At 61.8% G+C, this 57671-nt stretch carries 41 protein-coding genes and 2 pseudogenes (2 of these 43 running past the window's edge); 15 read left to right on the forward strand and 28 right to left on the reverse strand.

The window, feature by feature from the left end; all coding sequences use genetic code 11:
- Together ACQRBT_RS22670 and ACQRBT_RS22675 are read right to left on the reverse strand one after the other, a co-directional pair.
- On the reverse strand, positions 1–892 hold the 5' portion of the coding sequence (locus ACQRBT_RS22670; protein WP_412046043.1) for a TonB-dependent siderophore receptor. 1244 nt of this gene lie to the left of the window's left edge; 892 of the gene's 2136 nt are visible here — the first part of the coding sequence; the start codon lies at positions 890–892; its stop codon lies off the left edge, out of view.
- Positions 893–1053: 161 nt separating this feature from the next.
- Complete coding sequence (locus ACQRBT_RS22675; protein ID WP_244383503.1) at positions 1054–1647, reverse strand: TetR family transcriptional regulator; 594 nt, start codon at positions 1645–1647, stop codon at positions 1054–1056.
- 134 nt (positions 1648–1781) lie between these two features.
- Between ACQRBT_RS22675 and ACQRBT_RS22680 the strand changes: the two genes are divergently transcribed.
- Together ACQRBT_RS22680 and ACQRBT_RS22685 are read left to right on the forward strand one after the other, a co-directional pair.
- A complete protein-coding gene (locus ACQRBT_RS22680; RefSeq protein ID WP_412046042.1) occupies positions 1782–2564 on the forward strand; it encodes an SDR family NAD(P)-dependent oxidoreductase in 783 nt (260 codons plus the stop codon).
- Positions 2565–2657: 93 nt separating this feature from the next.
- Positions 2658–3656, forward strand: a complete 999-nt coding sequence (locus tag ACQRBT_RS22685; protein WP_412046041.1) for an NADP-dependent oxidoreductase — start codon at positions 2658–2660, stop codon at positions 3654–3656.
- Here the strand turns inward: ACQRBT_RS22685 and ACQRBT_RS22690 are convergent, their stop codons facing one another.
- Together ACQRBT_RS22690 and ACQRBT_RS22695 are read right to left on the reverse strand one after the other, a co-directional pair.
- A complete protein-coding gene (locus ACQRBT_RS22690; RefSeq protein WP_412046040.1) occupies positions 3657–4976 on the reverse strand; it encodes an LLM class flavin-dependent oxidoreductase in 1320 nt (439 codons plus the stop codon). It lies immediately after the preceding gene.
- A gap of 23 nt (positions 4977–4999) precedes the next feature.
- Positions 5000–5956: an ABC transporter substrate-binding protein gene (locus ACQRBT_RS22695; RefSeq protein WP_161548112.1), complete on the reverse strand. Its 957-nt coding sequence runs from the start codon at positions 5954–5956 to the stop codon at positions 5000–5002.
- Positions 5957–6236: 280 nt separating this feature from the next.
- On the opposite strand from ACQRBT_RS22695, the gene ACQRBT_RS22700 reads away from it, so the two are divergent.
- From ACQRBT_RS22700 to ACQRBT_RS22720, 5 genes are all read left to right on the forward strand, one after another.
- Positions 6237–7832 carry an efflux transporter outer membrane subunit gene (locus tag ACQRBT_RS22700; protein ID WP_411984105.1) on the forward strand — a complete coding sequence of 532 codons (1596 nt, stop codon included), beginning with the start codon at positions 6237–6239 and terminating at the stop codon, positions 7830–7832.
- A gap of 16 nt (positions 7833–7848) precedes the next feature.
- Positions 7849–9036, forward strand: a complete 1188-nt coding sequence (locus tag ACQRBT_RS22705) for an efflux RND transporter periplasmic adaptor subunit (protein WP_411984104.1) — start codon at positions 7849–7851, stop codon at positions 9034–9036.
- A gap of 9 nt (positions 9037–9045) precedes the next feature.
- Entirely contained in the window at positions 9046–12114 is a 3069-nt protein-coding gene (locus ACQRBT_RS22710) for an efflux RND transporter permease subunit (RefSeq protein ID WP_244383510.1), read from the forward strand.
- A gap of 141 nt (positions 12115–12255) precedes the next feature.
- The gene (locus ACQRBT_RS22715) at positions 12256–13125 is read left to right on the forward strand and encodes an isocitrate lyase/PEP mutase family protein (protein WP_060753074.1); all 870 of its coding nucleotides are present in this window, start codon (positions 12256–12258) and stop codon (positions 13123–13125) included.
- 355 nt (positions 13126–13480) lie between these two features.
- Positions 13481–14803, forward strand: coding sequence for an OprD family porin (locus ACQRBT_RS22720; protein WP_060753075.1), 1323 nt, complete (start codon positions 13481–13483; stop codon positions 14801–14803).
- 46 nt (positions 14804–14849) lie between these two features.
- Here the strand turns inward: ACQRBT_RS22720 and ACQRBT_RS22725 are convergent, their stop codons facing one another.
- The gene (locus tag ACQRBT_RS22725) at positions 14850–15434 is read right to left on the reverse strand and encodes a methyl-accepting chemotaxis protein (protein ID WP_372241661.1); all 585 of its coding nucleotides are present in this window, start codon (positions 15432–15434) and stop codon (positions 14850–14852) included.
- A gap of 3 nt (positions 15435–15437) precedes the next feature.
- Positions 15438–16205: pseudogene (locus ACQRBT_RS22730) on the reverse strand (PAS domain-containing protein); the annotation flags it as partial.
- 182 nt (positions 16206–16387) lie between these two features.
- Here ACQRBT_RS22730 and ACQRBT_RS22735 point away from each other — a divergent pair.
- Positions 16388–16768, forward strand: coding sequence for a RidA family protein (locus ACQRBT_RS22735; RefSeq protein ID WP_060753077.1), 381 nt, complete (start codon positions 16388–16390; stop codon positions 16766–16768).
- Between the two features lie 298 nt (positions 16769–17066).
- A complete protein-coding gene (locus ACQRBT_RS22740) occupies positions 17067–19055 on the forward strand; it encodes a peptidase U32 family protein (protein ID WP_060753078.1) in 1989 nt (662 codons plus the stop codon).
- Between the two features lie 63 nt (positions 19056–19118).
- On the opposite strand, the gene ACQRBT_RS22745 is transcribed toward ACQRBT_RS22740, so the two are convergent.
- The gene (locus ACQRBT_RS22745) at positions 19119–21425 is read right to left on the reverse strand and encodes a hypothetical protein (RefSeq protein WP_412046039.1); all 2307 of its coding nucleotides are present in this window, start codon (positions 21423–21425) and stop codon (positions 19119–19121) included.
- Between the two features lie 113 nt (positions 21426–21538).
- Positions 21539–22441: a DMT family transporter gene (locus tag ACQRBT_RS22750; protein WP_412046038.1), complete on the reverse strand. Its 903-nt coding sequence runs from the start codon at positions 22439–22441 to the stop codon at positions 21539–21541.
- 109 nt (positions 22442–22550) lie between these two features.
- On the opposite strand from ACQRBT_RS22750, the gene ACQRBT_RS22755 reads away from it, so the two are divergent.
- Positions 22551–22991, forward strand: a complete 441-nt coding sequence (locus ACQRBT_RS22755; protein WP_060753081.1) for an Lrp/AsnC family transcriptional regulator — start codon at positions 22551–22553, stop codon at positions 22989–22991.
- Here ACQRBT_RS22755 and xylB read toward each other — a convergent pair.
- The 6 genes and pseudogenes from xylB to ACQRBT_RS22785 form a co-directional block, all read right to left on the reverse strand.
- On the reverse strand, positions 22960–24450 hold the full coding sequence (gene xylB, locus ACQRBT_RS22760; RefSeq protein WP_412046037.1) for a xylulokinase: 1491 nt from the start codon (positions 24448–24450) through the stop codon (positions 22960–22962). The genes ACQRBT_RS22755 and xylB overlap by 32 nt on opposite strands.
- 7 nt (positions 24451–24457) lie before the next feature.
- On the reverse strand, positions 24458–25459 hold the full coding sequence (locus ACQRBT_RS22765; RefSeq protein WP_412046036.1) for a LacI family DNA-binding transcriptional regulator: 1002 nt from the start codon (positions 25457–25459) through the stop codon (positions 24458–24460).
- 24 nt (positions 25460–25483) lie between these two features.
- The gene (locus ACQRBT_RS22770) at positions 25484–26416 is read right to left on the reverse strand and encodes an ABC transporter substrate-binding protein (protein WP_412046035.1); all 933 of its coding nucleotides are present in this window, start codon (positions 26414–26416) and stop codon (positions 25484–25486) included.
- Between the two features lie 34 nt (positions 26417–26450).
- The gene (locus tag ACQRBT_RS22775; protein WP_161548122.1) at positions 26451–27428 is read right to left on the reverse strand and encodes an ABC transporter permease subunit; all 978 of its coding nucleotides are present in this window, start codon (positions 27426–27428) and stop codon (positions 26451–26453) included.
- Entirely contained in the window at positions 27421–28953 is a 1533-nt protein-coding gene (locus ACQRBT_RS22780; RefSeq protein ID WP_412046034.1) for a sugar ABC transporter ATP-binding protein, read from the reverse strand. The genes ACQRBT_RS22775 and ACQRBT_RS22780 overlap by 8 nt, the downstream gene beginning before the upstream one ends.
- Positions 28954–29142: 189 nt before the next feature.
- Positions 29143–30319 (reverse strand): annotated as a pseudogene (locus ACQRBT_RS22785) (pyridoxal phosphate-dependent aminotransferase); the annotation flags it as partial.
- Between the two features lie 267 nt (positions 30320–30586).
- Here ACQRBT_RS22785 and ACQRBT_RS22790 point away from each other — a divergent pair.
- Positions 30587–35590 (forward strand): glycosyltransferase, encoded by a 5004-nt coding sequence (locus ACQRBT_RS22790; protein ID WP_412046033.1) that lies wholly within the window; start codon positions 30587–30589, stop codon positions 35588–35590.
- A gap of 11 nt (positions 35591–35601) precedes the next feature.
- On the opposite strand, the gene ACQRBT_RS22795 is transcribed toward ACQRBT_RS22790, so the two are convergent.
- The 3 genes from ACQRBT_RS22795 to ACQRBT_RS22805 all read right to left on the reverse strand — a co-directional run bounded on the left by ACQRBT_RS22795 (position 35602) and on the right by ACQRBT_RS22805 (position 36525).
- Positions 35602–35736 (reverse strand): hypothetical protein, encoded by a 135-nt coding sequence (locus ACQRBT_RS22795; protein ID WP_279613724.1) that lies wholly within the window; start codon positions 35734–35736, stop codon positions 35602–35604.
- An 11-nt stretch (positions 35737–35747) separates the two neighbouring features.
- On the reverse strand, positions 35748–35909 hold the full coding sequence (locus ACQRBT_RS22800) for a hypothetical protein (RefSeq protein ID WP_199777954.1): 162 nt from the start codon (positions 35907–35909) through the stop codon (positions 35748–35750).
- Between the two features lie 70 nt (positions 35910–35979).
- Positions 35980–36525, reverse strand: coding sequence for a hypothetical protein (locus ACQRBT_RS22805; RefSeq protein ID WP_060753088.1), 546 nt, complete (start codon positions 36523–36525; stop codon positions 35980–35982).
- Between the two features lie 401 nt (positions 36526–36926).
- On the opposite strand from ACQRBT_RS22805, the gene ACQRBT_RS22810 reads away from it, so the two are divergent.
- The gene (locus ACQRBT_RS22810; protein WP_090371131.1) at positions 36927–38336 is read left to right on the forward strand and encodes a circularly permuted type 2 ATP-grasp protein; all 1410 of its coding nucleotides are present in this window, start codon (positions 36927–36929) and stop codon (positions 38334–38336) included.
- A gap of 2 nt (positions 38337–38338) precedes the next feature.
- Complete coding sequence (locus tag ACQRBT_RS22815; RefSeq protein WP_060753090.1) at positions 38339–39289, forward strand: alpha-E domain-containing protein; 951 nt, start codon at positions 38339–38341, stop codon at positions 39287–39289.
- Between the two features lie 42 nt (positions 39290–39331).
- On the opposite strand, the gene ACQRBT_RS22820 is transcribed toward ACQRBT_RS22815, so the two are convergent.
- Complete coding sequence (locus tag ACQRBT_RS22820) at positions 39332–41587, reverse strand: ATP-dependent DNA helicase (RefSeq protein ID WP_411984091.1); 2256 nt, start codon at positions 41585–41587, stop codon at positions 39332–39334.
- On the reverse strand, positions 41584–43230 hold the full coding sequence (locus tag ACQRBT_RS22825) for a VRR-NUC domain-containing protein (RefSeq protein WP_244699125.1): 1647 nt from the start codon (positions 43228–43230) through the stop codon (positions 41584–41586). The genes ACQRBT_RS22820 and ACQRBT_RS22825 overlap by 4 nt, the downstream gene beginning before the upstream one ends.
- 188 nt (positions 43231–43418) lie before the next feature.
- Here ACQRBT_RS22825 and ACQRBT_RS22830 point away from each other — a divergent pair, with 188 nt between their 5' ends.
- Entirely contained in the window at positions 43419–43643 is a 225-nt protein-coding gene (locus tag ACQRBT_RS22830) for a YgdI/YgdR family lipoprotein (protein WP_060753092.1), read from the forward strand.
- Positions 43644–43694: 51 nt separating this feature from the next.
- Here ACQRBT_RS22830 and ACQRBT_RS22835 read toward each other — a convergent pair whose 3' ends face one another.
- Complete coding sequence (locus ACQRBT_RS22835) at positions 43695–43859, reverse strand: hypothetical protein (RefSeq protein WP_162843532.1); 165 nt, start codon at positions 43857–43859, stop codon at positions 43695–43697.
- 178 nt (positions 43860–44037) lie between these two features.
- Between ACQRBT_RS22835 and ACQRBT_RS22840 the strand changes: the two genes are divergently transcribed.
- Positions 44038–44307 (forward strand): hypothetical protein, encoded by a 270-nt coding sequence (locus tag ACQRBT_RS22840; RefSeq protein ID WP_412046032.1) that lies wholly within the window; start codon positions 44038–44040, stop codon positions 44305–44307.
- Here the strand turns inward: ACQRBT_RS22840 and ACQRBT_RS22845 are convergent, their stop codons facing one another.
- The 8 genes from ACQRBT_RS22845 to ACQRBT_RS22880 all read right to left on the reverse strand — a co-directional run.
- Positions 44308–45738 carry a polyurethane esterase gene (locus ACQRBT_RS22845; protein WP_104993756.1) on the reverse strand — a complete coding sequence of 477 codons (1431 nt, stop codon included), beginning with the start codon at positions 45736–45738 and terminating at the stop codon, positions 44308–44310.
- A 195-nt stretch (positions 45739–45933) separates the two neighbouring features.
- Positions 45934–49017, reverse strand: coding sequence for an autotransporter outer membrane beta-barrel domain-containing protein (locus ACQRBT_RS22850; RefSeq protein WP_412046149.1), 3084 nt, complete (start codon positions 49015–49017; stop codon positions 45934–45936).
- Between the two features lie 51 nt (positions 49018–49068).
- Positions 49069–52026 carry an autotransporter domain-containing protein gene (locus ACQRBT_RS22855; RefSeq protein WP_412046031.1) on the reverse strand — a complete coding sequence of 986 codons (2958 nt, stop codon included), beginning with the start codon at positions 52024–52026 and terminating at the stop codon, positions 49069–49071.
- 30 nt (positions 52027–52056) lie between these two features.
- Positions 52057–53391 carry a TolC family outer membrane protein gene (locus ACQRBT_RS22860; protein ID WP_060753095.1) on the reverse strand — a complete coding sequence of 445 codons (1335 nt, stop codon included), beginning with the start codon at positions 53389–53391 and terminating at the stop codon, positions 52057–52059.
- Between the two features lie 2 nt (positions 53392–53393).
- Positions 53394–54707 carry an HlyD family type I secretion periplasmic adaptor subunit gene (locus ACQRBT_RS22865; protein WP_412046030.1) on the reverse strand — a complete coding sequence of 438 codons (1314 nt, stop codon included), beginning with the start codon at positions 54705–54707 and terminating at the stop codon, positions 53394–53396.
- A complete protein-coding gene (locus ACQRBT_RS22870; RefSeq protein WP_198762501.1) occupies positions 54704–56455 on the reverse strand; it encodes a type I secretion system permease/ATPase in 1752 nt (583 codons plus the stop codon). Before ACQRBT_RS22870 ends, ACQRBT_RS22865 begins: the two co-directional genes overlap by 4 nt.
- Before the next feature lie 102 nt (positions 56456–56557).
- Positions 56558–56926: an AprI/Inh family metalloprotease inhibitor gene (locus ACQRBT_RS22875; RefSeq protein ID WP_412046029.1), complete on the reverse strand. Its 369-nt coding sequence runs from the start codon at positions 56924–56926 to the stop codon at positions 56558–56560.
- Between the two features lie 48 nt (positions 56927–56974).
- Positions 56975–57671, reverse strand: the 3' end of a protein-coding gene (locus ACQRBT_RS22880; protein WP_060753099.1) for a serralysin family metalloprotease. Its footprint extends 737 nt past the window's final position; only the last 697 of its 1434 coding nucleotides appear in the window; its start codon lies beyond the right edge, outside the window; the stop codon is at positions 56975–56977.

The raw sequence follows: 57671 nt of genomic DNA on the forward strand, positions 1-57671 counted from the left end.
ACTGGGCCATGTTGTTGTCGTTGTGAAGGTTACCGGCGTACTTCTCACCCCAGAAGGTGTCTCGTGACGGTGTGCCACGCTGGTTGGCGAAACGGGTCAGGCCGCGATCCAGTGGGTGATTGTTACGCATGAAGTCGCCTTCGAAGGTCACCTTGGTGTCGTCCGTGGCCTGCCAGGTCAACACCGGCGCCACGCCATAGCGCTCGGTTGAGACATGGTCGCGGAAGGTGTCGCCGCCCTCACCCACCACGTTCAGCCGGTAGGCCAGGCGCCCTTCCTCATCCAGTGGGCCGGACGCATCGAGCGTGCCGCGCCGCATGCCTTGATCATCCAATTGGCTGCCCAGCGTGACCGTACGCTCGGCCAGGGGTTGCTTGGAGACCACATTGAAGGTGCCGCCAGGGTCGCCACGCCCATAGAGCAGGCTGGCAGGCCCGCGCAGCACTTCAAGACGCTCGATGCTGTTGGCGTCCGGCATGCTCGGGTAGCCCCGATTGATCGGAAAACCGTTGCGATAGAACTCCGAAGTAGTGAAGCCGCGCACCGTGAAGCTGGTCAGCCCCTGCCCGCCGAAGTTGTTGGCCCGGCCAACGCCACCCGCGTAGTCGAGGGCTTCCTGCAAGCGCGTCGCACCCAGGTCCTCGACCACGTCCTTGGGGACGACGCTGATGGACTGGGGCGTTTCGTGAATCGACGTATCGGTACGCGTCGCGCTGGCCGAACGTGTGGCGCGGTAGCCCCTGACCGGACCTTGGGCCGTCTCACTGTCCATCTCGCCCGTGACCGTGGTCGCTTGCAATTCGAGGCTGGCGTTTTCAGAAGGTGCATCCTGCGCCCAGGCTAAAGGGGAAATTGCTTGAAGCACGCAGAGGGAAATCAGGGTACGACGCATGGATGCTGGACCTTGTGGATGAGCCGACGAGAAGGTGGACCTGCCAGGAATTCGCGGCGGATCTTATATCAACAGTTCTCGTTTAGCACCAATTCTCATTAACGAGCTTTTTGAGAATCCACTGGGTATCAGTCGCTTAAACACTCCACGCGAAAAGGCGCTCAAGCAGGAGCGCCGTCACTGGCCGCAACGTCCAACGAAGCCAACATCTGCGCACGGCACACTTCAAGGATCTCGTCAGCCAGCGCGGAATCGTCCGGGCAAGCCCGCGACAAGACAATCGCGCCAACCGCTCGAGACATCAGGTCGATCATGTTCTTCCTGCCCTCACCCGCCTCTGCATCCGGTCCCGTCGGGTATTTCTGCCCCAGCGTGTGCAGGAGCTGTTCGATGCCTTCGGCAAAGGTGGTTTTCAGCTCATCCGATTGACGCGCCGCGTCGCCCCCCAGCGCCGCCAGGGTGCAACCGCCGCCACGTCGGTCGCGGTGCTCTCGGGTCACATAGCGGTTGATGAAGCCAGCAACATCGAGCGACTCAGCCCCCACCAGCGATTTGGACAGGCTGCAGGCCGAGGCTTCTGCCATCAGGTCGGCCTTCGAGCCGAAGTGCTTGTAGAAACCGCCATGGGTGAAGCCGGCCGCAGCCATCAGATCGGCGACACCGACGCCATCAAAACCGCGCTCGCGGAACAGTTCGGAAGCCGTTTCAACGATGTGCTCTCGATTGGCCTGCGCCTGCGCCTTGGTCACTCTCACCTGTCATACCTCGTGTTCAACGGGAAAACCTGCGCTCCATGATACATAGATGCCAGTCATAATCAAAATCGTTGACAGCTTAGATTTCGATCATCATCATAAAAACACGCAAAACCCACCCAGAGAGATGAACCATGAGCACTCGCCCTACTGTTTTGATCACCGGCGCCTCCACCGGCATTGGCGCGGTTTACGCCGCACGCTTCGCGCAACGCGGCCACGACCTGGTGCTGGTCGCTCGAGACCAGGCGCGCCTGGAAGCACTCGCTGCAAGGTTGCGCGACGAACACAAGGTCAGCATCGAGATCATTCCCGCCGACCTCACCCAACTCGACGATCTGACCCGCGTTGAAACCCGTCTGCGCGACGATGCCCGCATCGGCATCCTCGTCAATAACGCTGGCGCGGCGCTGTCCGGCCGCTTTATCGACCAGAGCACCGACAGCGTCGCGCAGTTGGTCGCCCTCAACACCACCGCGCTGGTGCGGCTCGCCAGTGCCATCGCTCCACGTCTGGCCAAGGCCGGCGACGGTGCAATCATCAATATTGGTTCGGTGGTCGGCCTGGCGCCGGAGTTCGGCATGTCGGTCTACGGTGCGACCAAGGCCTTTGTGCTATTCCTTTCCCAGGGCCTGAGCCTGGAGCTTTCGCCTCTGGGCGTGTATGTGCAGGCCGTACTGCCGGCCGCAACCCGCACGGAAATCTGGGATCGCTCCGGCATCGACATCAACACCCTGAACGAAATCATGGAAGTGGGCGATCTGGTGGATGCCGCACTGGTCGGCTTCGACCGTCGTGAGGTGGTGACGATTCCGCCGCTGCACGAAGCTGAACGCTGGGATGGCCTGCAAACCGCCCGTCAGGGCTTGCTTGAGCAAATCCGTCAGTCCGCGGTTGCCCAGCGCTACCTGGCCTGAGCGATCACTGAGTCACGATCATCCCAACAGGATTAGGTGCAGGCGCCCAAGGCCCTGCATCGACGCCTGCCCACCGACAAGAGCAGCGTCACGATGAAAGCCTTTTTGATTGATCGCTATGGAAAGAACACTGGTCGCCTTGGCGAGGTGCCCTCCCCGATAGTCGGGGCGCACGACGTGTTGATTGAGGTGCACGCCAGCAGCGTCAACGTGCTGGACGCGAAGATCCGCAAAGGCGACTTCAAATTGATCCTGCCGTACCCACTCCCGTTGATCCTGGGCAATGACCTGGCCGGGGTCGTGGTGGAAGTGGGCTCGCAAGTCAAACGCTTCAAACCGGGAGACGAGGTCTACGCCCGCCCACCTGAAACACGCATCGGGACATTCGCCGAACGCATCGCCGTGGACGAAAACGCGCTCGCCCGCAAGCCCGCCAATCTCGACATGGCACACGCCGCAGCGATCCCCTTGGTGGCCCTGACCGCCTGGCAAGTGCTGGTCGACACCGCACACCTGCAACCGGGCCAGAAAGTCCTGATCCACGCAGGGTCAGGCGGTGTCGGCACGCTCGCGATCCAGCTCGCCAAACACCTCGGTGCCTTTGTCGCTACCACCACCAGCACGGCCAATGTGGAATGGGTCAAGGCGCTGGGCGCCGACCGGGTGATCGACTACACACAGCAGGATTTTGAAAGCGTCCTGCATGACTATGACGTAGTGCTGAACAGCCTCGGCGCGGATGTATTGGAGAAGTCGCTCAAGGTCCTCAAGCCCGGTGGGCAGCTCATCTCCATCTCAGGACCACCCACGGTCCAATTCGCCCGCGAACAAGGGCTGTCCTGGCCACTGCAGCAAGTCATGCGTCTGCTGAGCCTGGGTATTCGGCGCAAGGCGCGCAAACAGGGCGTGCGCTACGCATTCGTGTTCATGCGGGCCGATGGCGCACAACTGCAGCAGCTCACCGAGCTTATCGAGGCCACAATCATCAAGCCGGTGATTGACCGCACCTTCCCCTTGGAACACACGGCGCAGGCGTTGACGTACGTCGAGCAGGGGCGCGCCAGGGGCAAGGTGGTGATTACGCTCAAGTGATTAGGTCACCGATTTCGGAATCTTCAGCCCCAGGCTTTCGCGCAACGTCGTCCCCTCATATGCCGTGCGGTACACACCGCGTTCCTGCAACAGCGGTATGACTTCACGGGTAAAGCGCTCGAACTGCTGCGGATGCCCAATATAGATATTGAACCCATCCACCGCCCGCGCCTCGAACCACTCCGCCATTTTCTGCGCAACGGTTGCCGCCGTTCCCACAAAGGCCCCCGGGCGCAGTTGTCGACCGAATTCGACGGCCTGGCGCAACGTAAAACCTTTTTCCCGGGCCTGGTCGGCAATGCGTTTGGCGGCAGTGAAAAAGCTGCTGCGCGCAGCCTCCAGGCTCTCCTGCGGAAACGGCGCATCCAGGTCGTACTGGCTGAAATCATGCCAGCCGAAATTGCGCCCGAACTCCTTCAAGGCCAATTCAAAGCTGTGGTCGGCGTGATGGTAGTGTCGCTCGATTTCACGGGCCTGTTCATCGGTGTCGCCCACATAGATTTCTGCGCCGGGCATCACCCGCAGTTGTTCGGAATCGCGACCGTGCCGCGCGGCCCTGTCCTTGATATCCCGGTAAAAAGCCTGGCCCTGCTCGATGCTGGCCGCATGCGTAAAGATCACGTCCGCCGTGGCGGCGCCCAGCTCGCGGCCTTGCTCCGAGTCACCGGCCTGGAAGATCACCGGCTGGCCTTGGGGTGAGCGCTGGATGTTCAACGGGCCGACCACCGAAAAATGCTCGCCCTGGTGATTCAGGCTGTGCAGCTTGTTGGGGTCGAAAAACTGGCCGGTGGCGCGGTTGCGCACAAAGGCATCGTCCTCATAGGAGTTCCACAGGCCCTGCACTACTTGCACGTGTTCGGCCGCACGGCCGTAGCGGGTGTCGTAGTCATAATGTTCATCGCGGCTGTAGTTGCCGGCGGTACCGGCGTCGCCGCTGGTGACCACGTTCCAGCCGGCGCGGCCCTTGCTGATCAGGTCCAGCGAGGCCAGGCGGCGTGCGACGTTGTAAGGCGAGTTGTATGAAGTCGTCAGGGTACCGACCAACCCGATATGGCGCGTGCTGACGGCCAGTGCCGATAACAGCGTCAACGGCTCCAGGCGATTGAGGTAGTGGGAGGGCGACCCCGGCGTGATGAACTGGCTGTCGACGATAAACATCAAGTCGAACAAGGCCGCCTCGGCCTGGCGCGCAATGTCGATGTACCAGTCGATGTTGACGCTGGCATCGGCCGGCAATTGCGGGTCAAGCCACAGGTTGTGGCGCCCCGGTCCGCCACAACCCATCGTCAAGGCGCCAAGTTTGAGCTGTCTTTTGGTCATGTCCAAGGTGTTCCTTGCGGCGTTCAGGGCTGTGTTGTAACGACGGCGGGTTGCAGTGCCGCCGAGAACGAGTTGTCGAACAGACTGGCGGCCGGGTAAGACTTGACCAAGCCTTGGCTGGCGAAGAAGTCCACGGTCTTTTGCGCCTCCAGCGGCGATTGGGCTGTCACCGGCTCCACGGTGGTACGGGCGCGGGCAAACCAGGCGCGGGCGATATCCGCATCGGCCCGGGTACGCTTGGCCCAGGCATCGGCATAAGCATCGGCGTTGGCCGGGCTTTGGCGGGTCCAGTCGCGGGCTTTCTTCAGGCGTTGGAGAAAGTCATTGATCGGCGCACGCTTGGCATCCACGGCCTTGGCATTGGCGGCAACGAAGCTCTGGGCCGGGATCAGGCCGTCAGCCGTTGCGAGCACGCGCGCACCTTGGCGTTCCTGTTGCGTGACATAGGGTTCCCAGGTGGCGATGACGTCCACCGAACCGCCTTCCAGGGCATGGGAAGCGTCCAGCGCGCTGAGGTAGCGCAACTCCAGTGAGTCTCGCGACACCCCGGCTTTGTCGAGTGCGGTCAGCAGCAGTTGCTGGCTCCAGGAGCCCTTCCACACGGCCGCACGCTTACCCGCCAGATCCGCCAGGCTGTGGATCGACGAATCCTTCCTGACCAGAATCGCCACGCCGTCGAGATTTTGCCGGCTGATGGCGATGACCTTGATCGGCGCACCCAATGCGCCCAGGAACAACACCGGCGCATCACCGAGCAAACCGATATCCAGGCTGTTGGCATTAAGTGCTTCGGCGACCGGCGAGCCCGCGGTGAACTGTTTCCACTCCAGCTGATAAGGCAGGTCATCGAGCACGCCCGCCGCCTCCATCACGGCCTGAGCGTTGTAGCTCTGGTCGCCCACCACCAGCGTTTGCGCGTGCGCACTCAGACACAGCAATGCGGCAACCATCCCGGCTACCCGTTTTGTCAGATCACGCACATTTGTCTCCAGCTACCTGTTCTTGGGGACGGACAAGATGGGGGACTGATCAGCGCGTGTAAAATACCGATAACGCATAACCTAATTCTATAATAATGCGCACAATGCATTTTCAAGCCCATAGAAACGCCCCCGGGAATACGCCGACATTGCGTAGCGTCGTGCACCACCTACACTGATTTAAGTCCAGCGCCCAGGGTCATTTCTGTAGATCGCCCGCAGATACCTGCACGCATTGCTCGACAAAAAAGCAGTTGCCCAACTGATTAATAGAGTCGATATGAAAGAGCATCCGCGGCGGCGTGAATCACCTCTCCTGGCTCGGCTTGGCCTGCTGTGCCTGGCCCTTGCCGGTTGCACGGTCGGGCCGGATTTCAGCCGCCCCGAGGTGCCCGCAGCGGCCGGCTACACAAAAGAACCGCTGACGACCACCGCCCAGGCCGATATCGACACCGGCGGCGCGGCGCAGCGCTTGATCGCGGGCATGGACATTCCGGGGCAATGGTGGACGCTGTTCCACTCAACGACATTAAATGCCCTGGTTGAAGAAGCCCTGCGTGCCAACCCGGATGTCAGCGCGGCGCAAGCGGCCTTGCGCCAGGCCAATGAGCAGGTTTACGCCGACCAGGCGTCGCTGTTTCCCGCCGTCAACGCCAATCTCCAGAAGACCCGGGAGAAAGTCTCGGGCGTCACAACGGGGGCCCCCTCATCGCCCATCCTTACGCTCAGCTCGGCGTCGCTGAGCGTATCCTATGCCCCGGACGTGTTCGGCGGCACGCGCCGGCAGATCGAATCGACCACGGCCCAGGCCGAGTACCAACGCTTCCAACTGGAGGCGACCTACCTCACCCTGACCTCCAATGTGGTCAACACGGCGGTCAGCCTGGCGTCTTTGCGCGATCAAGTGGCGGCCACCGAGGCCATCATCCGACTGCAGAGCGATCAGCTCGACGTCCTGCAAGCCCAACGACAATTGGGCGCCATCAGCAATGCCGACGTGCTCACGCAGCAAACCGCGCTGGCCCAGACCCGCGCCACCCTGCCGCCCCTGCAAAAGCAGCTGGCGCAGACTCGCAACCAACTGATGACCTACCTCGGCCGGTTCCCCAATCAGGACCGCGACGAACGTTTCCAACTGGCCTCCCTGCACTTGCCGACAGACCTGCCCGTCAGTCTGCCCTCGGCGATTGTCGGCCAGCGACCGGACGTGCGCTCGGCCCAGGCTCAATTGCACCAAGCCAGCGCCAACATTGGCGTGGCGGTCGACAATCAGTTGCCGCAGTTCAGCATCACCGGTTCCGTGGGCTCCACGGTGGCGAGCGGCACCCGGCTGTTCTCGGCCGGCTCCGGCGTCTGGAGCCTGGCGGGCGGGATTGCCCAACCGATCTTCGATGCCGGCGCCCTGGAGCATCGCAAACGCGCCGCCGTGGCGGCCTACGATGAATCCGCGGCGCGTTATCGCGGCACCGTGTTGGTCGCGTTTCAGGACGTGGCCAATGCACTGCGCGCCCTCGAAGCCGACGCCGAGACCCTCGACCAGCAGGTTGCCGCTGAGCGCTCGGCGCAAGCCAACCTGGACCTGGTGCAGGCCCAATTCCGCCTGGGCGCGGTGGCCTACATCAACCTGCTCACCGCCCAGCAGACCTACCAGAACACGGTGCTGGCGCGGGTCAGGGCGCAGGCTGCTCGCTACAGCGATACCACGGCCCTCTTCCAGGCGCTGGGAGGCGGCTGGTGGAACCGCACCGATGTTGACCCCGCCACCCGGGGCCAGCCGGACCGCTTCGGCCTGCCGTCATGGCGGGAGCTGATGCCGGCCGACAATGCGCACGCGACGCCCGCCACAGCGGCGGGCTGGACTGAACCGAATCATTGAACCCGTGAGACTCTCCATGGCCGACGTCCAGACTGCCTCTCCCCCGCCCTCCGAGCCCGGCGTACCGCGCAAGCGTCGACTGTGGCGGCCGATGTTGATCATGATCGCGGTGGTATTGCTGATTGTCGCGATCATCGCCGGGGTGAAATTCGTGCAGATTTCCGCGCTGATCGCCCAGTCAAAACTGCCGCTACCCGCCGCCGTGGTGACCGCGATGCCCGTGCCGTATGCCGACTGGCAACCCAGTGTGTCCGCCGTGGGTTCGATGAAGGCGGTGCGCGGCGTGGACGTGACCACCGAAGTCGGCGGCATCGTGCGTACCCTCGGTTTCACGCCCGGACAGCAGGTGGCGGCCCAGGCGCTGCTGGTGCAGTTGAATGCCGACGCGGACCTCGCGCAGCTTCACTCCCTGGAGGCGACTGCCGACCTGGCGGGCATCGTGCTCAAGCGTAACAAGGCTCAATTGGCGGTCAATGCGGTGTCCCAGGCCCAGGTCGACACCGACACGGCAGACTTGAAGGCCAAACTTGCCGCCGCCGAACAACAACGCGCGCTGGTGGCGAAAAAGACCATTCGCGCACCGTTTGCCGGGCGTATCGGGATCACCGGCGTCAACCCCGGCCAATACCTCAACCCAGGCGACAAAATTGCCACGCTGCAGACCTTCGACCCCATCTATATCGACTTCAATGTCCCACAGAACCAGCTCGGGTCCATTGCCATCGGCCAACAGGTCCTGGTGACCGCCGACGGCCTTTTCGAACAAACCTTCACGGGGCGGATCAGCACGGTCGACACCCAATTCGATCCGACCACGCGCAACGTCACCGTCGAAGCCACCGTCGAGAACCCCAGGCAAAGCCTGGTGCCCGGTATGTTTGCCCGCGCCGTGGTCAATTCCGGCGCTTCCCAACGCTACCTCACCGTTCCACAGACCTCGGTGACCTACAACCCCTACGGCACCACCGTGTTCATCGCCACCTCGAGTAAAAACGACAAGGGTGAGGAAGTGCTCAGCGCGCAACAAACCTTTATCAAGACCGGCCCGACCCGGGGCGACCAGGTGGCGATTGTGTCCGGAGTGAAAGAAGGCGATCTGTTGATCACCAGCGGCCAGATGAAACTCAAGAATGGCTCGCCGGTGAAGGTCGACAACCGCGCCGCGCCGTTGAACGACCCGGCTCCGACTCCCCAAGAACATTAAAGGTGTCCCATGAAACTGACCGATACCTTTATCCACCGACCGGTCTGGGCCGTAGTGGTCTCGCTGTTCATCCTGATCCTGGGGCTGCGCTCGATCTTCGAACTGCCGGTGAACCAATGGCCGCGCACCGAAAACACGGTGGTCACCATCACCACCGCCTACTACGGTGCAGACGCCTCCACCGTCGCAGGCTTTATCACCCAGCCGCTGGAAGCGGCTATTGCTCAAGCCCAAGGCATTGACTATCTGTCCTCAACGAGCATTACCGGCGTCTCGACCATCACCGCCACCCTGCGGCTGAACTACGACGCGAGCAAGGCCCTCACCGAGATCAATACCCAAGTCAATTCGGTGAAGAACCAACTGCCCGCCCAAGCCCAGGAACCGGTGCTGACGGTGGCCGTCGGGCAGACTACCGACGCCATGTACCTGGGGTTCTACAGTGACACGCTGCCCACCAACAACATCACGGACTACCTGGTGCGGGTGGTCAAACCCAAGCTCGACTCGATCCAGGGCGTGCAAACCGCAGAGATTCTCGGCGGCCGCCAGTTCGCCCTGCGCGCCTGGCTCGACCCGGACAAACTGGCGGCACACAACGTCACCGCGCAGGACGTCTCCACCGCCCTGGCCAACAACAACTACTTGTCTGCCGTGGGCTCGACCCGTGGGCAGTCGGTGACGATCGACCTCACGGCCGGCACTGATTTGCACACGGTGGATGAGTTCAAGCGCCTGGTCATCAAGCACAAAGGCGATGCGCTGGTGTACCTGGAGGATGTGGCGACCGTCACCCTTGGCGCCGAAAGCTACGACAGCAGCGTGGCGTTCTCCGGCAAGCGCTCGGTGTTCATCGGCATCAAGGCGGCTCCCACGGCGAACATCCTGACGGTCGCCAGCAGCGTGCGCGAGGCGTTCCCCGAGCTGCAATCGCAATTGCCCAGCGGGGTGCGCGGCGAGATCGTGTATGACTCGACCGAGTTCATCAACACGTCGATTTACGAGGTGGTCAAGACCCTGGTCGAAGCCATGATCATCGTCTCGGTGGTCATCTACCTGTTCCTCGGCTCGTTCCGTGCGGTGATTGTGCCGCTGGTGGCGATTCCGCTGTCACTGGTGGGAACGTTCTTTGTCATGTACCTGTTGGGGTACTCCATCAACCTGCTGACGCTGCTCGCCCTGGTACTGGCGATAGGGCTGGTGGTGGACGACGCGATTATTGTGGTGGAAAACGTCGACCGGCATATCAAGGAGGAAGGTAAAGGCGTACTGGACGCCGCGCTGATCGCGGCGCGCGAACTGGGCGGCCCGATCATTGCGATGACCGTGGTGCTGGTGGCCGCCTACGTGCCGATCGGGCTGCGCAGCGGCCTCACGGGTGCCCTGTTCAAGGAGTTCTGTTTCTCGCTGGCAGGCGCCGTGACCGTGTCGGCCGTGGTGGCGTTGACACTCTCACCGATGATGACGTCGCGGCTGTTCAAGCCTGGGCAGGAAGAAGGCCGTTTCGCCCGGCGGCTCGACCAGTACTTTGACTGGTTGCGCAAACGCTACCACCGCGTGCTGGCCGGCGGACTGGACGTCTGGCCGGTGCTGGTGACCTTTGGTTTCGCCCTGTTCCTGCTGGTCGCGGCCAGCGGCATGACGGCCAAGAGCGAACTGTCGCCCACCGAAGACCAGGGGTTGGTGTTCATGCAGATCAAGGGCCCGCCGACGGCGTCACCGCAGCAGATGGAGCGCATTGCCGACCAGGCGTTCCAGATCGCCAACAAAGAACCCGAATACGCGCAGATGTTCCAACTGACCGGCCTGCCGGCACTCAACCAGGGCCTGGGCGGCGTGCTGCTCAAATCCTGGGGCGACCGCACCCGCTCCCAGGCCCAACTGATTCTGGACCTCCAGCAAAAATGGAATCAGGTGCCGGGGGCCAGCATCGCGGCCTTCCCGCTGCCCTCGCTGCCGGGGGCCCAAGGGTTGCCGGTGCAATTTGTGATCACCACCACCGACTCGGTGGAGAACCTCAACGAAGTCGCGCAGGCGGTCATGGCCGAGGCCCTGAAACAACAGCTGTTCTGGTTCGCCGATATGGATTTGAAGCTGGACAAACCCCAGGCACGCTTGGTGGTCGACCGGGAAAAAATTGCCGCATTGGGCATGACCCAGGCCGATGTGGGCGCCGCGTTGTCAGCCGCTCTGGGCGGCAATTACGTGAACTATTTCTCCACCGCCGGGCGCTCGTACAAAGTCATTCCCCAGGTATTGCAGGTCAACCGCCTCAACCCCGAGCAGATCCTCGATTACTATATCCGCACACCTGCCGGCAACATGATACCGGCGCGTACGGTGGCGCATATCGAGACCTCGACCCAGCCGGAATCGATCAACCACTTCCAGCAACTCAACTCGGCGACGCTGGGCGGCGTCAGCGGTGTGGCCCAGGGCGAGTTGCTGGCGAAGCTGAACACGATCCTCAACCACGTTGCCCCTTCGGGCTACACCTCGGACTTCGCCGGCGAGTCGCGGCAGTTCATGCAGGAGTCTGGTGGGTTCGTCGGCCTGCTGCTGTTCTCGATCCTGATCGTCTACCTGGCGCTGGCCTTCCAGTTCGAGAGCTTTCGCGACCCCGTGGTGATCCTGTTCTCCGTGCCGCCCGCGTTGTTCGGCGCGTTGGCGTTTATCACCATGGGCTACGCGTCGATCAATGTGTACACCCAGGTGGGCCTGGTGACGCTGCTGGGGTTGATCACCAAGCACGGGATTCTGATCGTGCAGTTTGCCAACCAATTGCAACGCGCCGGCCACAGCAAGCGTGAGGCGATTGAAGAAGCGGCCGCCGTGCGCCTGCGCCCTATCCTGATGACCACGGCGGCGATGGTGCTGGGCGTGGTGCCGCTGGTGTGGGCGTCCGGGGCCGGTGCGGCTGGGCGCCATGACATGGGCTTGGTGATCTTCGCCGGCTTGTCGATCGGGACGCTGTTGACGCTGTTCATGGTACCGGCGATGTACCTGTTCATGGGAGCCACGCACGCTCACGAAACCGGGCAATCGCGGCTCGATTCAGAGCCGGCGCGAGCGCCCTGATCCGCCCCAAATAGGTGCACCATGTGCAGGGCGCCTACCCCATGCTCAAACGTCATAATCCCCGGCTCGCCTGCGTGGTAACCTCGCGCCACCATGAATAGACAGTGATCGTCACTGAAGACGACAGAGCCAGGAAAGAACATGCCAAAAATCTCTCACTCAGCGTTGCGCCGCAACTTCCGTGAATTGCTTGCCAAGAAAATGTGCGTTGAAACCGCCTCGGTGTTCGACCCCATGTCCGCGCGTATCGCGGCCGACCTGGGGTTCGAGGTCGGTATCCTGGGTGGCTCGGTCGCTTCGTTGCAGGTACTTGCAGCTCCCGATTTTGCGCTGATCACCCTGAGTGAGTTCGTTGAACAGGCCACCCGCATCGGGCGCGTGGCCCAGTTGCCCTTTATCGCCGACGCCGACCACGGTTATGGCAACGCCCTGAACGTGATGCGCACCGTCGAGGAGCTTGAGCGTGCCGGCGTGGCGGCGCTGACGATTGAGGACACCTTGCTGCCGGCGCAGTTCGGGCGTAAATCCACCGACCTGATTTCCATCGAAGAAGGCATCGGCAAGGTCAAGGCGGCGCTGGAGGCGCGTGTCGATCCAGAACTCTCGATCATCGCCCGCACCAACGCCGGTGTGTTGCCGACCGCCGACGTCATCGAGCGCACCAAGGCCTATGAAAAGGCCGGCGCCGATGGCATCTGCATGGTCGGCGTCAAAGACTTCGAGCACCTTGAGCAGATCGCGGCGAACCTCACGGTGCCGTTGATGCTGGTGACCTACGGCAACCCCCTGCTCCATGACAGCGAGCGCCTGGCCAGCCTGGGCGTACGCATCGTGGTGGCCGGGCATGGCGCCTACTTTGCCTCGATCAAGGCTACCTACGACAGCCTGCGCGCCCAGCGCAAGTTGACCCACAGCACCTCGAACCTGAGTGCTACCGAGTTGACGCATACCTACACGTTGCCGGAGAGCTACGTAGCCTGGGCTGAAGAATTCATGGATGTGAAAGAGTAATAGCCCGCCAGTAGTTCGCGCTGGAATACCCGGCCACTGCTGTAAGTGGATATAAAAAAGCCGCCGCAGAACCTGCGGCGGCAAACCAAAGGGTAGTGTCGAAGCAGAGCGGCTAAGACCCTGACCACGCTACACCCCCAACCGATTAAATAGTGTGAAGTTTAATTAATCGAGTTTAATCCCGCTCCCCGCTGCGCACCGCGAAAAATCCGTTAATAATCAGGACTCGACAAACACGTCGAGCACAATAAAAACGGCACTGCGCTCACCTGGAATCCCTGCCCATTAAACCTATGCGTCTTTCAATAAAGTGCGGTGTCACTGTGCGCGCTCATTATTTCGGGGAAATAAGAACATGATCAGAAAGTGCAGCCTGTTGACGCTGGCGATAGGCGTCGGCATCAGCCAACTCAGCTTTGCCGATTCGGTGACCGACCAGGCAGAGTCCAAGGGCTTTATAGAAGGCAGCAGCCTTACGGGGCTGCTGCGCAACTATTACTTTGACCGCGACCGCCAGAGCGGCAAGGCTGACAACCGCGACTGGACCCAAGGCGCGATGCTCAACTACGCCTCAGGCTTTACCCAGGGCACTATCGGTTTTGGCGTGGATGCCTATGCCTACGGCGCGATGAAGCTCGACGCCACGCACGCCGATGCGGGCACCGGCGAATTGCCGACCGACCGGCATGGCGACCCTGAAAATGGCTACGGTTCAGTGGGCGCAGACGTGAAGATCAAGGTCTCCAAGACCCAGTTGAAATTCGGTGACATGCAGCCCACCGCCCCGGTCTTCGCCACCGGCGGCACACGTATTTTGCCGCAGACCGCGACCGGGTTTGACCTGACCAGCAGCGAGATCGCCGGGCTGGACCTGGAGGCCGGGCACTTCACCAGCACCAACAGCGGCATGACCAGCAACCATGACCACGATATCTACGCCACTTACGCCAACGTGGCGGCCAACAGCGCAAGCTTCGTCGGTGGCAAGTACACCTTCACGCCGTCGTTGAGCGCCACGCTGTATGCCGGTGAACTGGAAGATATCTGGCGCCAGTACTACACCAACCTCAACTATGTGATCCCGTTGAGCCACGACCAGTCGCTGGCACTGGATGGCAACCTGTATCGCACCCTCGACACCGGCAGTGCCAAGGCCGGGGCGATCAACAACACGACGTACTCGGTCGCTGCGGCCTACTCGTTCCTGGCGGCGCATACCCTGACGTTGTCGTACCAGAAAGTACATGGCGACACGCCGTTCGACTACATCGGCACGGGCAACAACGGCGCGGGTGAAGGTGGCGATTCGGTGCTGCTGGCCAACTCGATCCAGTGGGGCGATTTCAACGGTCCGGGCGAGCAGTCCTGGGGCATCCGCTATGACCTGAACATGGCCAGTTTCGGCGTCCCCGGCCTGAGTTTCATGACCCGCTACGTCAACGGTTCGGACATCAATGGCACGCACACACCGGCCAACAGTGCCTATGCCGGCGACTACGGTGCCGAGGGAGACCACCACGAGACCGATGTGGAGGCCAAGTACGTGCTACAGAGCGGCCCGGCGAAAAACCTGTCGTTTCGCCTGCGTGACGCGATGGTGTCATCCAACGCCGATCAGGGCGATGGCAAGTTGAATGAACTGCGGGTGATCGTCGACTACCCGTTCACCCTGCTGTAACCAGGCCCTGCACCGGCCACCCCAGCGGGCGGCCGGTGCACGCACACTACCCTACCCAGCCGACGGCGGTTTTAGGGATCACCTCGGACTCGTCCAGTTTCGAGGCAAACATGCTCACCGCACGGACCGCGTCACCGGTACTGGTGCGTATCTGCAAAATCACCGAACCGGCCTGGTCGGCCAGGTTGACGCCACGCTGCGCGCCTTCCTGGGTCGCATTCATGCTGGACACCGCATCGCGGGTTTCCGAGAGGATCATGCCGATCATCTCGGCAATTTCCGCGGTGGAGCGGCTGGTGCGCCCGGCCAATTGCCTGACCTCGTCGGCCACCACGGCAAAGCCGCGCCCCTGATCGCCTGCGCGTGCCGCCTCGATGGCGGCGTTAAGCGCCAACAGGTTGGTCTGGTCGGCAATACCGCGGATGGTATTGACGATCGCGGTGATTTGCTCGGAACGATCGCCCAACTGCCCGACCAGCCGTGCCGAAGCGCCGATGTTATCGGCGATGCGGCGCATTTCAGCGGCAGTCTCTTGAATCACATCGGTGCCATGCTCGGCAAAACGCTCGGTCTCGGATGAAATATGGTAGGCCCGGGATGCCCCGCGAGAGTCTTCCTCGAACTTCTCCACGCGCTCGGTGATGTCACTGGCGAACTTGACGATTTTGATCAACTTGCCGTCGCCGTCGTACACCGGGTTGTAGCTGGCTTCCAACCACACCACACGCCCACCTCGACCGATGCGCTTGAACTGCCCGGTGAAGAATTCGCCGTTGTTAAGACGGCGCCAAAAGTCGCTGTATTCACCGCTGTTGACCAGTGCCGGTTCGCAGAACATACGGTGGTGCTTGCCTTTGAGTTCCGGCAGTGAGTAACCCATGACCTGTTGGAAGTTGTCATTGGCGTCGAGCACCACACCATTCAAATCAAACTCGATCACCGCCATTGCACGGTCCAGGGCCGCCGTTTTGCTGCGGGTGGCGGCTTCCTGCTCGACTTTTTGCGTCACGTTCAGCGCGTACTTGACCACTTTCAACACTTGCCCCTGTGCATCCGGCACCGGGTTGTAACTGGCCTCCAGCCACACGGTTTTACCGTGGGAATCCAAACGTTTGAAGGTGCCCGATACAAACTTGCCGGCCTTGAGCTCATTCCAGAACGCCGCGTAGGCGGGACTGCCGGTCAATTCAGACGGGCAAAAGTCACGGTGGGACTTGCCGACCAACTGATCGGCGGTGTACCCCATGGTCTTCTGGAAGTTCTCATTGCTGCGCAATACCTTGCCGGTCAGGTCGAATTCGACCACCGCCATGGAGCGTTCGAGTGCGGCGATCAATCCCTTGTATTGCGTAATTTCGGCCGTCCTGGCCGCCAGTTCTGCTTTAAGCGCTTTATTGAACATGACGTACCCTCACTCGAGCGTTTTCACTGATGCTTGAGTCTAGTATCGGCAGAAAAATAGTGACTTGAGGCGCAAAAAATAATTATTAATTGACGCCAAGTAATTGATCATAAATGCCACAGAAGTGACCGGCGCGGTGCCAGTGTTTAGACTGGCTGCCCTTTACTCGACCCGAGCCCATCATGGCCAACCACGATCTGAGCTTTACCCCCGATCCCGACGCCGATTCGATCTCTTCCGACGTTATCGGCTTCAACGGCATCCTGGTTTCCACGCAAATTCCAACCCGCGCCGACGGCAGCCTGGAACTGGGTGATATCAGCCTGCAAAGCGAATGCACCCTGCAGGCGTTGAAAGTCGCCCTGGAAAAAGCCGGCAGCTCCATGGACCGCGTGATGCACCTGACCATTTATCTGACCGATATGGCCGACCGCGCCGCATTCAACGAGGTCTACAAACGCTTTTTCGCCAAGCCCTGGCCCGTGCGCGCAGCGGTTGGCGTTGCCGCCCTGGCCGTTGAAGGCATGCGCGTCGAAGTCACCGCGATGGCCGCCAAAGCCTGAACAGCCCCCTCCCACAAATTGTGTGCAGGCAAGCCAACCCCCACTCGATCTGTGCCGCATGGGTGACCTGCATTGTTAAGCGCTGGCGCCCTGCACACCGCATAACCCTGTGGGAGGGGGCTTGCTCCCGATAGCGGGGCATCAGTCACAAATAAGCTGACTGACAGGCCGCCATCGGGAGCAAGCCCCCTCCCACAAGGATTGAGCGGTTTGCACACCGGCCCTATGGTAGGTGCCCGCCCAGCGTTTCACGGCTACAATGCGCGCCTCAACCGTGACAAGCCTGACTAAAAAAACTATGTCCTTGCCCAAGCATCACCTGGAATTGCTCAGCCCTGCCCGCGATGTCGCCATTGCGCGCGAGGCGATCCTGCATGGCGCCGATGCCGTCTATATCGGCGGCCCAAGCTTCGGCGCACGCCATAACGCCTGCAATGAAGTGAGCGATATCGCTCAACTGGTCGAATTCGCCCGGCGTTATCACGCCCGTGTGTTCACCACCATCAACACCATCCTGCATGACAACGAGCTGGAACCGGCGCGCCGGCTGATCCATCAGCTGTACGACGCCGGCGTCGATGCCCTGATCGTGCAAGACCTGGGCGTGATGGAGCTGGATATTCCGCCCATCGAACTGCACGCCAGTACCCAGACCGACATCCGCACCCTGGCCCGCGCCAAGTTTCTCGACCAGGCCGGTTTCTCGCAGTTGGTATTGGCCCGTGAGCTGAACCTGCAAGAGATCCGTGCAATCGCCGACGAGACCGATGCCGCCATCGAATTCTTCATCCACGGCGCCCTGTGCGTGGCATTCTCCGGGCAGTGCAACATCTCCCACGCGCAGAATGGCCGCAGCGCCAACCGTGGCGACTGCTCCCAGGCGTGCCGCCTGCCCTACACCTTGAAAGACGATCAGGGCCGCGTCGTGGCCTTTGAAAAGCACCTGCTGTCGATGAAGGACAACAACCAGAGCGCCAACCTGCGCGCCCTGGTGGAAGCCGGCGTGCGTTCGTTCAAGATCGAAGGCCGCTACAAAGACATGGGTTATGTGAAAAACATCACCGCCTACTACCGCCAGCGCCTCGATGACATCCTGGAAGACCGCCCGGACCTGGCTCGCGCGTCCAGTGGCCGCACCGCGCATTTCTTCCTGCCCGACCCGGAAAAAACCTTCCACCGGGGCAGCACCGACTACTTCGTCAGCGATCGCAAGATCGACATCGGCGCCTTCGACACCCCGACCTTCACCGGCCTGCCGGTCGGCGTGGTGGAAAAAGCCGGAAAGCGCGACCTGCAAGTGGTGACCCATGAGCCGCTGTCCAATGGTGATGGCCTCAATGTGCTGATCAAACGCGAAGTCGTCGGTTTTCGCGCCAACATCGCTGAGCCTAAAGGCGAGTTCGAAGAAGACGGTGCCAAGCGCTACCGCTACCGCGTCGAGCCGAATGAAATGCCGGCCGGCCTGCACCAGTTGCGCCCCAACCACCCACTGAACCGCAACCTGGACCATAACTGGCAACAGGCGCTGCTCAAGACCTCTGCCGAGCGCCGTATCGGCCTGTCCTGGGTGGCACGCCTGCGCGAAGACCAGCTGCAAGTCACCGCCACCAGCGAAGAAGGCCTGAGCGCCAGCGTCACCCTGCCCGGCCCGTTTGGCGTGGCCAACAAGCCGGAACAGGCGCTGGAGACCTTGCGTGACCTGCTCGGCCAACTGGGCACCACCGAGTACCACGCCACCGACATCCAGCTGGATGCACCGCAAGCGTTCTTCATCCCCAACTCACAGCTCAAGGCTTTGCGCCGCGAAGTGATCGAAGCACTGACCGCCGCTCGCGTTGCCGCTCATCCACGGGGCGGGCGCAAGGCTGAAACCTCGCCGCCGCCGGTGTACCCGGAAGCGCACCTGTCGTTCCTGGCCAACGTCTACAACCAGAAGGCCCGGGATTTCTACCACCGTCACGGCGTAAAGCTGATCGACGCGGCCTTCGAAGCTCACGAAGAAACGGGCGAAGTGCCGGTGATGATCACCAAACACTGCCTGCGTTTCTCGTTCAACCTGTGCCCTAAACAGGCCAAGGGGGTGACGGGCGTGAAGACCAAGGTGGCGCCGATGCAATTGATCCATGGCGATGAAGTGCTGACGCTCAAGTTCGACTGCAAACCCTGCGAGATGCACGTGGTGGGCAAGATCAAGGGGCATATCCTCGGCCTGCCGCAGCCTGGCAGTGTGGTCGGTTACATCAGCCCGGATGACTTGCTCAAGACCATCCCGCGCGCACCGCACTGAGTCGACCCAGAGAGGTATAAACCAGGCGTTGGACGAAACCGACGCCTGGCGCCTCAGCGGCGCTCAACCGAAATAATTGGGAAACGTGTTAGGCCCCGCGTACAGGAAGTTCGCCGACGTCAGTTTGATGCCTTTGGGAAACTTCAGCTCGACGAACGGACTGCCCGACGTGACAGGACCCAAATTCGTCGGCACCTGATCGGTGCTGAATATCACCATATAGTCACCTCGCCCCTCGTAGCGCTTGTTACCCAAAAACAACAGGGTTTCGACGTTTTCACCATTAAATTGCTGGCCCGGTGGGTTAACGTAGACCCCGCCTTTGGAGCCGGCACGCGTGGCTTCACGCGAGGCATCATTAATACTCAACTGCCGCGTAATCGCTTCTGCGCCTTCCTTATTGGTGTAATGAATGTAAACCGGCTGCCCGTTGTACGTGCCCGAATCCACTACCGACTGCCAGTTTGGATGGTTCACCAATTTCTGACTTGCCGCCGTGTTGCCGGGCGCCTGGAGGCGACCTTTCGAACTCGCATCCGTTGCCTGCGTTTTCTTTGCGCCGGGGCGTTCGCCGCCTTGAACCCCTCGCCTGGCCCAGACGCCGGTTTCATCCGGCTTGGCAATAATGCCGCTGCTCACCAGCCGGGTCGGGTCTTGAGGGTCCGGTACCCGCAGCAGATAGTGCACGTTGTCCCCGGCGTCCGGCTTGGCACCGGCAAAATATCTGGCGCCGTTGTACTCGATTTCACGCATGCCCGAGCCGGCCTTGGAGAGCGGCGTTGCGTTGAATTTGAACTGATTGACGCCCTTGGCCAGGTTCTGCGAGGTATTGGGCGCCCATTTCAATCCCTGTACACCGCCTTCCCATGCGACGCCTGGCGCACCCGGCCTGAAGGTGTAACTGGCAAAGTGGGTTGAGGGTTTCAGAAACTTCGGAATGACCGGTTTCACCAGTCGGATGCCACTCGTTACAACTTCGGTGACGACTTTTTCGACCGGCAGCAAAAAGGACAGAATATCTATCCATATCTGCGCGAGCCCTTCTATGGGGCGCCCGGCACTGATTGCTTCGATTCCGTGCCAGAGAGGCACAAAACCTTTCAGCACTTCGCGACGTTTTTCCCTCTCTTGCTTGAATGCCTGATAGTTTTTCCGGTCATCTTTCTCGGCGTCAGTAACGCGTTCCGGGTCCTCTTGTGCGCTGTGCAGCAAGTCCAGATCGCTCAGGTAAAACAACTTCTCGCCGACTAGCGTCGATAGCTGCTTGTTGCGCTCCAGGAACAGCGCCTGCGGGTTGGACTGAGTGGTCGCACCTGCAGCCGGTGCCGGCAATTCCCCCAGGGGCTCCAGCGCGTAAAGCTGCGCTGAAAAAGACGTGTTGTCCGGCTGCACACCGGGCTGCTTATCCACTTTGGCCTGGTACTGACTGCCTTGAATATTCGGCTTTTGCCACGCCGTGAACGTCTCGGAGTAACCACCGTCGGGCAAGCGTTTTTTTCCGATCACGCTGCTGCCTTGGAAGACACCGATATAGTCATCCCGTTTAACCACCGTCCCCTGTTCAGGGTTGACCTCATACACGGTGGTCTTGCCCTGATGGACAGCCTTGAGCAAGAACGTGCGGCGCTCCAGCTTGCCGTCCGTTCCCGATGACTTCATTGCATACACACCGACGTCGCCCTGGGCGATAGCAATCTGGTCCGGCACGGGCAAGGTCGAGAACACCTCCTGGAGGATCGTGGCGTAGGCGGTTTTCTTGTTCGCCAGATCCGTTTTGAAGTCCTCACCGAACCGTTTGTCGTCGTAGAGCGCCACCGGGTAGGTTTTGTTGTCCGGGTCGGCATGGCCCTTGATCGGGGACACCTGCTGTGTGCCGATGAAATAGTCCTTGCGCATTGGCATGGGCGTGGAAAGACTGTTGACGGCGTCCGCTATTTCTTCGAGGTGTTTGTCCAGTGCGGCAACAGCTTTTTGAATATCCGCCTGTGAATATTCGGTTTTGCGCTCAAGGATGCCATTCGCCACCGCCCATTCCAGCGCAGGACCTACGCGGGCCGCAGCAATGAAAAGCGCCTGCTCGGGGGTCACCGCCGTGGCACTCATTTTCCCTGGCAAAGCGATCAGCTCTTGCTGGGTCATGCGCTTGGATGAGCCAGGCTCGATGCCTTCAGCCAGATTGACGCCATGCTGAAAACTCACCCAGCTGGCCGAGTTTTTGCTCAGGCCCGACGGCGCCGCCGCCAACTCACGCTTCACCGCCGCAGGGGCATCAAGCGCACGCTTGTGACGGACGTTGCCGGGTTCTGTTGCGGCTTGAACGTTTCCTGCCAGGTAGTCAGGGGTTGGAAAGGTAAAAAGAGTGGTTTTCATCGTTCGCCATTGGGGTGGGGAATTTGCTCCAGGCTGCGGTAGACCCGCAACCTGGCATCCGTACACCCTGTGTGGCGCCTGCGTAGGAATCTGTTCCATCTAAGGCGCAGGGATCACGCCTTTTCAATTCGGCCAGGGGCTTTCAGGGGCCACCACCAACCCCGCTGCAACCCTGCCGCCGCCAGCAGAATCGCCGCCACGCCCAGCCATTGCAGCCATCCCAGGCGATGTCCGAACGCAATCCAATCCACGAAAATGGCTGCAATCGGGTAGATAAACGACAGCGCGCCGGTGATCGCCGTCGGCAGTTTCTGGATCGCGCCGTAGAGCAATACATACATCAAGCCGGTATGCACCACGCCAAGGGTGGCCAAGGCCGCCCATGCGTTGCCCGCCGCCGGCAAGCTGTTCCAGGGCACCAATGGCGCCAGCAACAAGGCACCGGTGATGACCTGGATCAAGGCCATCAAGTGCGGTGGCACGGCTTTCAGGCGTTTGATGATCAGCGCCGCCACCGCGTACAAAAACGCCGCGCCCAGGGCCAGGGCGATGCCCGTCAAGTAATCACCGCCGCCGCTCTGTTGCGCGCCATGGGCGGTGACAATCGCCAGCATGCCGAGGAACGCCACACTCAACCACGCCAGTTTCTGCACGGTGATCTTTTCCCCGAGAAACACCGCCGCCAACATCACCAGCATGAACGGCTGGACGTTGTACACCGCCGTACTGATGGCGATGGACGCGCGGGAATAGGACTCGAACAGCAGCAGCCAGTTGCCGACGATGGCCACCCCGCTGAGCATGGCCAGCCCCAGCTTGGCCCAGGTGAGCAAGTCCAGGCGCAAATAGCCCAGTAGCGCACACACCAGCAGCAGCGTCAGCCCCCCGATCACACCGCGCCAGAACACCACTTCGATGACCGACACGCCAGACACCAGCACAAACCAGCCAATGGTGCCGGAGATCAGCATGGCGGCGACCATTTCCCATGACCCGCGACGGATGGATGTATCCATGATTGAGGCTCCTCAAGTGAGGCTCAATTATGGCAATCTGCTTGGCAGTGGCTCCAGCGACTAAAAAAGGCAAAATCCAAAAATCACCTTTTCTTATTAGGCGAACTTCATGATTGACACCATCGACCAGCAACTGATCGCCGCCTTGATGGATGACTCGCGGCTGTCGCTCAAGGCTCTGGCGGGCATCACCGGGTTGTCCTCGCCCAGCGTCGGCGAGCGTCTGCGCCGCCTGGAGGAGCGCGGCGTGCTGACTCACTACACGGTCGACATCGACCCCCGGCATTTCGGCTACCTGCTGCAAGCCATCGTGCGCATCCGCCCGTTACCCGGCAAATTGCAGGAAGTGGAACGTCAGATCCAGGCGATCCCGGAGTTCACCGAATGCGACAAGGTCACCGGTGATGACTGCTTTATTGCGCGCTTGCATGTGCGCACCATGGAACAGCTCGACACCCTGCTCGACCGGCTCAACACCTACGCCGAAACCAATACCGCCATCGTCAAGAAAACCCCGGTCAAACGGCGCTTGCCGCCCTTGGCTGACTGACGGCGTGCAGCCCCTTGGCGGCGGCCAGCAAGCCTTGAAACTGGCGATAACGTGCGTTTAACCGCGGCTGCTGCGTGAGGTCCGGCCAGTACCGCGCCTTGACCGGCATGCCGGTTTCCAACAGCCTGTCGCCCTGCCCGATCGCCAGGAACCCCAGCTTCGCCGCACCGATACAGGCGCTTAACTCGCTGCCGCGCAGCGTGAAAACTTCCCGCTGCAGAATATTGGCCAGCAGCTGTGCCCAGTATTCACTGCGCGCCCCGCCACCAACCAAGGCAAAGCGCTCGACGTGGGCACCGGCCGATTGCACCGCGTGCCACGCATCCAGCAAACCGAAACCCACGCCCTCCAGCACCGCATAACCGAGCATGGCCGCCGTGCAATCATGGCCCAGGCCCATAAAACCGCCGCGCAGCAGCGGGTCATTGTGGGGGGTGCGCTCGCCGGCCAGATACGGCAGGAACAGCGGCATCTCCGGGGGCACGGGCTGCTCGTTCGGCCATTGCGCCTGGATCTGATCCAGCAAGGCCTGTTCGTCCGGCATGCCGGTCAGCCGCGTGACCCAGCGCAGGCAACTCGCCCCGGCCAGCATGGCGCCCATGGTGTACCAGCGGTGCGGCAATGCATGGCAGAAACTGTGCACCGCACTGCCCGGGTTACCGGCAGCATGATCAGTGATGGCGACGACCGCCGCGCTGGTGCCCAGGGTGATGAAACCATCGCCGGCGTTGATGGCACTCATGCCCACTGCAGCCACCGGGTTGTCGCCTCCGCCGCCGGCGATCACCACGCCAGGCGCCAGCCCCAGGTCGCCGGCCGTCAACACGGCACTGGCGGCACCGCCTTCGACCAGCCGGGGCAGTTGGCGCGGCACCAGGCCGGTGGCGCGTACCATCGGGGTAAACCACTCACGCTGCGCCACGTCCAGCCACAGCGTACCGGCGGCATCGGACATCTCGCTGATGCGCTCGCCGCTCAAGCGCAACCGCAGGTAATCCTTGGGCGACAGCACGCAATCAATCGCGGCGAAGACGTCAGGCTCATGCTGTTGCAGCCACAGCAGCTTGGGGGCGGTCAGCCCGGCCATGGGCAAGCTGCCGGTCACTTCGGCGAACTCGCTGCCCAGTTGTTCGGCCTCGGCCACCGCCCGCGAGTCATCCCACAGGATGGCCGGGTACAACACGCGGTTATCCTTGCCCAGCAACACCGCACCGTGCATTTGCCCCGACAAGCCGATACAGGCGACACGGGCGAAGGCTTCATGGGCACGCAATTGCTCCAGCGCCTGCACGCAAGCCAGCCACCAATCCTGCGGCGCCTGTTCGGACCAGCCATTGTGGCGCCGCGACACGCTCAAGCGCACCCCGGCGTGGGCCAGCACGACGCCGTCGATGTCCATCAGGATCGCCTTGAGTTCCGAGGTGCCGAGGTCTATGCCGAGGGAAACAGGACTGCTCATACGGGGGTTATTCCAATCCAATACAGCCACATGAATGGCGAAGTCGCAGGGTGGGCGGCAGGCGCACGCTCTGGGTCGGCGCGTCGGGCCTGGCCATGCGTTGCAGCAGCAGATCGACCGCCCGTGCGCCCAGGGCCTGCACCGGCTGGGCAATCAAAGTCAGGCGCGGCACAAAAAAATCCGCCCAGTCAAAATCATCGAAACCCACCAGGGCCATCTGCCCCGGCACCGCTATGTGTGCGTCACGCAACGCGTGCATGGCACCCAGGGTCATCAGGTTATTGCCGGCCATGATCGCCGTAGGTGGCGCCGCCAGGCCGAGCAACTGCGCGGTGGCCTGGCGTGCCGGCTGCGTATTCGAGCCGCCATTGACCAGCAGCTGCGCATCAAACGCCAACCCCGCCGCCTGCAACGCGGCGCGATAACCCGCCACCCGCTCATCCGTGGTACTGAAGCCCTCGCGTCCGGCAATGAAGCCGATGCGGCGGTGGCCATGGGCGATCAGATGAGCGATCAGGGCCTGAGTCGGCTGGGCGTTGTCCACCCCGACCTGGTCAAACTGCTCGCTCATCATGCGGTCCACCAGCACTGTGGGGATCTGGTTGGCGTGCAGGTAGTCCAGCGCTTTGGAGCCATTCGAGGGGGCCAGCACCATCCCGTCAACCCGCCGATGATGCAGCGCCGTGACCACGCGCAACTCTTGCTCGGGGTCATCGTGGGTATCGACGAACAGCATCATGTAACCGTGCTTGGCACACTCGGTTTCGATGGCGTGCACGGTTTCGCTGAAATAGTGGTTGGACAGCGCCGAGATCGCCACGCCAATCGTGCTGGTGCTGGAGCGGGCCAGCGAGCGCGCCAGGGTGTTGGGGATATACCCCAGCTCCTCAATGGCGCGCTGTACCGCCTGCACCGTCACCGGGCTGACCTTGCGCGTGCCGTTCAATACGTGGGAGACGGTGGAGGTCGACACCCCCGCCCGGCTTGCCACGTCATCCATGGTGACCACGGCGCTTGCCCCTTGCTCAGTGGATCAATGTTTGCTCGACCAGCCGCTGTACGTACCAACGTTGTCGCGGGTGATCAGTTTCGGCGTCAGCAGGGTCACCGCTTCGGCCGGGGCCTTGTCATTGAGAATGTCGTTGCCCACATTCACCGCCGTCTGGGCCATGGCCCATGGGTCCTGGCTGGCGGATGCCTGGATCTGCGTGTCGGTCTTCAGCGCGTTCTCGATATCCGGCGCGCCGTCCACCGAGGTAATGATCATGCCGCTGCGTTTCAGTTGCTTGGCCGCCAGGTCGCTGCCGATGGCTTGCGGGTCGTTGATCGCGAACAGCCCATCGATTTTCGGGAAGCGCGTCAGGTAACCCTGCATTACGTTCAAGCCGCCTTCGCGCGAGCCTTTACCGTCCTGGTCGTCCGAGAGCACCTTGATCCCCGGCGCTGCGGCGAATGCCGCCTTGCAGCCTTTGACGCGATCGGTCACGGCGGTGACCTGCGGGCCGTTCTGGATGATCACATTGCCCTTGCCCGAGAGTTTGTCGACCAGGAACTGGCAGGCCAGCTTGCCGGCTTCGACGTTGTCGGTCTGCACCGTGGCATTCACGCCCTTGGCGTCCACATCCACCGCCACCACTACAATCCCCGCATCCCGGGCTTTCTTGATCGCCGAGGCCATGGCCGACGGGTCGACGGCGTTGAGCAGGATCAAATCGACCTTGGACGAAATGAAGTTATCGATCTGGGAAAATTGCTTGCTCAGGTCATAGTCGGCCGACACCGAGGTGACTTTGACGTTGGGGTTGAGCTCCTTGGCCCGGGCCGTGGCACCGTCGGCCAGGGTCACGAAATACGGGTTGCCCAATGAGCCCATGCTGATGCCCAGGGCCTTGAGTTCACGAGCATCGACGGCCTGGGACACCAGGGTAGCCAAGGCAATGACGGGAAACAGTCGTTTGAAGTTCATGCCGGTCTCTCTTGTGATTGTTGTTTGAATGAACTCAGGTCCGCGCACCGGACTGGCGATAGCGATCCAGCGCGACCGCACCGATGATCACGATCCCCTTGATGATGTACTGCCAGATGTCCGACACCCCCAGCAGCACCAGGCCGTTGGTGAGCACCGCGATAATCAGCGCGCCGATCAGGGTGCCGCCGATGGTGCCGACACCGCCGGTGAAACTGGTGCCGCCGAGGATCACCGCGGCGATTGCATCCAGTTCATAGGACTGGCCCAGTTGCAGGCCGTTGGCGGCGAACAGGCGTGAAGCGCTCATCACCGCACCCAGCCCGGCCAATGCGCCGGACATGGCATAGACAAAGAGCAGCACCTTCCACACCTTGATCCCCGACAGCCGCGCCGCCTCGGGGTTGCCGCCCACCGAATAGATCTGCACGCCCATCACCGTGCGGCGCAGGATGAACCACGACAACGCCACCACTGCCACGGCGATCACCACCAGCCACGGCACGCCGAGGATCGAGTCATTGCCGATAAATGCGAAGGGCAGGTCCGGGTTGAACACGGTCTTGTCGTCCGCCAGCAAACGCGCCAGGCCACGCATGGCGGTGAGCGCGCCCAGGGTGACGATAAACGGCGGCAGGCGCATGAAGGCAATCAACCCGCCATTGACCAGGCCCAGTAACAGCCCGAAGCCGATGCCCGCGGCGATCCCGAACATGCCGAACTGCGGCGACATCGACGCCTGCAGGGCGACCACGGCGGACGCCGCGAGAATCGCACCGACCGACAGGTCGATCCCCGCCGTGAGAATCACAAAGGTCATGCCCGCCGCCAGCACCACGTTGACCGAAGCCTGTTGGGTGATGATCGACAGGTTCTGCACGGTGAGGAAGTTTTCACTGGCCAGGGCAAAGCCCACCAGCAGCAGGACCAGCACCGGCAGCATGCCCACGGTGCGCATCAGTTCACGCACGCGTTCGGTTTTATTGGTTGTTGTCATCGTCAATTCAGCCATGGGCAGCCACCTGATCGCCACCAGTGGCGAGGTCAATAATACGTTCCTGGGAAATGGCATGGCCGGAAGCCCCGCCGACTTCGGCGACCAACTCGCCTTCGCGCATGATCAGCACACGGTCGCAGGTGCCGATGATTTCCGGCAGCTCGCTGGAAATCACCACGATGCCCACGCCCGCCTGCGCCAGTTGATTGATGATGCGGTAGATCTCCGACTTGGAGCCGATGTCCACGCCCCGCGTCGGTTCATCGAGGATCAGCACGTGCGGCTTGACCTCCAGCAACCGCGCCAGGAGCACCTTCTGCTGGTTGCCGCCGGACAACGCGCCGACATTGACCTTGCCCGACGCCACACGAATCGACAGCGACTTGATCGCAGCGGCAGCGCGTTGTGCCGCATGACCACGATCCAGCACGCCGCCGGCATGGGCATCCGGGACACAGGCGCAAACATTGATGTTGTCGGCCACGCTCATGTCCAGGAACAGCCCCTGAGCCTTGCGGTCCTCGGTGAGGTACACCACGCCGGCACGGATAGCGTCGGCCGGGGTGCGCAGTTGGGTGACGGTCTTGCCGACCACTTCCAGGCTGCCGCTGGTGCGCGGGTCGGCGCCGAAAATCAGGCGCGCCAGCTCGGTACGCCCGGCCCCAACCAACCCGGCAATGCCCAGCACTTCGCCAGCATGCAAATCAAAGCTGCAGCGGCGTACCCGCTTGCCATCCGCCATATCGCGCACGCGCATCACCACGTTGCCCGGGTTATACGCCGCGTGTTCCTTCTTGTAGAAACCCGAGAGGTCACGGCCCACCATCATTTTTACCAGCACCTCGGCGGACAGCGCTTCACGGGTCAATTCGCCGATATATTGGCCGTCGCGCAGTACCGAGACCCGGTCCGATAACTCGTAGATCTCCGCCATGCGGTGACTGATATAGATGATCGCCAGGCCCTGGCTGCGCAGCTGTTTGATCAGGGCAAACAGGCGGTCGGTTTCGCGGGAAGACAACGGCGTGGTCGGTTCATCCATTACCAGGATCCGCGCGTGGGCATGCAAGGCGCGGGCGATTTCCACCAGTTGACGCTCGGCAATCGACAGGCTGCTCACGAGGGTATTGGGCTTGAACTCGGCGCCCAACCGTTGCAACACCTCGACGCAGCCGGCCTGCATGCCTTTGCGGTCGATGGTCCAGCCGCGCCGGCGTTCGCGCCCCAGATAGATGTTCTCAGCCACGCTCAGGTTCGGGCACAGGCTCAGTTCCTGATAGATCACGGCGATGCCGAGGGTCTTGGCGCTGGCGGGGTCAAAGGAGGCGACGGGCTGGCCGTCGATGCGGATTTCACCGCCGGGATCGGCCTGGTAAGCGCCGGAAAGAATCTTCATCAGGGTCGACTTGCCGGCGCCGTTCTCACCCATCAGGGCATGAATTTCACCGGGATAGACCTTCAGGCCGACATTCTTGAGCACCCGCAAACCATTGAAGGTTTTGCTGATGCCCTGCATCTCAAGCAAGGGATCAAGGCTCATGGCTGAGCTCCTGGATTTATTATTTTTGTTGTCGAATGCTGCCGACTCTAGATCAGATACATTTCCTTACGCAAGCGCTTGCGTGTGCCGTTTATCGTTTGGTTAAACGTTTCAGTCAAAGCAAAAACGCGGAATCTGCGGGTTACTAGCTATTTGACGCTGCGTGACGACCCAGGCTGCAGTCACCGCGCTCATCGGCCAACTTGGCCACAAAGCCTGCGATACGGCGGCACGCCTGGGCCAGGCGTACTTCGCCGAGGGTGAACGACAAGCGCACAAAACCCTGGGCGGGCTCACCAAAGGCCGCCGCATCGAGGACCGACACGCCGGCTTCGCGAAACAGTCGCCAGGCGAAGTCCAGGGAACTGAGGCCGGTCCCCCGTATGTCCATCAGCACAAACATACCGGCTTGGGGTGCCTGCACCTGGATGCCAGGGCAGAGACTCAGCGCGGTCACCACCAAATCACGTCGGCGCCGGTAGATCTCGCGCATGCCCTGGGTCACGTCATCATGGGCCAGCACCGCCGCCGTCGCGGCTTCCATCACAAACCCCGGCACACCGTAAAGCATGCTCAGCACCAGGGTTTGTGCGTGCACCACCATCTGCGGCGCGGCGATGATCCAGCCGATGCGCCAACCGGTCATGGCGTGGGACTTGGACAAACTGCCAATCACGATGCAGCGTTCGGCCATACCCGGCAACGCGGCCAGGCTGTGGTACTGGCCGTCGAACACCAGGCTTTCATACACCTCGTCGACCACCACCCACAGGTCATGGGCCACGGCCAGGTCGGCGATGGCTTGCAGCTCCCGAGGGTCAAGTACCACGCCGGTGGGGTTGTTCGGGTTGGAGAAGAAGATCGCTCGGGTACGCGGGGTGATCGCTGCGGCGAGCGCCTGCGCGTCCAGGCGAAAGCCGGACTCCGGCAAGCACGGCACACGTACCAGGGTCGCGCCGCTGGCGTTGAGCGTGGCTTCGTAGGTGACATACATCGGGTCGAGCACCAGCACTTCATCCCCGGCCTGCAACAGGCAAAGGGAGCTGATGAACAATGCATTTTGTGCGCCGGGCACAATGATGACGTTTTCGGCGCCTACGGCGCGCCCCAGGCTGTTGCTGTAGCGCGCCGCAACCGCGTCACGCAGGGTCTGGCGGCCGGGGATCTCGGTGTAGTGGGTATCGCCCTCGCGCAGGGCGCCGACGGCGGCATCGGTAATGAAGGATGGCGTGGCGAAATCGGGGTCGCCGACGCTGAGGATAATGATGTCCTCGCCCTGGCTAGCGGCGTGAAACGCGGCGTGGTGTATGTCCCAGGCAGCGACGCCCTGCCCTGTAATTCGCTCAACGAAGGGGGAAAACCGCATGCCGGGGCCTCTCGTTCAAAAAGAAAAAAGCGTGGGTCCGTCCAAGTGCGAACGGATGGATGCGCTCAACATAGTTCAAACTCCGTAGCCGTCCAATCAATCAAGGCGGCTCGACACCAAAGCCTTTGGCGCAAAGAGTGGAAACACAAGGCACAGGACCTGCCGGCAGAAGCGAGGAATCAAAACGGCGAGCATGGCGACACAAGGACAATGCCACGGGACTTAGTGAGCCCGGGCGTAATCCACACCCTGTCGGTGACCAACCTCATGAACACTGTTTCGCTCTCCCATGCCACGCAACATCGTCCTCCCCCCGCCCCGACAACCGCCAACCCGCCGCAGCTTTCCGGGCAAGCGCGTGAGTTTCCCGCCCCCTCGGCACCGGCTGAAGGTTCACGCCGCGAGGGTGATCGTGAGCTTGCAACAACGGAATATCACAGCGCGTTGCTCCTGGCGGCCAACCGTGAACGAAACATCACTATTGGCCAGCTTCCTCCCTCCTCCACCTTCGGTCAGTGGTGGACGCAGTTGCATAACACCTTTCAGTCACCCGACGTGCTGCAGTGGATCCGAGACCAAGGGATCGACACGGCATCGATCAAGCTCAACGCCACCTCGGGCCAGATCAGCTTTACGCTCACGCGGGCGCGTGATCCCGAACAAAAACTCCATACGGTCGGGCAAGACGACCCGCGCTGGGCGGCTATCAGCGGCCCGGTTCTGAATGCCGCCAGGGTTATTGCCGCAGGCCATGCCGATACCTGGTTCAAGCCGCCGGTCAGTGTTCCAGATGAACCGGTTGCCTGGTGGTTGATCGGCCGGTTTTACAACGAGCGGCAGGACCTCACCGGGCCGGCGATGCGTGAGCGGGCGGCAGAAATCGATCGAAACCAGGGGTTCACCCCGCTCGATCCAGGCACGTCGAAACACTTGATCGAATCGCGCAGCGAGGAAGCACTCCAGAACCAGAAAGCGTTTACAGGCGATATCCACAACCGACATCAGGCGGCCGGCGAACTCAGACACCTGGCGGCATCCGTGGAGAATGGCGTCGAATATGATGGGCAGATTACGCATGAACTGAAAGCCAGGACACTCAACCTGTCTGCTGACAGCAGCTACCGTCCCTCAAGCGGCGGCCAGTCCCCGACCGTCTCGCTTTTACAATACCTCACGGACCACGGGTTGCACTTGCCAACCCGTCACGAAGAGCTGGTCAACCTCGCAACCGCCCTCTCCACTCCCACACCCAAGGCGGCTGTGCAGGGGAACCTCAGCGGTGCGCTGAGGTGGCTTGACCAGGAGAGCCTGCAACAGCTCAAGGCGGATATTCAGGGCGGCACGTTCGGCAACATTAAGCTGAGCCCGTTCAAAACTGTCTTGGACTACCTGCTGGACAATCGGTCGATCTCTCCCGCCGAGCTCGACAACCCGCGCCTGATGATTGAAGCCTTGATCAGCTCCCCCAGGGGCCAGGCCCTGGGTGACGCCATTCAAGCACTCTTTGCCGCGCGCGGCGTCAAAGGCCCCGGCACCGATTGGCTGCTGGCGGCGCTGCATCTGGAGATTGATAGCGACGCAGCACAGGGCTTGAAGATTGGCGGCTATCACTTGGTTTCGCCTGAGAATGTGGACAAGACGGCTGCCACGGTTTTCAAGGAACTGGTCGAGCATCTGGTTGCTCGCGGGCAGGCTTCGTCGCCTGAAAAGGCGCTGATCCAGGCGCACCTGGTGTTGACCAGGCTGGCACCGGAGTTCCGGGTCAAGGGCATCCCGGACACGATCGTCCCAGGCACTCACAGCTGGGTCAGCTTCGCCACCCTAGTCGCCCGTATTGAAGCGAAATCGCCGGGTGCCACGGCAACGATGAACTATGCGCAAATCATGCTGGAAGGCAGCACCGCACCGGTGACCGATGAGGACAGCGCAAGTGAATATGCCGCCCAGGCCAAAGCACTCAAGGAGTGGGCCGTCGCCAACGGTCAGGCCTATCCCTCGACCGAAGCGGCCATGGTTGAAGTGCGCAAGGCGTTCACCGCCCAGATCAACGAGTTGAAGGAGGCGGCGCAAACAGACATAAGGGAACTCCCGACCACTCGGGCCATTGCACTGGAACAGCTGAAAAAGGCCCTGCCGCACATCGACCCGAAATGGTTCGACGAAAAATGCATCACCGTACAGCCCGCACATAAACGCTTTCCAGAACGCTACTCGATACTGGACAGTTACATCGACGGACGCCCTCTGTTCTGGACACCCAACCGTGCCAACTTCTGGAAGGAAGAGGCACGTAACTTCACCAACCTGTTCAGGTCCGAGGAAAACCAGGAGCAGCCTGATCAAACGCCCGCCGCCTGGGTCTCTTCATCCAGCGCGTTCAACTTCGATGAGGTTCGCGAAAAGCTGAAAAGCCTGCCACGCCCAAAAGACCTGTTCGCGCAACAATTCACCGACTTTTCCGATGCGCTGAAAAAAACCACGGCGGCGCAGTACAAATTGCTGCTGGCCAGACAACCGCTGGAAGACCGTCAGCATCTGCAGTTCGGCCAATTGACGGTCCGCAAGGAAGTCAGCTACCACCGGGCGGACCACCCCGTACGAGTGGCCGATGGCGTGCTGTTGGTAGAAACCGAATACAACGGCAAGGTCATCCACTATGCGATTGATCGAAACAAGGGCACCATCACTCGCCGGCCTGGGCAGACCTATGATGAATACCCGCCGACCAACGGCACCATCCCCCAACCCGGCAAGCGGTACGACGTGATCAAACCTGCGGGTAACTACCCGGCAGACGTTACGGATGAGAAAAAAGATGCCCGAGGCGCGCCTGACAGTTTCAGCAGTGCCCGGACCCGCTACATCGTCGATGCGGTACTCGACGACATGCGCCTGCCCGAGGTCGAGCGTTATGCCAAAGGTGCCACGACATTCGACACTCAGGTACCGCTGTACGAGACCATTGAACAAATCGTCGTCGGCCTGATTCCATTCAAATCAGGCATCGAGAACATCATCAACGGCAGGATCAAGGAAGGCATTGTTGAAGTTGTTGTCGACCTGTTCGGTTTTGCGATCGGCATTGGTGGCGCACTCAAAGGTGCGAAAGGCGTTGTCGCAGGCGCGTCAGCCCTTTCAAGGGTGGGCCATGCAGGCAAAATCATTGGCCGGGCAGCGGTGGGCGCGCTGAACCCCTTGAGCGGGGTCGATGACCTGGCGCTGGGTGTCCTGCAGGCAGGCAAGAAGGCAGTCATAACGGCAGCCGGCGCCACCTACCGCGGGATTCAACATCTACGTGGCCAGCGTAGTGTCAACCTGCTTGAGCTGGCCAAAAAGCCGGACATCGCCGAAGGCACCTACAGGGCACTCAATCACACGGTGGAAAGCCAAGCCCTGGCCAAATTCGATGAGGCATCAGGTCGCTGGTACGCCTTTGACCCGCATACCCAGCAAGCCTTCGGCAAACCGCTGGATAACTTCCGGGTGGCTCCTGCTGGCGCCAATACCGCCGACAGCTTGCACGCGATCGGCAGCGCTGATGCCGTCAAGGCCGCCAGTCAGCAATACGGCCTGGCGGCAAGCGGACGGTTAAAGGCTGGACAACAGACGGTGGAAGACATCGCGGTCATGGTTCAAGGTAACTGGCACCGATACGATGCGTTCAAGAAACAACCCTTCGGGCCACCTTTGAAAGACTTCACCCCTCACCGAATCGCGGCTGGCGGCGAGGTCCGGCCCCTGGACCCGGACCTCCTGGGTTATGAAGCCAAGTACATCGCGGCTGACGAGCTCTCGGCCAAGGGCTTGCAAGGCAATGTCTATGTGGGCCGTGGCCGGAATGAATACGTGAAGATCGACGGGGTGCTTTACAAGTCCAAGCTTAAAGACGGACAACGCGTCATCCAGCATCCCCAGGGCACGGGGCCGGACATTGCGGTCAGGGATCTGGGGGCCTCAGGATGGGAACCTGCCGCCAGAACTGCGCGTTTGCTGGGCGGCAAGAGTGACGCACCCTTGCGTTGGAAATTGGGCGACAGCACCTATGTCGTGCCCATGGACGACATTAAAGTCGTGGAAAACTCAACCACCCCGTTCACGCTCAACTACAAGGGCGTCGAACATAACGTCATCTTTGACAGTTCGGCGGGAGCCTGGAAAGAAAGCAACCTGTCCACCGGTATCGATCCGCTCAACCCTGCCTATTTCTGGCGAAGCGCCAAGGGCAAGTGGCAACGCGGGCCGTTCAACGAATTCATAAAAGCCAGAAAGGCAGATGCGCATACCTACTCGTTCGTTGATGTCATGCCGCCTTCGGCCGTGAAAATCCCCAACGATGTGAAGCCGATCCCCAGAAACCTTCACTATTTCTGGGCGGGCCAAGAGCTCCCGTCCAAGCTGATGGATACCCTGCTCAACAACGCCGCCCAGGCGCCTGGGTACAAGTCCATCCTGCATGTGGATGCTGACACCCCAGCCATTTTCAACCAGATAAAGCGCACCCTGGAAAGCAAGGCTCCCGGCCTGGAAGTCAGGAACCTGCGCGAGGATGACGTCTTCAAACAGTTGAAAGGCGATGGAATGTACGACTACTTCCGACAGGGACAAGGAAAAAACCTGGCCGCCGCTTCAGACGTTGCCCGGTACCCTATCCTCAACAAATATGGTGGGTTCTACCTGGATACCGATGATGTGATCCAGGCAAAGGTCGGGGCTGATGGGTTAAATGCCGGTGCAAGTGATGTGCTGCTCAACAAACCGGTTGCCCATAGCCTCACCGGCTATAAGCCGTTCTACAACACCAGCAATTTCGGCACACAAGCAGGCAACCCGGTCATCACCGCAGTCATTGATGAAATGAAAACCAGCTTTGCGGCCAACAAACCCTACTTTGCGGCGAACCGGCCTACGGTGGGCCGTGGGCCTGACGGCCGAGTGCAATACACCCCTGAATTCAATCTCTATGAGGGCAAGATTTTTGAGACTGTGGGGCCAACGCTGTTCAACAAGGTGCTCAAGTCGCAACGGCCTGACATGTACGACTTGGGCTTTGACGGCATTACCAAGGAGTCGCGGCTGGTCAACGGAAAGCTCGAATCACACGGCCCGATAGTCAACATTGAAAACGATGTTCGTCGGTACTACACGCGTCGCGGCATCGTTCCCCCGCAAACGCTGGACAAACAGCTGGACAACCTAAAGCAGCATTACTATCCGCTTCACTACAAGTTCCAGGTCAGGATTGGCGCTGAACACTCCTGGATCAACGCCTGACTTGAAGAGGTTCAATCCTGGGGCTCTGTAGTGCCGGCCTGCGGCGCTTCATCTACCGGTTTGAGCGGCACTTGCGCATCATCCATCAACGACCCCGGGTCTTCATTGCCGGGGTCGTTGAGTTCTTCATCAGGCTCTTTTGACATGACCGTTCCCTCTAACCGCCTTGGGTATCGATATCGGCATCGGTTTCAGGCTTGGGCTCGCGCTCGGGCTTGAAGTCTGGACTGTAGTCGTTTTCCTTGGCCTTGGGGTCTTTGGCCGGCGTCGGGTCCTTGGGGGCATCGGCACCGGTGGCAGGTTGTGGGTGTGGGTTCATGGGGCACCTCTTGGAAAATATCGGCCGGGTAGAGTTAAGGTCACGCTTCCGGCGCTGAAGTTCAATTGATTCAAGACACCGGGTTATCCACCTGGATGTAGAACGCATAGGCGCCCAGCAAGACCCAGAACACCATGAACAACCAGGGCGCACGCATCGAAAACAACAGCGACTTGCGATAGCCCTTGTGCGATGACTCCGTTTCGCAGAACAGCGGCGAGTCGTCATACGCCAGCCCCATCACCGGCTCGCTGCGCAGCAGTTCGCTCTGCTTGTAGTGCCAATGGTCGATGATTTCGTAGGCGGCGCGGATACCCGGCCAGGCGTTCAACGAGCTGAGGATGCCCAGGGCGGCGAGGAATACCGGCACCACCAGCGTGAAGAATTTGCCCCACTCGGGATTGAGATTGCCCATGCCCGAGACGAACGCAATCACCAGGAATGACTGCGCGGTGAGGTAAGCATCGGTGCGGTTGGCCAGGATGCTGGTTTCGTATTGGATCTCTCGGCGATAGAAATCCAGGCGGTCCTTGGGCGAGCCGAAGATCTTGGCGTTGTGTTCGCTGTGATCGGTCAGCGCCGCTTCGGGAGTATCCGGCGAGATGATTCTGGGCACGGCGGTGCTCCATTAAGGTGTCGAGTGTCGTTAGAAGAATCACGGCAAGGTGAAGTTCAAACATTGTCACGCACCCATTTGGCGCACCGCCTGCCCTTGTAGTGAGCGAGCTTGCTCGCGCTGGGCTGCGCAGCGGCCCCAATACCAGCGGGAGCGCTGCGCACTCCAGCGCGAGCAAGCTCGCTCACTACAGGCGGTTTAGGCACAAGCTTTGCTTAACCCTTTCATCACCCACTACCGCGCTCATCTGCAGGAGCTTTCGTTACCCCCCGACCCAGAGCCGACCCCATAAGAAAGTAAGGACCCGGTCCGCTGGCACTGTGCGCCACGGCCTTATAAAAAATGCGTTTTTTGAAGCGGCAGTGCTATCAAGCTTCACTCGGCACTGACAAGGTACTGGAATGGCTCGATCTTTCTTTGATGAAATGAATGACGCAAACGGCGTGTGCCGTGCGCACTATCAGGACTTCTCACGCTGGCTGGCCAACACGCCGCCGGAACTGCTGGCCCAGAGGCGTCGCGAAGCTGACCTGTTGTTCCATCGCGCCGGGATCACCTTCACCCTCTATGGCGACGAGCAAGGTACCGAACGCCTGATCCCCTTCGACATCATCCCGCGCAGCATCCCCGCCAGTGAATGGAGCGTGATCGAACGCGGCTGCATTCAGCGAGTCAACGCCCTCAACCTGTTTCTTGCCGACATCTACCACGACCAGCGCATCATCAAGGCCGGCATCATCCCGGCGGACCAGGTGCTGGGCAACGAGGGGTATCAGAAGTCGATGGTCGGCCTGGACCTGCACCGCGGCCTCTACTCGCACATTTCGGGTGTGGACCTGGTCCGCGACGGTGATGGCACCTACTACGTGCTCGAAGACAACCTGCGCACGCCCAGCGGCGTGAGCTACATGCTCGAAGACCGCAAGATGATGATGCGCCTGTTCCCGGAAGTCTTCGCCAAGCAGCGCATTGCACCGGTGGACCACTACCCCAACCTGCTGCTCAAGACCCTGAAAAGCTCCAGCCGCCTGGACAACCCCAATGTGGTGGTACTGACGCCCGGACGCTTTAACAGCGCATTCTTCGAACACGCGTTCCTCGCCCGGGAAATGGGCGTGGAACTGGTCGAAGGCGCCGACCTGTTCGTGCACGACCTCAAGGTGTTCATGCGCACCACCGACGGCCCCAAGGCCGTGGATGTGATTTACCGGCGTATCGACGATGCGTTCCTCGACCCACAGGCATTCAACCCGGAGTCCATGCTGGGTGTTCCTGGCCTGGTCGCCGCGTACTGCGCGGGCAACGTGGTGCTGGCCAATGCGATTGGCACCGGGGTGGCCGATGACAAGTCGATCTACCCCTATGTGCCGGACATGATCCGCTTCTACCTGAGCGAAGAACCGATCCTGCAAAACGTGCCGACCTTCCAGTGCCGCAAGCCGGATGAACTGTCCCATGTGCTGGCTAACCTGGGCGAGCTGGTGGTCAAGGAAACCCAGGGCTCCGGCGGCTACGGCATGCTGGTGGGCCCGGCCTCGACGGCCGCCGAGATCGAAGATTTCCGCCAACGCATCAAGGCCCGCCCCCACGCCTACATCGCCCAGCCCACCTTGAGCCTGTCGACCTGCCCCACCTTTGTCGAAAACGGTATCGCGCCACGGCATATCGACCTGCGACCGTTTGTGTTGTCGGGCAAGGAAACCCGCCTGGTGCCCGGCGGGCTGACCCGCGTGGCATTGAAGGAAGGTTCGCTGATCGTCAACTCGTCGCAAGGCGGCGGAACCAAAGACACCTGGGTGGTGGAGGACTGAGTATGTTGAGTAGAACCGCCGCAGATCTGTACTGGATGTCCCGCTACCTGGAACGTGCCGAGAATCTGGCGCGCATGCTGGAAGTCAGTTACTCGCTGTCGTTGATGCCCCAGGCCGGGCGCAGCGATGGGCTGGACGAACTGGCGATGTCGTTGCTCAGCAGCGGCACCCTGGACAGCTACCTCGAACGCCATAAGCACCTGGACGCCGAGCGCATGTTGCATTTCTTCGCCCTCGACGCGGAAAACCCCGCCAGTATCTACAACTGCCTGCGCGCCGCCCGGGGCAATGCCCATGCGGTACGCGGGCGCATCACCGCCGACATGTGGGAAAACCTCAACGCCACCTGGCTGGAAATGCGCAGCATCGCCGCCGGCGGCCTGGCACGCCACGGCATCAGCCACTTCTGCGACTGGGTCAAGCAGCGCTCGCACCTGTTCCGAGGCGCGACCTCGGGCACCATCATGCGCAATGATGCCTATCGGTTTATCCGCCTGGGCACCTTTGTCGAGCGCGCGGACAACACCTTGCGCCTGCTGGATGCGCGCTACGAGATGTTTGGCGAAGAGTCGGAAGAAGTCAGCGACCTGTCGGCACGCGGTTATTACCAGTGGAGCGCGCTGCTGCGCGCGTTGTCGTCGTTCGAGGCGTACACCGAGTTGTACCCGAATGCGCTGAACGCACGCTCGGTGTCGCAGTTGCTGCTATTGCGCAGCGATGTACCGCGTTCGTTGCATGCGTGCATCGAGGAACTGAGCCATATCCTGGCGGACCTGCCCGGCAGTTACGGGCGCTCGGCGCAGCGCCTGGCGGCGGAGTTCGAGGCGCGACTGCGCTATACCGGCATCGATGAAATCCTTGAAGACGGCTTGCATAGCCGGCTGACCGAGTTCATCGACACCGTGCGCGAGTTGGCGCGGGCGATTCATAGCTCTTACCTGGAAGTCGTCTGAGGCGCGGCCCCGGGGGTAGTCCGCAGGTGGTTGGGTTGGGCATCACTCAATCAACCACCAACGCGGCAACAATTGGCGCACCCGCGCCTCGCCAAAGCGGTCATCGATCAACATCACCACACCTCGGTCCTGTTGGCTGCGGATCACCCTCCCCGCCGCCTGCACCACTTTCTGCAGGCCGGGGTACAAATAGGTGTAGTCGTAGCCCGAACCGAAGATCGCGCCCATGCGCGCTTTCATCTGTTCGTTGATCGGGTTCAGTTGCGGCAGCCCCAAGGTCGCGACAAATGCCCCGATCAAGCGCGCGCCGGGTAAATCAATGCCTTCGCCAAACGCACCGCCCAGCACGGCAAAGCCGACCCCCTGGCTGTGCTGGGTGAATTGGTCGAGAAACGCCTGCCGCTGCGCCTCGGCCATGCCGCGTGACTGCAACCACAACGCAACCTGCGGGTGCCGCTCGGCCATCAACTGCGCCACCTGTTGCAGGTAATCGAAGCTTGAGAAAAACGCCAGGTAGTTGCCCGGTTGCGCGGCGAACTGCTGGGCAATCAACTCGACGATCGGCTCCAGCGAGGCCTGGCGGTGCACGAACCGTGTGGAGATCTGATCAACAATACGTACACGCAGTTGCTCGGCCTTGAACGGTGACTCCACGTCGATCCAGGCGGTGTCCGCCGGCAAGCCAAGCAGGTCGGCGTAATAGTGACGCGGGCTCAGGGTCGCGGAAAACAGCACGCTGCTGCGGGCCGCCGTCAGCCGGGGCCGGATAAACTCGGCGGGCACCAGGTTGCGCAGGCACAGGGTTGAAGCGCTGCGTTTGCCGCCGAACGGGCGCTTGCTGATATCGAAGAGAAAATGTTCGTCGAACAACTCGGCCACCTTGGCAAATTGCAGCGCTTCGAAGTAGAAGGCTTGCAGGTCGCCGGACAGCGCCTCGGGGTGGTCGTTGAAGTACTCGCCCATGGCGCTGGTGGTCAGGCTCAGGGCCTGGAGCAGTTTGTCGGGCTTGCTCGCATACGCCTGGTACGGCGCGAGCTGGTCCTTGTGCAGCGCATTCCACTCACGGTTGAGGCGCTGCAAAGGCTTTTTCAAGGGGTCGGGGGCGACGTCGCGCAAGGTCTTGAGTGCATAGGAGTCGAGGCTGGCGCTGTACATCGCACGGGCGCGCTCCACCAGGTTATGGGCTTCGTCCACCAGCACGGCGGCGCGCCATTGGTTGAGCTGGGCCAGGCCGAACAGCATGGCGCCAAAGTCGAAATAGTAGTTGTAGTCGGCGACCACCACGTCGCTCCAGCGCGCCATTTCCTGGCTCAGGTAATACGGGCAGACCTCGTGGGCCAGCGCCACCTCGCGCAGGTTGCGCTGGTCCAGCAGGCGTACCTGGGACGCTGCCTTGCGTGCGGCCGGCAGGCGGTCGTAAAAACCTTTGGCCAATGGGCAGGCATCGCCATGACAGGCTTTGTCCGGGTGTTCGCAAGCCTTGTCCCGCGCGACCAGTTCGAGCACGCGCAGCGGCAGATCGGGGCTGCTGTCGTAGAGCACCTGCGCCGCGTCCAGGGCGAGTTTGCGCCCTGGGGTCTTGGCCGTGAGGAAGAACACCTTGTCCAGTTGCTGGGGCGCCAATGCCTTGAGCATCGGGAAAATCGTGCCGACGGTCTTGCCGATGCCGGTCGGCGCCTGGGCCATCAGGCAACGCCCGGTACTCACGGCCTTGTATACCGCCTCGGCCAACGGGCGCTGGCCGGGGCGAAAGGCCGCATGCGGGAACGCCAGGCGTTGAGCCGCGCTGTTACGCGCGTCGCGATGCTGCATCTCGCACTCGGCCCAACCAAGGAACAGCGCACATTGCTGGTTGAAGAACTGCTCCAGCTCCACTGCGGTGAAACGCTGGTTGAGCAGGGTTTCGCCTTCGCCGACGATGTCGAAGTACACCAGCGCCAGGTCGATCTCGCCAAGGCCGAGCTTGCGGCACATCAGCCAGCCGTAGACCTTGACCTGGGCCCAATGCAATTGCCGGTGGTTGGCGGGCTGGGCACCGAGGTCGCCACGATAGGTTTTGACTTCCTCCAGGCGATTGGCATCCGGGTCATAGCCGTCCGCCCTGCCCCGCACCTTCAGTTGTGCATATTCGCCTTCGAGGGCGACTTCGTTTTGATAATGCGCGCTGCGCCGCGAAGCCACCGTGCGATGCCCGACGATGCCTTCCTGGGCGCTGGGTGACGGTGTGAAGCGCAGGTCCAGGTCACCGACCTTGGCCGTGAACTCACACAACGCGCGTACCGCGACGCTGTAGCTCAAGCCGGTTGCGCCCAACGCACATAGCAGACGGTGACCGGCATCTGGTACTCGCCGCAGAACTCCAGCCAACGCAGCTGGTTGTCTTGCAGGCGGTCGCCCGGCCCCTTGACCTCGATCATGCGGTAGGTTTTGCGGGCGGGCCAGAACTGGATCAGGTCCGGCATGCCGGTACGGTTGGCGCGAATGTCCAGCAGCAAGCGTTCAAACCAATAGCGCAAGTGCTCGGCGGGCAAACAGTCCAGGGCTTGCTCCAGCAGCGCTTCGCTGAGCAGGTTCCAGAACACGAAAGGCGATTGGATGCCCCATTTGTCTGCGTAGCGTTGGCGGATGCTGGTTTTGTAGCGCTCATCTTGCAACTGCTCGAAACAGGCCGCGAACAGCGGTGCCCGACGCTGATGAAAATCTTCGCTGTGCAAATCCGCCGGCCCTCGCTGGAACGGGTGGAAAAACGCCCCCGGCAACGGCGCAAAGATCGCGTCCCAGCACAGCAGGCCGAACAGCGAATTGATCAGCCCGTTCTCGACATAATGCACCGGCGCATCCGGCTCGCTGAGATGGGCCTGCACGCAATACTCCACCGACATCAGCGGTTCGGGCAGCGCCAAGTCCAGGTCCAGGCGGGTGATGGCCCGGGGCTTGATCCTGGGCAGCGCCGGCTCCCCCAGCTTGCGGCGCAGACGCGGCAGCACGCGCAGCAGATGTTGCTGTTCGGCGGCGCTTTCCGGCGCCTGTTGCGCCGCACACGCCAGGGCCATGGCCTGGGCATAGTCCTCTTGGCGCTCCAGCACCCGGATCAGGCGCGAACGCGCGCCGGGGTGCGCGCACTCGCGATAGATCCGTTGCGCCAGGTCCAGCTCGGCGCTGCGTTCGCAATACTGGCCGATCTGGAACAACAACTTGGCGCGACGCTTTTCCAGCCAGGGGTTGTCGGTGGCAAACGTGGCGATTTGCGCGAGTACCACGTCCAGCGCCTGCCCCGCTTCAAACGCTTGCTGGCACTGATGCAGGAACAGAAAACCGTGCACGTCATCACGGTGACGCAAGCCACGGGACTGCGCACAGAACTCGACCTTTTCGTAGGTGTAGATGCCCAGGTCCGCCAGCACGAACTCCGACCAATCCTGATGCAGGTTGCCGAAGAACATCAGCCGCAGGCGGTCGCACAGGTCCATCACCGTGAGGCTATAGAGGGTGTCTTCAAGGTCCGGGCACCATTGGGCAAAATGCCGGGGCTCGGTAAACCGCGCCGCCAACGCGTCCAGCCAATCGGTTTTCCTGGCCTTGGGTTGCTCGATCCAGGGCTTGAAGGCCGCGAGGATTTCGCCTTTCTGCAGGACGGCGAACAATGCTTCAAAGCCCAGCGGGCACTGGTCATCGACCCAACCCTGCTGCACCAGTGCCAGCGCTGCCGTGTGGGTGCAACCAATTTCCAGGTAATTGAGTTTGCTCGCCCGAAAATGCACGCCCTTGCGCATCACCATGCGCACCAGCAGCGCCTGGGACGCCTGCGGCAAGCTGTCGAACTGCTGAATAAAATGCACTTCGTGCGCATCGAGCAAATCGGCATAGCGCTGCCCCAGCCACAGCAGTACTTGACGGAAGTTATGCAGGTAATACAGGGGATCGTCGAGGGGGTTGGCCATGTCACGCGCTGATCGAATACTGGTTATGCATACAGAGTGCCGCCAGCGAACGGCTGTTGCAATCGGTAATAGATAAATGGCGCACGCAACTTTTTGTATAAAAGTGATCAGATAGCTCAGTTGATGGCGTAACATTTAGGGCCCGCAGCCCCTGGCTACGGGATTTTTCAGGGTTAAGGGTAAGGGTTATGAACATGAAGAATTTGGGTCTGCCACTGGTTGCACTGTCTTTTGTGCTGTTGGCCGGGTGTGCGACGCAAACCGTGGTCACATTGCAAAATGGCACACAGTATTTGACCAAGGACGTCCCCAACGCCAAGACAGCCGACGGCTTCTACGAGTTCACCGACATCGCCGGCAAGCACATACGCGTAAAAGCCGCAGATGTGGCGACGGTCATCAAGGAAAAATGACAGTAAAAAGCCCCGCAAATGCGGGGCTTTTTGTTAAGGGGCATCCCTCGGTCAATACCGGTAGTACGGGTGGTAATACGGGTGATAGTAGGGATGGTAATAGTACGAGTGGTAGTACGGGCGATAACAGCACGGGGCCGGATACGCCGGGTACACCGCACACCCGCCCAACCCCAGCAGGACCAAGGCGCACAGCAACAATCGTAAACGGGACATGTTCGATTCCTCCCACGTGATCACGCGAAACAGCTCGCTTGACCGTTAAACGCACGCACGCCGGCCGATCCGTCGCGATGGGAAGTTAAAGATTTATTTAGCGAAGGATTTTCCACGCCGCTGCGTTTAACCGATAAGCCACCTTCATTCGAGGGCGGCAGCACGGAGAACCAAGGCCATGGCACGCATGTCCCGAGCGGTACGCGCGCTTTTACTCATTCCCTTGACCCTGGCGGCCCTGGCGAGTACGCCCGCCTTTGCCGACACCATCATCATCATCCGCCAGGCACCCCGGGTGATCGTGGTACAGCCCCCACCCCCACCGATCTATTACGCGCATTGGGGTTACGGGCCACGCCCCTATTACTCTCCACGCTCCTACTACGGTTATGGCTACTCCCACCGGCCGCATTGGGATCACGGCTGGCGGGAGCGCCATTGGCGTTGATCAGCCGATGCTGACGCCGTCAGCCCATAGCCCACCCTGCCCCACGCCGACCAGGGTCACCGAGTCGGCGCCAAAGGTGAGCACCGTGTCCGCACCGACCACCTTGGCGTGATCACGCAGGTCGGTGCTGCCTTCCACATCCTTGAACACCAGCTTGTCGGTGACCTGGTAGCCAATTACCCGATCGTTGCCGAAGTGGCCGCTGAACAGGAAGGTGTTATGCCCGCTGTTGTCGCGGATCGTGTCATTGCCCTTGCCGCCTTCGATAAAGTCCGCGCCCTTGCCACCCTGGATCAGGTCGTTGCCGTCGCTGCCGATGATGAAGGTATTGCCCTTGTGGGCCTCGGCATTGCGGTTCAGGTCCTGCACCCAGGTGTTGGCCCGCGCCGGGTCGGACAGGTTGGCGACGATCACCGTCGAGTCGCGGGTCATCTGGTCGTAGAACCCGGATTCGAGGATACGCGTCATGCCATCGCCATAGCCGAACGGCAAGTGGGATAGCCAGGTCGGCAGGTTGACGATGGAGAACGGCAGCACATTCCACAAGGTGGAGGCGTAGTGATCGTTGAAGTTGACGATATTGTCGGTGGTCGATTCATGCGGCTTGTCGTGCACGCCCAGGGACGACAGGTTGAAGGATGAGCCATCCAGTGCGCGGAAGACCGGGTCATTCTCATAGCCGACATTGAGCACCTTGTCGCCGGCGCTTTGGGTGGGCGACGCATAGGCCACATAGTTGGCGTCCTGGTAAAAGCCCGCCCACTTGCTGTTGCTCAGGTCCGCCATGCTGTTGACCGCCAGCCCGCCCAGGCTGTGGCCGCTGACCAGCACGTCCTTGCCGGTCAGGCCATGGGCGCCGGCATAATCGGCCACGTTCTTGAGCAGGTTGCCGAACGCTTCGCCCGCATAGTTCTTGGCATAATCCTTAGGCCCCAGGGCGGCCAGCAGATCGCTGATCAGGTCGCCGATGGAGTCACTGATCAGGTGCTCCCGTGGCCCCGAGGTGCCGCGAAAGCTGATACCGATTTCCTGCAATTTGCCGGCGTCATCGTATTTGCCCAGCACCTCGACCTGGGCGCTGGTATAGCCGGCCTTTTCCCCGAAGAACGTACCCCGCTGGTCGACCTTGCCCTCATAGCCCAGGGTCGCGGCGCTGATGGGCGTCCAGCCGGCTTTTTGCACGGCTTCAAGGGCGGCTTTTTCCGAGTCGGGGTTCCAGGGGATGCCCGGAATCACGCCTTGTGAATCCGTACTGCCCAGCAACGCCGTGACCAGTGTGGCCGGCAGGCCGAGGCCAAAGCCGTTGTGCTGGTAGCCCACGGCAAAGCCGTTATCCAGGTTGTGATAGGAATACAGCGTGATCGCCATGGCGTCGGCAAACAACGCTTTGGAGCCCTCGGTGCCGAGGTTTTTATAGTCAAAGATACCCATGGTAGTGCCTCTCTGTTGTTGGATTTGTCGAGAAAGCGTTTGTCCTATGTCGAACGTATGTAGTGAGCGGGCTTGCCCCGCGCTGGGGGGCGAAGCCGCCCCAACCCAGACACCTCGGTCTCCCTGAAACACCGCGACGCCCCTGTTTGGGGCGGCTGCGCCGCCCAGCGCGGGGCGAGCCCGCTCACTACACGGTCAGAAGGCCCAGTCGAGGCTCAAGCCGACGCCGTGGACGTTCTCCTTGCTGGCCAGCAGGCCGTTGTAGTCAAAGTTCACCCGTGCATCCTTGGTCAACGCCAGGCTGACCCGCGCGCCCACCAGCGCCGCATCGCGCACCAGCGGCGCGCTCTGCACCGCAAAAGACGGGCCGCCCGAGGCAAAGGCCAGGGACTGCTCGGACCCCACGCGGCTCAGGTTGTGCTGCCAGCCCAGGGTGCCGGACACTTCCAGCGCCTGGTGATCGTTGAGGTTGATCGTCTTCAAGGCACGTGCGCCCAAGGTGCTCAGCACGACGTCGCGGCTGTCGTCGCGGCCTTTGAGTGCGGCGGCATCGCCCTTCTCGGTAAAGCCATCGGTGTCCAGGTGCACGTAGGCCAGGTTGGCGAACGGCTCCAGGGCCAACGGTTGCAGGTTGACGCGGTAAGCCGCTTCACCGAATACCTGGGTGCTGCGGGCGTCGACCTTGGCTTTCTGCTTGCCGGAAACGTCGCCGTATTGCAGGTCACGCTTCACATCGGCGCGATGCCAGCTGTACGCCGCGCCGCCGCTCAGGCGCAAGGCGCCGATCTCATGCCCGGCATAAGCGCCCAAGTGGTAGCTGTCGACCGAGGCGCGACTGTGGGTGTCGTTGCCCATGTTCAGCGAGGTATCGCTGTAGCCGGCAACCAGACCGATACGGGTCGCCTCGTCCAGTGCGCCATCCACCCCGGCAAGCATGCCGCCGATGGACGTGGTGTAGCCCGCCGTCTCACTGCGGCTGTCGGTCTTGCCCCACGCCCCCAACGCCTTGACCCACACGTTGCCACGGCTGTCGAGGGTATCGCTGCGCGAGCCCATCTCGCCGTTGCGCAGGCGCTCGCCCACGGCTTCGCGCACATAGCGGCTGTCGTTGATCAGCGCGCTCTGCAGGGCCGGGTAGATCTCGCCGGTCAGTTGCTGGAAGGCACCTTGCGCCGAGGCGGCATTGGGTGCCAGCAACAGGCTTTCATACACCGCATTGCCCGCGCCCAATTGCTCGGCGGCGCCGGCCACCGCACGTTGGTTAGGCGTGGCGGCGACGCTGGCAAAGCCGTTGGTGCGCGCCACGTCCAACTGCACACCGGTGGCGCCGTAGTTCAAGGTGCCACCGATAAACAGGTAGTTGGGCAGTACCGCGCCAAAGGCGCCGGTCACACCGCCGGCGGCCTGCAGGATGTTGTACTGCCGCCCGATCAGGCTGTCGGCCTGTGCCGCGCTCAACAAGGTCGGGCTGTTTTCCAGGGCCAGGGTCACGGTGCCGCCATTGAGCGTGGCCGTGCCACCGGCAACGATCCGGTCGCTGCTGGTCGGCGACAACTCCACCGCGTAGGTCGAACCGGCGTCAAACGTGACATTGCCCGCCACATTCAGGGTGCCGATGGAATTGCCCGGCGCCACGGTGCCGCCGCTTTTCGCGGCCAGCGAGCCGATACGCCCGGAACCGCCCACCACACCGCCCTGGCTGACGCTGACGTCGGAGGTCACCGAACCGTTGATCGCCAGCAACCCCTGGTTGACCAGGGTCGGGCCGCTGTAGGTATTGATACCGGTCAATATCAGCGTACCGATGCCCTGCTTGGTCAGGCCGCCGTGGCCCGAGATGTCATTGCTCCACACATCGCGCCCGCAATGCACGTCGGTGCACAGGCGCTGGGTGGGTTTGCCCGCGTCCACCACGGCGCCCACGCCCGGCAGGTCGGCGACAAACTGCCCGCTGCCATAGGCGCCATCGATACGGAACTCGGCGGGAATGTCCGCGGCCGTGATGAACATACCCGGCCCGTTGACCGCCTTGCCCAGGTTGATCATGCCCCAGCCATACAGCGAATCGATACCCGGCGCACCCAGGTCGGTGGCGGTGGTTTTGAGCACGGTGGAGACCTGTTCGCCGCTCATGTACGGGAAGCGTTCCATCAACACGGCTGCGGCGCCGGCCACATGCGGCGCGGCCATCGAGGTGCCGTTCTTGTTGGCCCAATCGGTGGTGAGGTTCTCGAGCGTGGTGCCATTGATGATCGAACTGAAGATCTTGGTGCCCGGCGCCGACACGCAGAAACTCGCCGCATAACCACAGCGCGACGAGAACGTACTGATCACATACGGCGTGGCACTCGTGGTATCCGGATTTTGCTGCAATGCCGCCACCGACAGCCAGTTCGGCGCGATTTCCGGCACAAAGTACGCCAGGCCCGACATCGCATCCGGGTTGTTGCGGTTGTAGTCGTTACCGGCGGCGAAGATGGTCAGCACGCCGCTGCGCGCGGCGTCGATCGCCCCTTGATAAGCCCCGCCGGCCAGTGTGCCGAGGATCGGCCGGATATTGTTGAACTGCGCCTGGGCTTCGTTGACCGTGAAATTCGGGAACGCCGGATCACGGCCACCCTTGGCATATTGCGCGCCGATGCCGATCCCCCAACTGTTGTTGATGATGCGTGCGCCGCTGGCCACCAGTCCGTCCCAACCGGCCTTGTACACCGCACCGTCGTTGCCGAGGATGATGCCGTCTTCGGGGCCTGGGTCACCGTTTTCCGCGCTGAGGATCTGCGCGTTGAAGGCTACGCCGTGCATTGGCCCGCCATCGCGGTTGCCGGCGGCAATACCGCCAACGTGGGTACCGTGGTTGCCCAACTTGCCATTGGAATCCTGGGACGGCGTGCCGTCATAGCGGAACGCGTCGCCCGCCTTGACCGGAATGTAAGGGTCGGTGTACTGGCGGATGCCCTCGGTGACAATCGTCACCACTTTGCCGGGGCTGGCGAACTCCGGGTGCTGGGCATACACCGGCTGGTCGAAAATCCCCAGCTTGACGCCCTTGCCGGTGTAACCGGCGGCGTACGCGGTGTCGGCCTGGATGGCGCCCAGGCCCCAGTCAGCCTTGAACTCAGTGCTGCGCCAACTGGCGGCGTCGCCCAACTTGCCGGTTTCCACATAGGGTGCGGCCTGGGCGGTTCCCAGGGTTGCCAGGCAGCACAGCAGCGCGCCGTATGGCACGCAGCTCAAAGCCTTGAGCGGGTAGCCCGGGCCGGTGTGAGTGGCGGTAATTCGTTTGTTCACGGTGACCTTCCTTAGTTTTCTTGGTTTTTCTTGTTGAACTCAGAACTGCCAGTTGAGGCTCAAACCCACACCCTGGGTTTTCTCACTGCCCCCCAATTGGCCGGTGTAGTCCAGGTTGACCCGCGTGGATGGGCTCAACGCCAGGCTGGCCTGCACGCCGACCAGCGCCGCATCGCGCAGCAGCGGCGAACTGCCCACGGCGAATGAGGGCCCGCCGGCAACAAACGCCAAATGCTCTTGCGATTGCACCGCGCTGAGGCTGTGTTGCCAGCCCAGCGAGCCCGACAGTTCAAGCTGCTGGCGATCATTCAGAGGCAGGGTTTTCAGCGCACGCACGCCCAGGGTGCTGAGCACCGCGTCACGCTGATCGCGGCTGCGCTCCAGCGCGGCGGCAGCGCCTTTTTCGTGGAAGGCATCGCTGTCCAGGTGCACGTAGGCCAGGTTGGCGAACGGCTCCAGGGCCAAGGGTTGCAGGTGAATGCGGTAGGCCGCCTCGGTGAACAATTGCGCCGTGCGCGCCTCAAGCTTGGCCTTTTGCTTGCCGCTGACCGCGCCGTACTGCAAGTCACGCTTTACATCGCCGCGATGCCAGCTGTAGGCACCACCGACGCTGACGCGCCAATCGCCCAGCTCGCGCCCGGCATATGCGCCGAAGTGGTAGCTGTCGATGGACGCCGATGCATGGGTGCCACTGCCCATGTTCAACGAACTGTCGCTGTAACCGGCGACCACGCCGACACGGGTCTGCTCATCCAGCTCGCCGTCCACACCGGCCAGCAGGCCACCGATGGAGCGGGTCGAACCTGCCGTTTCACTGCGGCTATCAGTCTTGCCCCAGGCGCCAAGCGCCTTCAGCCACAGGTTGCGTTCACCGCTCACCGGCACATGCCGCAGACGCTCGCCCACGGCATCGCGCAATTGCAGGCTGTCGTTGAGCAGCATCGCGCCGATCGCCGGATAGATCTCGCCGGACAACTGCTGCAAGCCTTGCCGGGCGGTGGCCACCGAGTCCGACAGCAACACACTCTCGTACACCGGATTGCCCGCGGCCAACTGCTCGGCGGCGGCGGCCACGTTGCGCTGGTTGCGGGTAGCGGCCACGCTGGCGAAGGTAGCGTTGTTGCGCCCTACATTCAGTTGCACGCCGTTGGCCGCGTAGTCGAGCGTGCCGCCCAGGAACAGGTAGTTGGGCAACACCTGGCCGAACTGGCCCTGGATGCCTCCCGCCGCCTGGAGGATGGAGTACTGCTGGCCGATCAGGCTGTTTACCTGGCTCTGGCTGAGCAGCGTGGGGCTGTTTTCCAGCGCGAGGGTGACCGTGCCGCCACCCAGCAGCGCTTTGCCTCCCGCCACGATGCGGTCGCTGCTGGTAGGGGTCAGTTCCACGGCGTACGTGGAGCCTGCCGCCAGGTTCACATCGCCGGCCACTTGCAAGGTGCCCACCGAGTTGCCCGGCGCCACGCTGCCGCCGTGATTGACCGACAGCGCGGCAATCCGCCCGGAGCCGCCGAGGGTGCCGCTGTCGTTGACCGTCACCGCCGATGCCAGCGAACCATTGACCGCCAGCAAGCCACCGTTGACCGTGGTCGCGCCGCGATAGGTGCTGTCGCCACTGAGGACCAGCCGCCCGCCGCCGGACTTGATCAGGCTGCCCTCGTACACCCGCTGGGCGGAGGCCTGGTCGCGTGCGGTGCCGATGGCGTAATCGGTCTTGTCCTGTTGGCTGGCATTCGCGGCCACGCCGTTTTGCCAGCCCTTGTCGAGCAGGGTTTGCTGCCAGGCGGCGTGCTCGGCGCGGTCTTCGGCCTGGCGCTGGATCAGCGCCTGATCGGTGATGCCATTACTCCACACATCACCTTGCCCGGCCGCGAGGTTCACGTTCATCGCGCCCAGCAGTTGCCCCGGCCCGTGCATCGCCCGGCCCAGGTCCGGCACACCCCAACCGACCGTGGTGTTGGGGGCTTGGGTGATCGAACCATCGAGCTGCGTCGCGGTGGTCAGCAACACCTGCAACGCCTGCTCATTGTTCATGTACGGGTAGCGCTCCATCACCAACGCAAGCGCGCCGGTGGCGTGGGGCGCCGCCATCGAAGTGCCGGATTTCACGCCGTAGCCGCCGTCGGGGATGGTGCTGTTGATCAGCGCGCCCGGGGTGGAAATGCACCAATATTTGGCGATGCCACACTTGTTGTACTTCTGGTTGTTGGCTTTATCCAGGCCCGACACCGCGAGCCAATGCCCTTCCAGCTCCGGTTGGAAATACGGCAGTGCCGAGCGCACGCTGGCATTCGCATAACCACTGTTGCCGGCGCTGAACACATTGATCACGCCGGCCTTGGCCACGTCCGCCGCCGCATCCAGCCAGGTGCCCTGGTTGTAATGCTGGGCATAGGCGGCGTGCAGATCGCCGAGGGTCTGGTAGCTGACATCCTTGGGCTGGCTGCCCCAACTGTTGTTGATGGCGCGCACGCCGGAATCGACCAGCGCGCTGTACACCGTCTTGAAGTATTGGGGGTCCGGGGTCGGGCCGAACAGGAAACTGTCGTTGGCGTTGGTATTGCCCACGTAGATTTGTGCGTTGTAGGCCACGCCATGCATGCCCACGCCGTCACGGGACGCGCCCATGGTGCCGGTGACATGGGTGCCGTGGGAGTCGTTGTTGGGGTTGAGCGCGCCGGTAGTGCTGAACGGGCTGCCATTGACGTAGGTGCCGGTGGCCGTGACCGGGTGGAAGCGGTCCTTGGCCGCCTCCGGGTGGTTGGGGTCGAAGCCTGAGTCGAGGGCGCCGATTTTTACGCCGCTGCCGCTGATGCCTGCGGCGTAGGCCTCATCCGCCTTCATGCGTCCCAGGCCCCAGTCACTCTGGAACTCGGCGGTGCGCCAACTGGCGGGGTTACCCGCTTGACCGGTCTCGGTGTATGCCGCCTGCGCCGCAACGGACAACAGCAGCAAGGAACCGGCGGTAAAGGGTTTGAAGCGAGGTGAATCGGTGATCATCTAAACCATCCTTATTGTTTTTTTAGACGCTCATTTCACCGGGCCGAAAGCCTCATCGACTTTCGCCAGGTCGGTGTCACGCAAGTTGCCGGCGTAGTAATGCAATTTGGTCCAGGCCATCAGGTAGTCATAACGCGCCTGGGCCAGGTCGCGACGGGTGCTGTACAGCTGCTGTTCGGCGTTCAGCGCGTCGAGGTTGACCCGCTCACCGCCGAGGATGCTTTGCCGGGTGGACACCACCAGCGCTTCAGCCGAAACCAGGGCTTTTTGATAGGCGCGCAACTTGCTCACCCCCGACAGGCAGGCGCTGAACTGGCGACGCAGTTCGATCAGGGTTTCGCGGGTCTTGCCTTCCAGCTCGTACTCGGCTTGCTCCATGGCACGGCTGGCCTGGCGGGTGGACGCGGAGACGGCGCCACCGGCATACAGCGGCAGGCTGAATTCGACACCGATGGTGTTGGTGTCATAGCGCTGGTTGTAGGTGTTGCCGCTGTCGGACTCCTGGCGACGCGAGCTGGCGTACGCGGTGATCTTCGGCAAATGCCCGGCGCGGTTGCGTTCCACCTCATAGTGCGCCACTTCGACCGCCTGGCGCTGGGACGCCAGCGTGGGGTTATTGCTGATCGCCAGCTCATGCCAGGTGTCGTAGTTGGCCGGGGTCAAGGTGAAGGCGGCGAAGCTCTGGTTCAGGGGTGCCAGGTCATGGATGTCGACGCTCTGCACGCCGATCAAGGCCCCCAGTTCTCGCAGCGACGCGTCTTGTTCGTCCAGCGCCTGGATTTCTTCGGCGGTCGCCAATTCATAACGCGACTCGGCTTCCAGAATGTCGGTGCGCGTGCCCTCGCCTTGCTGGAACAGATGCTGGTTCTGCTGGAACTGTTGCTCGTACGCCTTCTTCTTGGCGCGGGCAATGTCGATCTGGTCCTGGGCGAACAACGCCTGGGTGTAGTAACTCAGTACCCGCACCAGCAGCGCCTGGCTCTTGTCGCGAAAGCTCTCGTCGGCAAACAACGCCTGGGCCACGCCCTTGCGGTAGTTGGCATAGGCTTCGTAGTCGAACAACGGCTGTTGCAGGCTGAACGTGGAGCCATAGCTGTTGTAGTTGCGGTCGTCGCGATAGGAGCCGCCGCGGCCATCCGGCAGGTGCGCCTCGGAGTTGTTACGGCCCTTGTTGTAGTTGTACGACAGCCTCGGCAGCAGCCCGGCACGACCAATGGTGCGGTTCTCCAGGCCGGCGTCGCGCTCCTTGATCGCCCCGAGGAACACCGGGTCGTTACGCAGGGCCTGTTCGTACACATCGAACGGGCCCATGGCCGCTTGGGCACTGCCACAGGCCAACAGCAAGGTGATGAACACTGACTTCATGTTCATTCCTCGGTCAACGCGGAGCCGGCGCGGTCGAGCAGCGGCTTGAACAGGTAATTGAGCAATGAACGCTCGCCGGTGCGCACGAACATCTCGGCGGGCATGCCGGGCTTGATCACCAGGCCGTGGAGTTTTTCCAGTGCCGCGTCACTGACGCTGGTACGCAGCACGTAGTACGGCGCGCCGGTTTTTTCATCGAGCATCTGGTCGGCGGAGATCAGGCTGACCTCGCCCGGCACACGCGGGGTGCGGCTCTGGTTGAACGCCGTGAACAGGATATCGACCGGCAGATGGGTGCCCACCTTGTCCACCAGATGCACCGGCAAATGCCCTTCCACCTCCAGGCGCGTGCCCTGGGGCACGATCTCCAGCAGGGTTTCACCGGCCCGCACCACCGCGCCTTCCGTGTGCACGCCAAGGTTGACCGCAATGCCGTCGGCCGGCGCGTTGATTTCGCTGTGCTGCAGGTCGAAACCGGCCGAGGTCAGCTGCTGCTCCAGGGTCAAGCTGCGCAACTGGGCGTCGGCCAGTTGGCTGCGCACCTCCTTTTGGTATTCCTCACGGTGTTGCTGCAACTTGAGGCGCGACTCGAGGATGCCTTGCGCGACGCGACCGCTTTCCCCGGTGTTTTGCGCCAGGCTTTGCTGGACCTGGGACAGCTGACGCTGATAGTCCATCAGGCGGTTGCGCGGGATATAGCCATTGTCGGCCAGGGGCTGCAGGTTGCTCAGTTGCTCGCGCAGCGATTGCGCCTGGGCAGTGAGGTCGCTGCGGGCACGGCGCATGCCGTCGAGCTGTGCGCTGGCGCCTTCGATGTTCGCGCTGATGCCCGCCTGCTCGCGGGCAAAGGCTTCGCGGCGGCTGCTGAAGAGTTGGCGCTGGCCTTCAAGCACCAACGCCAGCGCCGGGTCAGGGTTGGCACTCAACTCGGCCGGAAAGGTGATGCTGGGTTGGTTGTCGCGCTCGCTCTGCCAGCGGGCGACGCTGGCCCAGGCCAGGCGGTATTGGGCCTGGAGCGACTGCACGTCGGCTTGATGCTGGGTCTGGTCGAGCAGAAACAGCGGCTGGCCTTGTTTGACCGCCTCGCCCTCCTTCACCAGGATCCGGCTGACCACGCCTGGGCTGAGGGTTTGCACAGCCTTGCGCTTGCCCGACACCACCACCGTGCCTTGCACCGGAATGCCTTGGTCCAGTGGGGCCAGGCTGGCCCAGAGGAAAAAACCGCCGGCGCCGACGACCGTCAGCAACCAGCCCATCTTGACGAAAAAACCGGCGTCTCGCTGCTTGAAAGGGGATTCGAAAGTGGTACTGCTCATGCGCCTGGGTTCCTTGCGGCTGGGTACTGACGGCTAAGGCTCACTCCGGCCTTTTCCCGTGGTGCTTCCGGCTGGCCCGACAAGGCGCGCAGCACTTCCTGGCTCGGCCCGAACGCCTGCAACCGCCCTTCGTTGAGCACCGCCAATTTGTCCGCCTGGGCCAGCGCCGAAGAGCGGTGCGTCACCAGCACCACGCTTGAGCCCTGGGCTTTCATCTGCACGATGGCGCTGGCCAACGCGGCTTCGCCTACGGTGTCGAGGTTGGAGTTGGGCTCATCCAGCACGATCAAGCGCGGCGCGCCGTACAGCGCCCGGGCCAGGGCCACGCGTTGTTTCTGGCCGCCTGACAGACCGCCACCGTTGTCGCCCAGCACCGTGTCGTAGCCTTGCGGCAAGCGCAGGATCAATTCATGCACCCCGGCCTGTTGCGCCGCCTTCACCACCTGCTCCGGGTCGGCGTCGCGAAAGCGAGCGATGTTGTCGGCAATGCTGCCGCTGAACAATTCGATGTCCTGGGGCAGGTAGCCGATATGCGGGCCGAGGTCATCGCGATCCCAGCGGTGAATATCCGCGCCGTCCAGGCGCACGGTGCCGGCCAGGGTCGGCCAGACACCCACCAGCACGCGGGCCAGGGTGGATTTACCGGAGCCCGATGCGCCGAGCACGCCCAGCACTTCACCGGCCCCCAGGTTGAAGCTGACTTGATGCAGGGTGGCCAGGCGTCGCCCCGGCGGGCCCGCACTGACTTGCTCGAAACTCACCTGGCCCTTGGGTGCCGGCAAGGCCATCTGCTCGACTTGCGGTGGAAACTCACGCAACAGATCGTCGAGGCGTTGGTAAGCCAGCTTCGCCGAGCTCCACTGCTTCCACACCGCGATCAATTGGTCGATCGGGCTGAGTACGCGCCCCATCAAGATAGAGCCGGCGATCATCATCCCGGCGGTCATCTGGCCCTTGATCACCAGCCATGCGCCCAGGCCCAGCACCAGCGATTGCAGGCACAGGCGCAAGGATTTACTCAGGGAGGTGATCACCGAGCCGGTGTCGCTGGCCTTGTTCTGGTAACCGAGAAATTGCGCATGCACGGCGAACCAGCGCTTGCGCAGCGCGCCGAGCATGCCCATGGCCTGGATCGTCTCGGCGTTGTGCAAATGGCTGGTGGCCAACTGCGTCGACTGCTGGGAAAAGGCGCCCGCCTCGCCCAGCGGCTTTTTGGTCAGGTATTCGTTCAGGCAAGCCAGTGCGATCAAGATCACGGCGCCTGCCGTGGCCAGCACGCCGAGCCAGACGTTGAACAGGAAAATCACGAACAGGTAGATGGGAAACCACGGCGCATCGAAAAATGCGAACAGCGCAGGCCCGGTGATGAATTGGCGGATCACCGTCAAATCGCCCAGGGACTGCCCGGCATGCCCCTGGCCCCGTTGCAGGTTGCGTTCGAACGCGGCCTTGTACACGCGCAGGTTGAAACGCTGTTCCAACTGGCTGCCGATACGGATCACGATAAAACTGCGCACCACTTCCAGGGTGCCGATAAAGGCAAAGAAGCCCACGACCATCAGTGTCAACATCACCAGCGTGGTTTCATTCTGGGAGGACAGCACGCGGTCATACACTTGCAGCATGTAAATCGACGGCACCAGCATCAGCACGTTAATCAATGCGGTGAAACAGCCGATGCTGATCAAAATACTTTTGTATTCACCCAATGCCCTGAATAAGGGCACAACCGCATGGGACTTCGCCATATTTATTGATCTTCCCTGAAGCGAATACGCGCAATAGTTGCCCAGCCCCCTGACTAAGGGACGGCCAACTATGAAATCGAGTTATAGGCTTATAACGATTAACTAATGTGTGCGTTGCAATACAACTTCCGAACCGGAGGCGGTGCGCCCTTTATATTCGCCTTCTTTCTGGCGATTCAAATGGGTAATACCGGTGCCTTCGGCGTTCATCAACCAGATGCCGTCCGGGGTCGGTGACCAGGTCAGGGGTTTGTCTCCCAGCCATTGCTCGACACAGGCGACATCACCTGCCAGCGCATTGGCCTGTTCCAGCAGGTCCAGCGCGCAGACCTGATCCTGTTGCTTGAGCTGCCAATGCCCGGCCAATTGGGCGCTGGTGGGTAATACGAGACTGCTCGCCATTGCTTGGGCTCCTGCCAAAACGAACAACACCTGCGAAGCACAGGCGATCAAATGGGAAAAACGCGGCATCTTCTGCTCCATCATAGAGCGCGGCGCCGTGGCGCCGCGCGCTTTACATCAGGCTACGATGTCGCTGGTTGCCGCCTGGCCAACGGTGGTGACGAGGAAATCCGCCACGCCATGCCCAGAGAAGTCCACTGCCAACGTACCCAGGTTGGTACCCGAGGCGTAGGTCAGTACAGCATCGCCGGCATGCCCGGTGAATGCATTGACGAAGCTCAAGCCTGCACCTTTGGTGATACCGGTGAGGTCGATCTTGTCCGAACCGGAGGTGAAGTCGAAGATCTTGTCGGCCGCACCCGGCTTGGAGTCGGAACTGGCACCGTACACGAAGGTATCGTTGCCGGCGCCGCCCCACAGTTGGTCCGCACCGCCGCCGCCGTAGATGATGTCGTTGCCGGCACCGCCCTTGATGAGGTTGGCTGCGTTGTTACCAATGATCAGGTCGTTGCCCGAACCGCCGAAGGCGTTTTCGACCGTGACGCCCTTGGCGATGGACACGTTGCCCACCAGGCCGCCGACGTCGGAGAACGACGCTTCATTGAGGTTGATCTTCTGGTTCTGGGTAAAACCGGAGAAGTCCAGGGTGTCATTGCCGCCACCGTCCCATACCGAAAACACCAGCTTGTCGGCATTGGAAGTGGCGCTGTAGAAATCACGCCCGGTGTTGGAGTTGAAACCGTAGGTGGTGTCGCCGGCACGCGTGTTGTAGTTGGCGCCGTAGAGCTTCTGGATCGCAGCGATGTCGTCGATC

The sequence above is a fragment of the Pseudomonas sp. R19M genome (assembly GCF_050312585.1).
Taxonomy (GTDB): domain Bacteria; phylum Pseudomonadota; class Gammaproteobacteria; order Pseudomonadales; family Pseudomonadaceae; genus Aquipseudomonas; species Aquipseudomonas palleroniana.

Bases quoted from the DNA above. Each gene is read 5' to 3' on its own strand.
- ACQRBT_RS22800 (WP_199777954.1), bottom strand. From the start codon at position 35,909: ATGAACCCACACCCACAACCTGCCACCGGTGCCGATGCCCCCAAGGAC.
- ACQRBT_RS22775 (WP_161548122.1), bottom strand. From the start codon at position 27,428: ATGGCTGAATTGACGATGACAACAACCAATAAAACCGAACGCGTGCGT.
- ACQRBT_RS22680 (WP_412046042.1), top strand. From the start codon at position 1,782: ATGAGCACTCGCCCTACTGTTTTGATCACCGGCGCCTCCACCGGCATT.
- ACQRBT_RS22750 (WP_412046038.1), bottom strand. From the start codon at position 22,441: ATGGATACATCCATCCGTCGCGGGTCATGGGAAATGGTCGCCGCCATG.
- ACQRBT_RS22845 (WP_104993756.1), bottom strand. From the start codon at position 45,738: ATGGGTATCTTTGACTATAAAAACCTCGGCACCGAGGGCTCCAAAGCG.
- ACQRBT_RS22825 (WP_244699125.1), bottom strand. From the start codon at position 43,230: ATGGCCAACCCCCTCGACGATCCCCTGTATTACCTGCATAACTTCCGT.
- ACQRBT_RS22700 (WP_411984105.1), top strand. From the start codon at position 6,237: ATGAAAGAGCATCCGCGGCGGCGTGAATCACCTCTCCTGGCTCGGCTT.
- ACQRBT_RS22780 (WP_412046034.1), bottom strand. From the start codon at position 28,953: ATGAGCCTTGATCCCTTGCTTGAGATGCAGGGCATCAGCAAAACCTTC.
- ACQRBT_RS22745 (WP_412046039.1), bottom strand. From the start codon at position 21,425: ATGAAAACCACTCTTTTTACCTTTCCAACCCCTGACTACCTGGCAGGA.
- ACQRBT_RS22865 (WP_412046030.1), bottom strand. From the start codon at position 54,707: ATGAGCAGTACCACTTTCGAATCCCCTTTCAAGCAGCGAGACGCCGGT.
- ACQRBT_RS22855 (WP_412046031.1), bottom strand. From the start codon at position 52,026: ATGATCACCGATTCACCTCGCTTCAAACCCTTTACCGCCGGTTCCTTG.
- ACQRBT_RS22690 (WP_412046040.1), bottom strand. From the start codon at position 4,976: ATGACCAAAAGACAGCTCAAACTTGGCGCCTTGACGATGGGTTGTGGC.
- ACQRBT_RS22710 (WP_244383510.1), top strand. From the start codon at position 9,046: ATGAAACTGACCGATACCTTTATCCACCGACCGGTCTGGGCCGTAGTG.
- ACQRBT_RS22735 (WP_060753077.1), top strand. From the start codon at position 16,388: ATGGCCAACCACGATCTGAGCTTTACCCCCGATCCCGACGCCGATTCG.
- ACQRBT_RS22840 (WP_412046032.1), top strand. From the start codon at position 44,038: ATGGCACGCATGTCCCGAGCGGTACGCGCGCTTTTACTCATTCCCTTG.
- ACQRBT_RS22715 (WP_060753074.1), top strand. From the start codon at position 12,256: ATGCCAAAAATCTCTCACTCAGCGTTGCGCCGCAACTTCCGTGAATTG.
- ACQRBT_RS22860 (WP_060753095.1), bottom strand. From the start codon at position 53,391: ATGAAGTCAGTGTTCATCACCTTGCTGTTGGCCTGTGGCAGTGCCCAA.
- ACQRBT_RS22685 (WP_412046041.1), top strand. From the start codon at position 2,658: ATGAAAGCCTTTTTGATTGATCGCTATGGAAAGAACACTGGTCGCCTT.
- ACQRBT_RS22790 (WP_412046033.1), top strand. From the start codon at position 30,587: ATGAACACTGTTTCGCTCTCCCATGCCACGCAACATCGTCCTCCCCCC.
- ACQRBT_RS22875 (WP_412046029.1), bottom strand. From the start codon at position 56,926: ATGCCGCGTTTTTCCCATTTGATCGCCTGTGCTTCGCAGGTGTTGTTC.
- ACQRBT_RS22830 (WP_060753092.1), top strand. From the start codon at position 43,419: ATGAACATGAAGAATTTGGGTCTGCCACTGGTTGCACTGTCTTTTGTG.
- ACQRBT_RS22770 (WP_412046035.1), bottom strand. From the start codon at position 26,416: ATGAACTTCAAACGACTGTTTCCCGTCATTGCCTTGGCTACCCTGGTG.
- ACQRBT_RS22720 (WP_060753075.1), top strand. From the start codon at position 13,481: ATGATCAGAAAGTGCAGCCTGTTGACGCTGGCGATAGGCGTCGGCATC.
- ACQRBT_RS22795 (WP_279613724.1), bottom strand. From the start codon at position 35,736: ATGTCAAAAGAGCCTGATGAAGAACTCAACGACCCCGGCAATGAAGAC.
- ACQRBT_RS22755 (WP_060753081.1), top strand. From the start codon at position 22,551: ATGATTGACACCATCGACCAGCAACTGATCGCCGCCTTGATGGATGAC.
- ACQRBT_RS22870 (WP_198762501.1), bottom strand. From the start codon at position 56,455: ATGGCGAAGTCCCATGCGGTTGTGCCCTTATTCAGGGCATTGGGTGAA.
- ACQRBT_RS22740 (WP_060753078.1), top strand. From the start codon at position 17,067: ATGTCCTTGCCCAAGCATCACCTGGAATTGCTCAGCCCTGCCCGCGAT.
- xylB (WP_412046037.1), bottom strand. From the start codon at position 24,450: ATGAGCAGTCCTGTTTCCCTCGGCATAGACCTCGGCACCTCGGAACTC.
- ACQRBT_RS22705 (WP_411984104.1), top strand. From the start codon at position 7,849: ATGGCCGACGTCCAGACTGCCTCTCCCCCGCCCTCCGAGCCCGGCGTA.
- ACQRBT_RS22835 (WP_162843532.1), bottom strand. From the start codon at position 43,859: ATGTCCCGTTTACGATTGTTGCTGTGCGCCTTGGTCCTGCTGGGGTTG.
- ACQRBT_RS22815 (WP_060753090.1), top strand. From the start codon at position 38,339: ATGTTGAGTAGAACCGCCGCAGATCTGTACTGGATGTCCCGCTACCTG.
- ACQRBT_RS22810 (WP_090371131.1), top strand. From the start codon at position 36,927: ATGGCTCGATCTTTCTTTGATGAAATGAATGACGCAAACGGCGTGTGC.